Below are 51,189 nucleotides of genomic sequence, written 5' to 3' on the forward strand. Positions count from 1 at the left end.
CATCTGTATTTCGTTATCGCTTCGTTTCAGCAGCGACCTTTATAATATATCACGCTGCCCATTCTTTAGTCAAGGACTTTTTGATTGTCATCATCTGGAAGACCTTGTCCAGCTTGTCCTGCCGGAGAAGCGAATTATAATGTACCATAGATGATCTGGCCGAGTCAACCGTCAAATCATAGTTAATTTAAGTCCCACCAACAGGGCGACACCAGGCAAGCCAAGCACGACTACTGTGCTTAAAGTGACCGGATTCAACGGAATGTACACTTCGGTTATTAACCCGGAGAAATTGATCACATAAATGCCCAGCGCCGCCAGCACGATATGGAGCCCGAACCGCGACAGCCAAACCAATCCGAGTTTACGCGAGAACAAAATGTATAACAGCAGCGCCAGCGACACGACAAGGATGCCGATCAGCACAAGCTTCATCTTTTTCCCCTCCTATATGAAATGTTCATGAGCCTTCCCCATAATAGGACCCGTTCCGAAAAGCATCCCAATCCACCTGCGCCTGCTTAGCCGCCTTGAGTTGGATTTGGTACCTTCGCTCTGCCGCCTCCAAGGTATAGATCGCTACATCTACCTCATCGTGCCCTACCGCTTCCTGAAAAGCGATCCGTGCTCGTTCCCACTCCCTCAGCGCATTGATCACTTCCGCATACAATTCCCGTTTGTAATCCATCGCCTCGTTTCCGCGAGCCTGGTTTAAGCGGCCTTCGCCCCAGCGTTTCAATATCTTCAAGCTTGATCGCCTCCCCATCCGGTTTATTTCATGTGTATCGGGGAGAGGACAAACTTAGAACCGTGACGGTCAGAAAACAAAAAGAACTTCAGGCCCCAAGCGAAAGCCCGGACCTAAAGTTCTTCAGTACCAAACGATAAGTAAAAATCTAATTTAGTTCTCGGCGCCCTTCCAGCGCCTTGGATAACGTCACTTCATCCGCGTACTCCAGGTCGCCGCCAACCGGCAGCCCATGAGCGATTCGGGTGACGCGAATATCGAAGGGCTTCACGAGACGAGAAATATACATGGCCGTCGCCTCCCCTTCAATGTTCGGATTGGTCGCCAAAATCAGCTCTTTCACCCGCTCGTCGCTCAACCGGTTTAGCAGCTCCTTGAGCCGAATATCATCCGGTCCCAAGCCTTCCATCGGCGAAATTGCCCCCTGCAGCACATGATAGTATCCATCGAATTCCTTCGTCCGCTCCATCGCCACCAAATCTCTGGATTCCTGTACGACACAAATGACGGATGCGTCACGGGTCTTATCCTGACATATCCGGCAAGGATCCGTATCCGTGATGTTGCAGCAGACGGAGCAATAATGAAGGTTACGCTTCACGCTAACCAGCGCTTTAGCGAAATCGATGACGTCATCTTCCTTCATGCGTAGCACGTGAAAAGCTAGTCTCGCCGCCGTCTTCGGCCCAATACCGGGCAAATGGGTAAATGCATCGATCAGCTTCGCGATCGGTTCGGGATAATACAATGGGGCCTTCTCCTTCAGTTTGTAAAATTAGAATAGGCCTGGAATTTTCATTCCGCCCGTAAACTTGCCCATGTCCTGGTTTGCCAACTCTTCGGCTTTCGTCAAAGCGTCATTCACTGCAGTAAGCACCAAATCTTGCAGCATTTCCACGTCGTCCGGATCCACCGCTTCTGGTTTGATGGTAAGTGCCAGTACCTTCTTATGACCATTCACCTCTACGGTTACCACGCCGCCGCCCGCGGTGCCTTCTACCGTTTTGCTGGCGAGTTCCTCCTGTGCTTTGAGCATTTGCTCCTGCATTTTTTTCACTTGCTTCATCATTTGGTTCATATTGTTCACGCTCGTTCACTTCTCCTTTAATTGGTCTGCATGTACATCATGCGATATATAGAAAAAACATAACCACGATTTTACGGTCTATACCTGGCCGATGGTTAGTTATTCCTTGATAACGACCAGGTCATCCCCGAAGATACTTAACGCTTCGTCTACCCAAGGTTCTTTCCCAGACCCGCCATCCTCTGGCAGAGGCTCCAGTTCGAGCGGCTCGCCGCCGGGCCGTTCTCCAGCACCTTGCAACGCATCGGTCCAATCCTTCAGCATCATGGTCACCAAATGGTACGGTTTGCCCAATTGGCGTTCCATTACCGTTTCAATGACCTGCTTATTGGCTGGCTTCTCCGTAGTCTCACGGTGGATATCGTTTTTGAACGCGACTAACACATTCTCCTCCGAAACCGATACGGGCTCGCCATTTACAAACCAGGCATGGATTGTAATCTTGGCGTCCTTGACAGCCTGAAGTACTTGGTTCCATTTTTGCTGGATATCCAGAAATTCCGGGCTATTGCGCGCAGCGAGATAATGATCCATCCCGGCTGGGATTTTTGCCTTCGAGGCCACACGTGGAGCGGCACTCCGCGAAGGCCGACTTCCTCCGGCCGCTGAACCTCCTGAGGCATTGCCTCCTGCGGCAAGTCCGCCCTGCAGCGCCCGTTCCAGCTTCGCTTCCAATTCGCCAAGCTGACGCCGGAGCTGATGGACCTCGGATGCATCGGCAGACGCTCCTGTGCCGCGAGCCCCCGTCGGCTGCTCTTCGGCGCCCTCTCCTCCAAACGTACAGATCTTCAGCAAAGCGACCTCAAACAGCGTTTGTGGTTGGACCGCGTATTTCATTTCCGTCTGATAGTGATTTAACGTATCGATGATGCGGAATAACTGCGATTTTGTAAAAGCTTCAGCAATCTCCGCAAAATCCTGCGGATCCAACACGCGCTCCGTCAACTTGTCCGCCTGCGGTACCATTTTGACCATCAACAAATCGCGGAAATAGTATAGAAGGTTCTCCATACACTTATCCGCGCTTTTACCTTCCTGCATAAAGCCGTCGATCATCTGCAACATCCCGCCGATGTCACCGGCCAGCAAGGTTTTGGCCAGCTCTGCAAACTGCCGAGAGGCGATGCCGCCGGTCATGTCCAGCACCTGTTGGTACGAGACCTTACGACCCGAGAATGATGCGATCTGATCCAATACGCTTAACGCATCGCGCATCCCGCCGTCAGACAATCTGGCGATATAATCGATCGCTTCCTTCTCCGCTTCGATGCCCTCTTGTTCGCAGATCATCCGCAGTCGTTCACTTTGTTCTTCCAGTGATACCCGGCGGAAATCAAAGCGCTGACAACGCGAGATGACGGTTGCCGGCAAACGGTGCGGTTCGGTAGTCGCTAATATAAACATCACATGCGGAGGCGGTTCCTCCAATGTTTTTAGCAGCGCGTTGAAAGCTTCCGTGGTCAGCATGTGGACTTCATCGATAATATAAACCTTCTGCCGCACTTCCGTAGGGGCATATTTGACTTTCTCCCGCAGGTCGCGGATTTCCTCAACCCCCCGGTTGGAAGCGGCGTCAATCTCAAGTACATCCATGACGGCGCCAGCTGTAATCCTCCGGCACGCATCGCATTCATTACACGGTTCAGCTGCAGGACCCTTTTCACAGTTTACGGCTTTGGCCAAAATCTTCGCGGCACTGGTCTTCCCGGTTCCCCGCGGACCGCTGAACAGATAGGCATGCGACAGCCGCTGTTCGCGGATCGCATTCTGCAACGTGCGGATGATATGCTGCTGCCCCACCATGTCTTGAAACGACTGCGGCCGCCAAGCCCGGTACAGCGCAATATGCTCCATTATGCGGCACCTCTTTCTTTCCTCAAACGACGGTTGTCGTTTCCTTATTATACTATAGCCTTTTGGTCTATGTACAAAAAAACACCCCTGTCCGCAGACAAAGATGTATTTCTTATCGTATATTCACCGTGCACCTGTTATTGATCATTGCGATCCGAGCGGCACCTTTACGGCATGACTCGGGACAGGCTGCCCTCCGGCACAGGAGTAATACTGCTTATGGCTGCTTCCTTCCGGACCTGACCAGGTTCGCAGGTACTCCTTGCGGAGGACCCGTCCGTCAACATCTGCCGTAAAGACCGGCCTCACATCGACAAGACCTCTAACAGGACTTCAACCTCGCTACAGCGGATTGCGAGTTACAGGGCACCGCTACCTCCCCATCTAGCACGGTGAAACTAAGTATATCTTATGCCTGTACAAATTGCAACCGGAGGGAAGAAGTTGGCTGAGGTGCCTTGTCTATGCCTTGGCTGTCACTGATTTATGCCTTACCTCTCCATGCAACTCTAGCTTTATTTTGATATATTAATAGAATAAGAGAACATAAGAGAGGAGAAACACATGAAACCTATCGGGAAAATCTTGCTGGCCACTACCCTTTTGGCTGGAGGCCTGTTCGGAATGCAGCCTTCTCACTCTGAGGCGGCGTCATCCGTACGGATTCTGCTGGACGGATATCCGTTGGCCTTTTCTGGCGAACCTATGATCGTGAGTGGCACGACGCTGGTTCCGTTCCGCTCCATATCCGAAGCGCTCGGGATTACCGTCACTTGGAATCAGGCCTCTAAAACGATCACCGCTGTCAAAGGTACAGGAGCCGAAGCAATCCATGTGCAACTAACGCTGAACAGCAAAACGGCGAAGGTGAACAACGCTTCCATCCCATTGGCGGTTGCCCCTCGGTCCGTAAGCGGCAATACGCTGATTCCGCTCAGCTTCTTCAGTCAGCAGTTCGGAGCTCAGGTTGGATGGGACCAAACATCCAAGACCGTATCCATCGCCTCTCCGCAGGAGCGGATGTATACGCTGGGCTTCTACGCCATTTCCTCCTACTCGGACGTAGGAGCGGTTCCTGGTCTGGACGCCGTTGCTTTCGGCTGGAGTCGCATCGATGAGAATGGGCAGTTCACGCAAACCGGCGATGTCTTCCGACTACCGCAGTCCGCTGGCGATGTAACCCCGGACAGTCTCGTGAATGACGCAGCTGCCGCTCGAACCTTGCCTTATTTGATGGTCTACTCCAGCGACGTGAAAGGGGAGCTAACCCGGATCATTGAAGATCCTGCCCTGCGCCAGCAGGCGATCACCGACATGGTCAGTGCGGCGACAGAGAAAGCATTCCAAGGCATCATGCTTGATTTCGAAGGGCTCGGCTTAACGACGGACAAAGCGACTACGCGTCAAGCTTTTAACGCCTTCGTGAAGGAACTGTCTAAGCAAGCTCGGGCTGCCGGCCTCAAGTTGTCCTTGGCCCTCCACCCGTTGAATTCGTCTTATCAGGGCTATGACTATAAGACCCTGGGGGCGCTGGCGGACGAAATCGTGATCATGGCTTACGATTACCTCCCGGGAGACAACAGCGGTCGGCCGCAGCCGGTGGATAAAGTAGATGAAGCGATACGTTTGGCCCTAAAAGAGACCAGCGCCAGCAAACTGATCCTCGGGCTCAACCTGGACAGCGAGGACCAAACGACCGTCAAGACGCTGACCGGTCTGGCGAAACGTTATGATCTGAAAGGCATCGCTTTATGGCGGCTGGGTATCATCAAAAGTGAAGAGTGGACCAGCCTCAAGCAAAGCGTGGAGTTTAAGAAATAATGGCTTGTTGAATAAGCAGGTTGGATCGAGGGCTGACAGATGTCGGTTATCGTCTCCGACCTGTTTTTATTTGATATGCGCCCCATCTCGACTGTCTGAAATGTAAAAGCCTCTAGGCCCCCTAATTAAACTGGAGTCCTCCCCTACAAGGAATTACAATGGAAATAAGGGAGAGGATTAAGTTATGGGAAAAGCCAAAGATGAATTTCGTTTAAAGGTAGTAAGAGAAGCTCTGTCCGGCATCAAGGTGGGGGTGCTTGCGCGGTCGTATGACCTGCACCCGGAAACCATTCGGACCTGGGTTCGAACCTACCGAGATCAGATCACGGACGTAGAAACTTCACTACCAGACCAACACCTTCAAGAGCTCAAACGACTACAAGAGATTGAAGAGAAATACGAAAAAGCCATGAAGGTACTCGGCCAGAAAGAACTCGAAAATGAGATCCTACGGGAACTCGTAAAAAAGAAAAACCCCGCTTATCTGAAAGACTTGAAGTAGCAGAACCCTTCATTAAGCGGGGTGAACCAACAGCTGTAGTTCTGCGAATCTTGGATATTGCCGAATCGACCTACTACGATCGAAAAAAGCGAGCTGCTGTCCCAAAGACGGAGTCGTCATCTACAGGCAAACGAGGGCGCCCTACACCAGGGTACTCTTTAACTGAAACTGGGGTCCCCATTAGCGATGAGCAGATCAAAGAGTGGCTCCTTGAGCTGCTTGAAGGCGAAGAGCATGTCTACGGCTACAAACTGTTGGGCCAGTGTATTCGCGATGTTTACCAGGTCATGCTTAACAAGAAGAAAACGTACCGTCTTTGCAAAGAACTCGGCATTTTGCAAAAAGCTCGTAAGCACGTTCCATCGCACCCGCGTACTCTCCCCAAGAACCGATTCATAACCGGTTCGAATCAGTTGTGGCAAATGGACATTAAATATGGCTATGTCGTAGGACAGAAGCGGTTCTTCTTTGTTCTTAGCATCATTGATGTATTTGACCGCGTAGTTGTCGAGCAATACCGCGGGCGAACTTGCGAAGCCAAGCATGCCGTTCAAGCTCTTATGTCTGCCCTAGAGCGCCGCATTCAGCCTGGTGAAACGTTACCCGTGATCCGAACGGACAATGGACCTCAATTTGTAAGCAAGCTATTTGGAGATACCTGCGAGAGCTTAGGAATGACGCAAGAGCGAATTCCCCCGCGGGCTCCCAACATGAACGCCTACATTGAATCGTTTCACAGTATACTGGAACGCAACTTGTTCAGCAGACGTGAGTTTATGACGTTTGAAGAAGCATTTGTAGCCCTTGATCAATATATGGACTTTTATAACCATCGAAGAATGCATGGCAGCCTGAAGCGTATGTCTCCCATGAAGTTTTCGTTATGGGTCAAGACGCTGGAGGATACCTCAAAGTTCCATAAATCGATGTAAACACGCGAGAAAATGTGCAAAGCTACGTCTATAGAAACATTGAAGGGCAAGACTCCGGATTTAGGGGGCCTAGCCGCTTTTACACTTGGCGATTGGCATCGAGCGGTATTAGGAGTCCGTCGGGGTCGATGGGGCACTTCTCCTTCTACCAATCAAACGCATCCCAATCCCGCCGTACCACGTCATACATCAACACCCGGCCCGAATTCCCGCTGGAATGCGCATGCAGCCAGCCTTGCTGGCACAACTGCTGTAAATACCGCACCGCAGTCCGATGATTTACGCCAAGCTGCCTTTCTACGTCCTTCGGGCGAATAGATTTTCCTATTTGCACTGCCTGCAGCAACGTAGACTTCAACGCGAACTTAGCCAGATCACATTGTCCAGATGCCTCAAACCGACTCATTAACATCCGAAGCAGCATAATGCAAATTTCAGGCTGTCGCTCCACACCGTCATAAGACAAAGAAATCACCCGGTAACCCAGAGCTTGCAGAAAAATTTCTCTGTTCAACTCCCGGCTATACATCGTGCGATCCATGTCGCGAACATGCGGTCCGAACCCTTTGATCTCAATGACGAGCTTCACGACTTCCGTTAACCAAGCGAAGTCCGCAAAATATGGCCGCCCCCGCCAATCCGCGATTTCATACTCCGGATGCAGGTTATCCAGACTCCCACGCAAAGGCCACCATACATTTCGTAAAAACAGCTGCTCGCCATGCCCATGCCCTCGATCCAAACGGTCTTTTCGTTCGCCGGAACGACGGTTGCGATGCGTGTCCAACCACAACCGATGCACCTGATCAAACTCCATATGTACTGCGCCTCCCTAAAACCGAACTTATATAATCACGTCAGTAAAAAAGAAAAAAACGCCTCCGCCCATCATCAGATAGGCAAAGACGTTCTTCGTCATTTCGCTTGTGTAAGGGTATCTTAGATACCGTATTTCTTTTTGAATCTATCCACACGTCCACCAGCATCCAGGAATTTCTGCTTCCCTGTGAAGAATGGATGGCAGTTGGAGCAAATTTCAACGCGCAGGTCTTGTTTTACGGAACCTGTTTCGAATGTGTTGCCGCAAGCGCAAGTTACCGTAGTCACGTGATATTTCGGTTGAACTGCTTCTTTCATCACTTTCACCTCTTTCCGCCCTGAGCCTCAGTCGTGCCCAGAGTTGTAATGACACACAATCGCATTATAGCACGGGCCAACCTTTCACGCAATTGCCTGTTTTATCCTCGCACTTTGACCCGGGCCAATTCAGCCGGCGGTACATGCGTGTACGATCCGATCACAACGTCCGGAAGCTCCTCCTGAAAAATCTCGATCGCCTGCTTCATGCCGAGAATCTCGCCCTTCGCCTTCGGAATCAACTCCAGATAGCTTTCAGGGTCGATGTTCAGGTTGCGCAGCTGAATCAGCTTTATCTTGCTGCGACGAGCAAATTCAATCATCGCTTCCACTTCTTCCTCACGGTCTGTTACCCCGGGGAAGATCAGATAGTTGATTGAGGTATATACCCCTTGATCCGCAGCATACTTCAACGACTTCTCTACATTCGCCAATGTATAGCCACGTGGTTTGTAGTAGGCGTTGTAATGATCATCCAGCGCGCTGATCGTACTAACTCGCATCAAATCCAAGCCCGCATCGACGATCCCGCGAATATGATCGGATAGCCCCGCGTTGGTGTTGATATTAATATACCCCATATCGGTCCGGCGTCTGACTTCGCGAATCGACTCAATGATGAGCTTGGCCTGTGTGGACGGTTCCCCTTCACAGCCTTGGCCGAAGCTGATGATCGACTCCGGCGTGGTCAAATGCTCCATCATGATCTCCACCAGCTCTTCAACGCGCGGACGGAAGTTCATGCGCGTCTGCGGGGAGACGAATCCGCTATCGTCCGGCTGTTCAGAAATGCAACCGAAGCAACCCGCGTTACAGGAATAGGAGACAGGGACCGCCCCTTCCCAGCGATTCAGAAACGTATTGGAAGCCGTTAGACACTCATAACCCAACGCGCAGTTGGATAAATGCTCGTACAGCCGATTCTCCGGATAACGGGAAGTATAGGTTTTCACTTGATTCTTCAGTTCAAGAGGATCGCAATTCAGCGGATTCCACTTCTCGGGGTCGTCTGACAAGCGCGCCGTCACATAAAACTGACCGTCTTTCCAGACAACCGCGGAATATCCGAACAAAGGGAGTTTATAATCCTTGTCGGTCTTCACATACCCCGGCAGACAAAGACGGGTATAGCCTTGCGGAAGCAAAGCTCCAACCGCCTGGACATTCCCGGGGAGCGGCTTCATTTCGCCAGTCTCCGGATCCATGCCGATCGGCCGGGTGGATGGTAAACCCACCAACGTCGCCCCTTCCGGAAGTGGAATCAGCTCATCCTCCATGATCTCCACGATCATATCCGCGCTGCGGGCTAAACCGTATAGCGAAGAGTGATCATAAACCTGTCCTTGTTCATCTGCATACACTAAGTACATGTTGTTCTCCTCTTTGTATTCATCGCGGAAGCAATGCTTCCCGATACACTTTTAGACTGTGGAATTATGCGGGGTCCCGGCGTTCGAAGAAGTCGAACTAGTCCGCGCAGAGGCGGAGCTTGATGAACGAACCGGACGACGTGCTCCGCCGTTACCGCCACCCGAAGGCGTGTTGCCGGAAACGTCAAAAGATGCCAGGAATTCAGCGTTGGTCTTGCAGTCACGCAGTTTCTTCAGGAACCCTTCGACAAAGTCGTAAGAGTCGTTCATATTCTTGCGAATCGACCAGATCGTATCCAGTTCTTCCTTGCTGAGCAGCACTTCCTCGCGGCGCGTGCCGGAGCGACGAATGTCGATGGCCGGGAAAATCCGGCGTTCCGCCAGCTTTCGATCCAGGTGCAGCTCCATGTTGCCGGTGCCTTTAAATTCTTCATAAATAATATCGTCCATCCGAGAACCGGTATCCACCAAAGCCGTTGCCAAAATCGTCAAGCTGCCGCCCTCTTCCACATTCCGGGCTGAACCAAAGAAACGCTTGGGACGATGGAAGGCAGCCGGATCGATCCCCCCGCTCAGCGTCCGCCCCGACGGCGGAACGACCAAGTTATAGGCGCGGGCAAGACGCGTAATGCTATCCAGCAAAATAACGACGTCCTTCTTGTGCTCCACCAATCGCAAAGCGCGCTGCAACACAAGTTCCGCAACTTTGATATGGTTCTCCGGCAGCTCGTCGAACGTAGAAGCAATCACTTCACCTTTGACGGAGCGCTGCATATCCGTTACTTCTTCCGGACGTTCATCAATCAACAATACGAATAACTCAATTTCGGGATTGTTGGTGGAGATGCTGTTGGCGATTTCCTTAAGCAGCAAGGTCTTCCCTGCTTTCGGCGGCGCCACGATCAAGCCGCGCTGGCCAAGTCCGACCGGGGCAAGCAAATCCATAATACGAGTGGATAAGTGATTTGGGGAAGTTTCGAGCGCTAATTTGGTCTGCGGATATAATGGAGTCAACGCTGGGAAATGCAGACGTTCGGCCGCGATAGCCGGATTCTCGCCGTTAACGGCGTTCACTTGCAGGAGGCCAAAGTACCTTTCATTTTCTTTAGGCGTTCGGCATTTCCCGGAAACGAGATCCCCGGTACGCAGATCAAACTTGCGGATTTGCGAAGCGGAAATATAAATATCTTCCGTACTGGGCAAATAATTAATCGGTCTTAGGAATCCGTACCCTTCCGGCAAAATCTCGAGCACGCCTTCCATAAACATCAGACCGCTTTGTTCAGCCTGTGCCCTTAAAATAGCGAAAATCAATTCTTTCTTCTTTAATTGGCCGTAATAAGGGATCTGATACTGCTTCGCCAGCTTGTACAGCTCGGTAAGCTTCATCCCTTCCAGATCGGCGATTTGAAGATCCATATTAAAATAACCACCTATTCAATTTTATTGAAATCTATGAAGTCATGGCATAATGATAGACTTATTCGCCTAGTATGCCCTATCTTTGGCAACTTATGCGACGGAGAGGAAAGTTATTCTTCCGTTTCTCGCCAAACATCCGCGCCTAAAGCGCGCAAATTCGGAACCAGATGGTCATAACCCCGATCAATCAGCTCCACGCCGAAAACCTCGGTAATTCCCTCTGGAACAGTTAATCCGGCTACAACCAGCGCCGCCCCGGCACGCAAATCCGCCGCTTTGACCTTGGCTGCATTAAGCGGTCCGCCTTCAATGATGGCCGAACGGCCTTCCACGCGGATTTTCGCCCCCATCCGCACCAGCTCCGGCACATGCTTAAACCGGTTGCTGTACACAAAATCGCTAAGTACGCTGATCCCCTTCGCCTGGGTGAGCAGACTCGTCATCGGCGACTGTATATCCGTAGGAAACCCGGGATAGACTAACGCCTTGACATCGACATGATGGTAGTCTGGGCGTCCGATCACTCGAATGCTCTCATCAAGCTCTTCAACTTGGGCACCCATTTCCAGCAGTTTTGCCGTCAACGCCTCCAAGTGTTTAGGAATTACGCCATCGATTAAGACATCGCCCCGCGTCGCCGCGGCAGCTATCATATAAGTCCCCGCCTGGATCCGGTCGGGAATAATGGAATGGCGGCAGCCTTTCAGCTCGCTAACACCCTCTATCCGGATCGTCTCCGTGCCGGCCCCTTTAATCACGGCCCCCATGGAATTTAACAAAGTGGCCACATCTATAATTTCAGGCTCTTTCGCCGCATTTTCGATAATTGTAGCGCCTTTGGCTCTTGTCGCCGCCAGCATAATATTAATTGTCGCTCCAACACTGCTGACGTCCAGGTAAACCTTCGCGCCATGCAGCTCTTTCGCATGCAAATGAATGGCACCGTGCTCATTGGTTACGGTCGCCCCTAATGCTTCAAACCCTTTGATATGCTGATCAATCGGACGAGGCTCAAAGTTACATCCTCCCGGCAAGCCGATCGTAGCTTCTTTGAAACGCCCTAACATAGCCCCCATCATATAATAGGAAGCCCGTAACTTCTTTACCGGCCCATTGGGCATCGGAATCGAACGAATATGGGTGGGATCGATGCGCATTTGACTACCATCCCACATGACGCGAGCACCCAGCTCCTCCAAAATCTCCGAGTATACCGCCACGTCGCTCAAAATCGGCAAGTTATCCAGAACCACTTCGGATTCTGCCAAGATCGCAGCCGGAATTAGCGCGATTGCGCTGTTTTTTGCACCGCTGATCGAAACGCTTCCGCTCAGCGGACGTCCGCCACGGATCATTAATTTCTCCATAAGTCCAGGATCCCCCTACGTATTTGCGTCGGTACACAAGCCCATGATTTTTAGCGGCAGAAATGGAAAGACACCGTCTAAGCGGTGTACTCTCCAAGTCACCTTATTCAGCTGGACGGTCCAATCCCTTGTCCGCCCTATGGTTTGCGCCGCCCCCATCCTAGCGGAGTACGGCGCAAACGCTTGGCGTTGATCCTTAAGCCTTGTTGTTGGAACCAAACTCGCGGATTTTACCAACCACCGTAGACTTGATCGCGTCGCGACCAGGAACGATGTATTTACGTGGATCGTAAGCGTCTGGTTTAGCAGCCAATACATCACGAACCGCTTTGGTGAACGCAATTTGGTTCTCTGTGTTCACGTTGATTTTGGAAGTACCCAGCGAAATCGCTTTGGTGATATCATGCGTTGGAATGCCTGTCCCGCCATGAAGCACAAGCGGAAGCTTAACGGCATCGCGGATTTGTTCCATTTCTTTGAAGCCGAGGTTCGGCTCGCCGTGGTAAGGACCATGCACGGAGCCCAAAGCAGGTGCCAGGGTATCGATGCCGGTTTCTTTGACGATACGAACGCACTCGTCCAGGTTAGCGTATTGGATGCCGCCGATGACATCGTCTTCTTGACCGCCGACCGTGCCAACTTCAGCTTCAACCGAAACGCCTTTGGCATGAGCGTATTCAACAACTTGCTTCGTCATGGCGATGTTCTCGTCGATCGGATGATGGGATCCGTCGATCATAACGGAAGTAAAGCCAGCGTCGATCGCTTCTTTACATTTATCAAAGCTCGAACCGTGGTCGAGGTGAATTGCAACGGGTACTGTAATTTTCATGTCATGCAGCAAGCCTTCCACCATTTTAACAACGGTGTAGAAACCGCCCATATGGCGGGCAGCGCCTTCAGAAACGCCCAGAATTACCGGGGATTTCTCTTCTTCAGCTGCAGCCAGAATGGCTTGCGTCCATTCCAGGTTGTTGATGTTGTACTGGCCTACGGCATATTTGCCGGCAAGGGCTTTGTTCAACATGTCAGTCATCGATACTAATGGCATGGGTTTCAATCCTCCTAAGGATGTGGGATTTTATCTTATTTAGCCGACATTCACACACTTTCTTATTATACCACAACCTGTCAAAAATACTATTCATGCTTTCCTTTCGTTTGTGAACGCCTTGTGCTTATTTATTCCAGAAAAAGAGACCTTCTTTAGGAGACCGCGTGATTCCACGCCGCTCTTCTAAAGAAGGCCTTCTTTTCATCGCGGTCCGCCTAAAGGCGAGCTCCGCCCTTAAGCTGCATGTTGACCGCTGCGCGCATTTCATCAATGTCGAAGGGTTTCGTAAAATGCATCAGAGCTCCAAGATCTGTGGCTTCCTTGATCATATCGAGCTCGCCGTAGGCCGTCATCATGATGACCTTGATCTCCGGATTGGCCTCCTTGATATGTTTAAGGATTTCCAAACCATCCATGCCCGGGATTTTCATGTCGAGAAGCACCAAATCCGGCGAGTCGCTGCGGACGATTTCCAAAGCCATTTTGCCGTTGGCCGCCTGAAACGTTTTATACCCTTCGCTGCTGAACACTTCCATCAATAAAATGCGGATTCCGTTCTGATCGTCGACAATTAACACTTTCTTCTCTTCCACCGAAAAGCCCTCCTACAAGTCCACCCTGTAATCCTGGTCATACCTAAATACTTCGCTCCCGATTTGCAAAACCCTTCTCCACTGGAAAAAAGAGCCTTAAAAAATCAGTTGACCCATAATTGACAGAGTGTCCCCGGGCTGGCACTTGCGGTCAATCCGTGTTTAGGACAAATGCGCGATGGAGGCCTTCACGAACTCGCGGAACAGCGGCTGCGGACGGTTTGGCCGAGAAGTGAACTCTGGATGGAATTGCACCGCCAGGAACCAAGGATGGTCCGGAAGCTCCACGATTTCCACCAACCGCCCATCCGGCGAGGTTCCGGAAATACGCAAGCCGACGCGTTCCAGCGTCTCGCGATACGTATTGTTGAACTCATACCGATGACGATGGCGCTCGTACACCAGCTCGTCGTCATAACATTGCATGGCGAGCGATCCCGGTGCTAGCTTACAAGGATACAATCCCAGCCGCATCGTACCGCCGAGATCCTCGATATCCTTCTGCTCTGGCAACAGGTCGATCACCGGATATTCGGTGGACGGATTGATTTCCGAGCTGTTGGCGCCTTGAAGCCCAGCCAACGAACGAGCAGACTCGATCACGGCCACCTGCATCCCCAGGCAAATGCCAAAAAACGGAATCTTGTTTTCGCGGGCGTAACGGATCGTCGTAATTTTGCCCTCGATGCCGCGGTCGCCGAAGCCACCCGGAACGAGAATCCCGCCTACACCTTGCAGCAGCTCAGCCACGTTCTCGTCCGTTACTTCCTCCGCGTTCACCCAACGGACCTTCACGTCCGCATTGGCGTCAAAGCCGGCGTGGGACAACGATTCCACCACGCTAAGATAAGCGTCATGCAGCGCCACGTATTTACCGACGATAGCGATTTCCACCGTTTTCTCCAGCTTGTTGATCCGCTCTACGAGACCTTCCCATTCGCGCATATCCGGAGCCGGCGTCGTCAGTTTAAGGTGGTTAACGACAATCTCGTCGAGCCCTTCGTCGCGCAGGTTGAGCGGCACTTCGTACAGCGTGTCTGCGTCGCGGCATTCCACAACGGCGCTAGGATCAACGTCGCAGAACTGGGCGATTTTCCCCTTGATATCGTCCGAAAGCTCATGCTCCGTACGGCAGACAATGACGTTCGGCTGAATCCCGATGCTGCGCAGCTCCTTGACGCTGTGCTGGGTCGGCTTGGTTTTCACTTCGCCGGCGGCTTTGATATATGGAATCAGCGTCACGTGAATATACATCACGTTCTCGCGTCCGATGTCACTCTTGATTTGGCGAATCGCTTCCAGGAACGGCAAGCTTTCGATATCACCGACGGTCCCGCCGATTTCGGTGATGACGACGTCCGAGCCTGCTTCACGTCCGGCGCGGAAGACACGCTCTTTAATCTCGTTCGTAATATGGGGGATGACTTGAACCGTTCCGCCGAGATACTCGCCTCGACGTTCCTTGCCGATGACCGAGGAATAAATTTTCCCCGTGGTCACATTGCTGTTCTTCGAAAGATTAATATCGATAAAACGTTCATAATGGCCCAGATCCAAATCGGTCTCAGCGCCATCGTCCGTGACGAATACTTCCCCGTGCTGATACGGGCTCATCGTGCCCGGATCGACGTTGATGTATGGATCGAATTTCTGGATCGTTACCTTCAAACCTCTGTTCTTAAGCAGCCTTCCCAGCGAAGCCGCCGTAATGCCCTTCCCCAGTGAGGATACGACCCCGCCTGTCACGAAAATGTATTTTGCCACAGCCTAAAACCTCCTAAAGTAGTACGTGTTCATGAAAATGGGATCCCAGAAATCCAGGCAACTTAGATCATTAGCGTAACCTATTATCCGGTAAAACATAGCCAAAAAGGCTATAAAAAAACAAAAAAAGTGACACCCGAATAGGTCGGGGCACTTTCAAAAAAATGCATATGTTATAGGTTTGAATCATAAGCCCATGCAATAGTTTACCCGTTACCCCTGTTCGTGTCAAGTCAAGTCGAGAGGCATTCTCTGAACAAAATAAGACATAAAAAAGGACGGCTCTGGCCGTCCTCCAATTTGGTGCTCATAACTACGAGTTCTCCGTCCAGAGGAAAATTAATCCTCGTCGCTGTCCTCGAAATCCTCCTCGGCGTCGAGTTCTTCCTCTTCTTCGGCGAGTTCATCCTCGTCCTCGAGTTCCTCGTCAGGCAGCAATTCCTCGTCTTCGACTTCTTCCACGTCGTCATCGTCGTCATCCGGGAACAGCTCGTCTTCGGTGTCCTCGTCGATCGCATCGTAATCCTCTTCGTCATCAGATACGTACGTATCTTCTTCTTCCACAAAATCATCGTCCAGATCATCGTCGTCGTCATTGATGATGCGTGGACGTTTGGAATTGCCGACCGGATCTTCCGAACGCTCGATTGGATACCAGCGCTTCAAGCCCCATAGGTTGGTGCCGACGCAGGCAAACCGTCCATCGATATTTATTTCCGTATAAAGCTGCGCAATCGCTCCGTTAATTTGCTCTTCCGTCATTCCGCGAAGCTGAGCAACCTCATTCATAAGGTCGCGGTAATAGTACGGCGTATTTGCCGCTTTCAAGATCATAAAGGCCAAATCGACCATCGGGATTTCTTGGACCTTCTCCGGGTCGATTTTCAAATTCAAAGGGGTACTCACGTTACGGACACTTCCTCTCACGCAAATAGTTCACTATAAAGTAAAGATGAAACCTTCTCCTTAAGGCCGGTTTCCTTCACTAACATATCCATATCACACAATAGTAAAACCTATTTGGACCCAAATTGCAAGTTTTAAAAACACACCAAAGCCCCGCCTGCCAAAAGGGAAGGAGCGGAGAACCCCCGGTTCTCCGCTCCTTGACTGTATCCTTCCCCAAAGAAGGCCCCGGCCTTCTCCTGGGTTGGCGAAAGCCGCAAGGCCTTCTCTTCATCCTATGTCCAGATTTGCACTTTGACACGCCGTATTGACGTCAAATACCGCAAGCCGGGCCCATTTCCGCAAAACAGGGCCGCTTCCCCATTCAATGAAAAAGGGAACCTCATACTATACTTCAACACGCTTCGTAGGAGGGGCTACTTATACATGGACTACTCTGGATTCCTCAGGTATTTGAACGATCATGTCGACGCCTCCGGAAAAAGCGGTCGTATCATCATCCGCTTTGCGCACCCGGCTGATTTCGCCGAATGCGTACGGCAATTGTTCAAGTACAAGCGCCAGCATCCCGCGCTGCGGCACGTCCGATCATCATCGCTACTGCAAGCGCTCATCTGCCCCCTTGGTTTGAGGGGGGAGGCAGCCCGCTCCCGCTTTGGCCTTAGGATCGAAGAAGACAGCCTCGTCAGCGTCCATAGCCCAGCCGCGGCTAATAAAGGGCAAACTACCGCAATTCCTTGGGGGGTACGGCGAATTGGTGCCCCGGAAACCTGGTCCATGTCCACTGGCTACCGGGTACGCGTTGGCGTCATCGATACAGGGGCCGATTTCAGTCACCCGGATTTACGCCATTCCCTGGCCCGAGGGATCAATCTGCTGAATCGAATCAGTCTACCGTACGACGATAACGGGCACGGCACCCATATCGCCGGAACCATCGCCGCTTCCGGCGGATCGCAGGGGATGATGGGGGTTGCCCCCCGGTCCTTAATTTTTCCGGTGAAGGCGTTTGACCATAACGGCTCCGCCTTTGTTTCCGATATCATTATGGGCATCGACTGGTGCGTACGCAACCGGATGCACATCGTTAATATGAGCTTCGGCATGAAGAGCAACAGCGCCTCGCTACAGAACATCATTCGGAAAGCTCATAACGCAGGGATCGTTGTCGTCGCCTCCTCGGGGAACGACAAAAAGGGCCGCGGCGCCGATTACCCGGCGCGCTACCCTCAAACGATTTCCGTAGGTGCGACCAGCAAGGACGGCAAAATCGCCTCCTTCAGCAACCACGGTCCCAACATCGATATTTACGCCCCCGGCGAGAAAATCAGCTCTTCCTGGCTGGGCGGCGGCTACCGCGAAATGAGCGGCACCTCCATGGCGACTTCCCACGTCAGCGGCGCGGTTGCCCTGCTACTTGCCATGAAGCCGGACATGAAGCCGGCTGAAATCAAACGGCGCCTGCGACGCACCGCCAAGCCATTAACCAGCACAGCGGCCAGAACCAAAGTCGGCGGCGCCGGCGAGCTCAGCGCGGCGCGCCTGTTGCGTTCCAAACCGGGGCGCAGCAGCAGCTAGGTGCGTAGAACGCCGTATCGGTGTTGTCGTCTTCGACGCTGCTTGCATGATTATCCCTTTGATTAAGGGAGCCAGGTAAAGCGTCCAGGCAATGCTTCTAGATCCCGGAAGTTACATCTTGTCCGGAGCAGACACGCCGATCAGTCGGAGCACATTCGCGAGCGCGGTGCGCACCCCGCCGAGGAGTACGAGACGCGCTGCCGTTTGTTCCGCGTCTTCCGTAATGACGCGCTCCGCCCGGTAATAGCTGTGGAACAGCGCCGCCAGTTCATACACGTAACGAACCAGACGGTGCGGCGCGTAGTTCTCTGCGGCCACGCCGATCTCTTCTGGCAGTTCGCCAAGCTTCCGCAGCAGATCGTATTCGTGCTCGGCGGTCAGCTTGCCGAGATCCACGCTCTCCGCGGCCGGCACCTGGATCCCCTGCTCTTCCGCCTGGCGGAAGATGCTGCAGATCCGTGCATGCGCATATTGCACGTAATACACGGGGTTTTCGTTCGAAGTCGAAATGGCCAGGTCCATATCAAAGTCCAGATGCGAATCCATGCTGCGCATCGTAAAGAAATAGCGGATCGGGTCGACGCCGACCTCGTCCATCAAGTCCACCATCGTAACCGCTTTGCCGGTCCGCTTGGACATTTTCACCTTCTCGCCGTCCTGGAACAGGCTGACCATCTGTGCGATCAAAACGGTCAGCTTCTCCGGATCCTTGCCAATCGCCTGCATCGCCGCCTTCACCCGAGGAATATACCCATGGTGATCGGCGCCCCAGATGTTAATGATCCGGTCAAAGCCGCGGTCATACTTGTTGCGATGATAAGCAATGTCCGGCGTCAAATACGTATACGATCCGTCATTTTTCACCAATACGCGGTCTTTGTCGTCTCCGTATTCCGTAGTCTTCAACCAAGTCGCTCCGTCCAGCTCATAGGTCTGCCCTTTATCGCGCAGCTCGGTCAGCGAAGCCTCCACTTGACCGTCTTGGTACAGGGAGGTTTCACTGAACCAGACGTCGAAGCCAACCCGGAAGCGCTCCAAGTCGCGTTGGATCTTGGCAAGCTCTTTATCCAGTCCGAATTTGCGCAGGAACACCGTCCGCTCTTCCTCCGGCATGCTAAGCAGCTTATCGCCTTGCTCGGCGACGAGCTCCTTGGCGAACCCTTTGATGTCCTCGCCATGGTATCCGTCTTCCGGCATCTCCACATCCTGTCCAAGCTCCTGACGGTAGCGGGCTTCGATCGATTTGATCATATTGACGATCTGGTTTCCGGCGTCATTGATATAATATTCGCGCGTTACGTCGTAACCGGCAAAATCCAGCACATTGCAGAGCGCATCGCCCACAGCCGCACCCCGGGCATGCCCTAGGTGAAGGCTGCCCGTCGGATTGGCGCTGACGAACTCGACCTGCACCTTTTCCCCATTTCCCAGTCCAGTACGGCCATAGTTCTCACCTTCGCGGTACACTTGCAGCAAAATTGGATAGAGATAACTCTTGCTTAACGTAAAATTGATGAAGCCCGGGCCGGCGATCTCCGCCTTCTCAATCCCGGCCTGCCCGTGATCCAACTTGCCGAGGATTTCCTCGGCGATTTGGCGCGGGTTCTTCTTCGCGATCCGCGACAGCTGCATGGCCGCATTCGTGGCGAAATCGCCGTGGGCCTTGTCCTTTGGCACTTCCAGCACGATAGCCGGAATTTCCTCCCGCTGCGCCAGACCTGCGGATACGATCGCATCCAAAATCGCTTCCTTCAGCGCCTGGTTCATTTGTTCCAACGGATTGTGTGGCATTTAAACGTCCTCCTGTATATGTAAACTGAGTTCAAAACGTCCCGATAATTCTTCGAACACGTATAAATCGTATTCCCATACCACGTGACCAACCTTGCCATCCCATCTCGACTCCAGCTTCACGGTATCGGTGGAGAGGTTAAACTGGGTGAAGGGGGAGCGGTAAAATCCCGGCAGGCGGCATCCGCTGCGGAAGGTTTGCTCGGCCTCCACGCCGCCGTGCCGCATGATTTTCAGTTCGTCGCCGGATAATTTGATCATCGTGCGCGTCTTGGCGCCATCCGGCCCTGGATCAGGCTCTTCATACCGAATATACACGGACTCGCCCCGGGAAGCGGCATTTCCCCGCAGGTGCTGTGCGGTTTCTTCCGTTCCCTGTCGGCTCGTCAGCACGAGGCTCACCGGCTTTGTTTCCGGCATAGGGCAAATCTCCTTCCGACTTCGATCCTTACTGTACTACTATAGCCAGTTCGTCCCGGCAATTCAATACATACGCGGCACAGCGCGCCTCGCTATCAAAAAGAAGCCGCTGCTTCAGCGGCTTCCTTGTCCTGATCCGGCTTCGCCTATCCGTGAGCCTATAAGGGCTGGCTTAACGCGAGGTATTTGACCTTACCATCTGCAAAATACACATGAAACCGAAAATAATCGCCAACTTTGTAGCTCCAACGGCTGACCAGCTTCAGTGCCTCCGGCCCCAGCTTCGCTGTCACGCCGTCCGTGCCGATCCCCGTCTTCACACCGTCCGCGGCCTGATGCTCCGACCTTGTAAAGACAATCATCCGATTTAAAGCGAGTACTCCGTCCTTAAACAAACGCGCCTGTTTCACCTGCCCGGTGCCATCGTCGTAAAAGGGTTTCGTCCAGACCATATCCTCAGGTTTGGCCTTATCCAGTTGCTGCTCCCAGCCGTTGAAATCGAGTCCGTCCACCAGGGCATCCTCCGCCGCAAGCGGGTCCGGATCTACGGTACCCGCTTGCTCCTGTTCAACCCTCGCACGCTCCAGCAGGGTATCCAGCGAGGCCAACTCCTCCCGCTCGTGGAACAGCCCCTGCATCAACAGCAGAACTTGGTCGTCGGCGTAGTAGTACTTCCCTTGGTACTCAAAGGCATTGCCGGTTAAATCATAGGTCAGCTCATAGTTAGTATCCGCCAGCTTGAATTGCAGAACGATCGGCTTCCGGGAGGCTGCCGGAATCGGATTCGCAAGTGCGCTCTTCATATCTGTATAACGAAGAGATTGCAGGAGGACAAACTGCCGTTCCGCCGGAACGTTGGCGTGCAGCCCGTTCCCGCCCGCCGTAATCGCCAGAACCTCCTCTTCCTTAAAGGGAAGATGATCCAGCAAATACGGAGATTTGGCAGCCGCCTCGATATTCGTTTCCTCGGCAGCTTCCCCCTGTTCCGCCGCCGGCGCTTGAACCGGTGCGTTCGTCGAAACTTCGGATGGAGCGTCAGGGCGGCCGTAAAAAATCCAACCCGCCACCATAACCACAATAATCATCGTAAGGCCCGCTAGCATACTCCGGGCCGGGTTATTCGTTTTGATAACAATCCCGCCTTATCCCATGAGAAAGTAGTGACATAAATCATACTACCATACTTTAATTCGGTCATTTATAGTTCGTACGGCATATTTTATTTCACCAACACAAGCAGGAAGTCCCGAATTAGTCCCCTCCTTTACTTCACGAGATCTTCCACGAATTTAGGCAGCACGAAGGCCGCCTTATGGATTCGCGGCGTATAGTATTTCGTGTCCAACTCGGGAATCTTCGTCTCATCCACTTGGAGCGGATCATGGACCTTGCTCCCCATCGTGAACGTCCACAGCCCGCTGGGATAAGTCGGAATATTGGCGCCGTAAACGCGGACGATCGGGAAGATTTCCTTGACGTCCTGATTTACTTTTTGGATCAGATCCGCTTTAAACCAAGGGTTGTCGGTTTGCGCCACGAAGATGCCGTCGTCCTTCAGCGCTTCGTAAATTCCTTGATAGAACCCCCGCTCGAATAATGGCGCCGCCGGGCCCACCGGCTCGGTTGAATCGACCATGATAACGTCGTATTGATCTTTGCTTTCAATAATATGCATGTAGCCGTCAGCCACCTGCACGTCCACCCGCGGATTGTCCAGCTCTCCGGCGATTTCCGGCAGATACTTCTTGGAATACTCGATGACCTTGCCGTCGATTTCCACCAATACCGCTTGCTCCACTTCTGGATGCTTGATCACTTCGCGAATGACGCCACCATCCCCGCCGCCAACCACGAGCACGCGCTTCGGACTTGGATGGGTGAATAGCGCCGGATGCGCCACCATTTCGTGGTACACAAACTCATCCCTGATCGTCGTCATAACCATGCCGTCCAGGACGAGCATGCGGCCGAATTCCTCTGTGTCCAGCATCGCCAAATCCTGAAATTCAGTTTGTTCGGTGACCAGGGTTTCGCGTATTTTTGCGGTAATCCCAAATACGGGCGTTTGTTTCTCCGTAAACCATAATTCCATTCTCTCAACCTTCTTTCATAAAGATCGTTGTATTTTCCGCCAAAACTTCATTCCCTATATTGTACCAAACGAAAAAATAATAACACATCTCCCGGGAAATCGGTGCCTCTGCCGCTCCTGGCGTGAATGATCTCTCCCAAACTTTCCCATACTAAAACAAAGATAACCGCAGCACGGATTTGTTTTAGGATTGGAAAGGAGAGTCCCTCGTGCAGAAACTCGTTCGCAGTGACCGACATCAACATAAGCGTAAACCTCGCCGTTCGTGGCTTCTGCTGTTTAAGCTTACCCTCGGCGCCGGATTACTTGGCCTATGCGCCGCCGGCATCCTGTTGCTTTACTTGTGGCAGGCTGAGCTACCGCTCGCCGATTCAGACCGGAACTCGCAGCTGATCAACAGCAAAGGAGAGACGATCGCCGTGTTCTCCGATGGCGGGAAGAACCGGGAAAGCGTTGAGTTGTCGAACATCTCACCCTGGCTCGTTAAGGCGACGCTGGCGACGGAGGACCGGCAGTTTTACAATCATTTCGGTTTCGATATGAAGGGGATGGCCCGGGCCGCTCTCGTGAACCTCAAGGAAATGGGTACCGTTCAGGGAGCTAGTACCTTAACCCAGCAGCTGGCACGAAATTTATACCTCTCGCATGAACGGACCTGGTCGCGGAAGATCAAGGAAGCGATGTACACCGCTCAGCTGGAAATGAAATATTCCAAAGACGACATTCTACGTATGTACTTGAACGAAATCTACTACGGGCACGGCGCGTATGGGATTGAAGCCGCGTCTCAGATGTATTTCGGCAAGCCGGCCAAGGATCTAAGTCTTGCGGAAAGCGCGCTCCTGGCCGGAGTTCCGAAAGGCCCCACCTATTATTCGCCGTTCAATCATATGAAGAACGCCAAGGACCGTCAGCGGACCGTGTTGTCCGCAATGGTCACCACCGGCGAGATCACGCAGCAGGAAGCCGATCAAGCTTACGAAACCCTGCTGAAGTTCCAATCGCCGAAGCAGCAAAGCCCAACCGATAAAGCCCCGTATTTCCGCGATTATATTCGGAATGTGGTGGTCGGCGAACTCGGCTTCGACGAGACGTTGCTCGAACACGGCGGGCTCAACATCTATACGACGCTGGATCCCGATGCGCAGCAGGCAGCGGAGACGGCGGTCGCCTCGGAGCTTGGGAGCGCCCCGGAGCTGGAAGCGGCCCTGATCTCTATCGATCCGCGCAACGGCTACGTCAAAGCGATGGTCGGCGGCGCGAATTATAGGGAGAGTCAATACAACCATGTCTTTGCCGGGGCTCGCCAGCCCGGATCCAGCTTTAAGCCGATCATGTATCTAACGGCGCTCTCTTCGAGAAAAATGACCAGCGCCAGCAAGTTCAGCAGCCAGCCGACCTTGTTCCACTATGACGACAACCGTAAAACTTATAGCCCCAAGAACTTTGGCGACAAGTATTTGGGCGATATCGATATGCGCCAGGCGATCGCGGCCTCGGATAATATCTATGCCGTCAATACGATTTTAACGATTGGGGCGGAGCAGGTCATCGAGATGGGACGAAAAATGGGCATAACCAGCTCGCTACAACCCGTGCCTTCGCTGGCACTTGGCACATCGCCGGTCAGTCCGTTCGAGATGGCTACGGCGTTCGCCGTCATCAGCAATCAAGGCCGCAGCGTCAAGCCGGTGGCGGTGCTGAAAATCACCGATGCCAGCGGACGCGTGTTATATGAAGCCAAGCCAGCCAAAAACGAGCAGGTCGTCGAGCCCTCCGCTGCCTACGTGCTGACGCATCTGATGGAAAGCGTGTTTGAAACCGGGGGCACGGGCAACCGCGTCTCGAACGAAATTAAACGGCCTGTCGCCGGTAAGACCGGAACGACCAGCACGGACGCCTGGCTCGTCGGCTTTACGCCGGAGCTGTCGACGGCGGTTTGGGTCGGCTACGACAAAGGCAAAACGCTGGGCACAACCGAATCGCGGAAAGCTGCGCCGATCTTCGCCAAGTACACGGAGAAGGCGCTGGAAAAGGTACCACCGAAGATTTTTCCGATCCCCGATGGGGTGGTCAGTGTGTATATTGATCCGGAAACGGGGCTGCTGGCCACGAAGGATTGCCCGGATAAGAAGCTGGAAGTGTTCGTTCAAGGGACCGAGCCAACGGAATTCTGCACCGCACATGGGGAGGGTGAATCCGAACCGCTTCCGCCTCCAGCCGAGGAGGAGAAGAAGGAAAGCCATTCCTGGTGGAACGACTTGAAGCGTTGGTGGATGGACTAAAGGGCTGGGGTTGGACAACTTATGCAAAAGTTCTTACGATAAAGGAAGCGAACCGGAGTAGAAATATGGTGAAGGAGACTTCCTTATCTATGGACCCTATCTTGGAACAGATCAAACCGGGGGCGCCGCTGCCCCCGGTTTTTTATCGAATGACGGCCCTGGAGGCCGCCCCCCTTCTACTTGGGCAGACGCTCGTTCGCCGCACGGAAGAAGGCGATATCCGCTGCCGTATCGTGGAAACCGAAAGCTACGGCGGCGTGGAGGATAAGGGGAGTCACGCTCATGGCGGACGCCGGACGGCGCGAACGGAGATCATGTTTGGCTCTGGCGGGACAGCCTATATTTATCTGATTTACGGCATGTATAACTGCCTGAATGTCGTGACCGGCACGGAGGGGGATCCGCAGGCCGTGCTGATTCGGGCCGTAGAGCCCTTATCCCCGGCGGACGAAGCGGGAATGCGGCGCAATCGCGGCACCGCCGCCCGCAAGCCGGTTGACCTGTCCGGCGGGCCCGGCAAGCTGTGCCGGGCGCTGGACATCACCAAGACATTGAACGGCTTGCCGCTCGATCAGCCCGGAGGACCGCTATGGTTGGAAGGCGGACCGGTGCCGGGGGAATCGGGAGCGGAAGAGGTCATCGTGCAGGCTCCGCGTATCGGTATTGCCTATGCCGAAGAGTATGCGGCGAAGCCGTGGCGGTTTTACTTCCGCGGTAACCCTTATGTATCGGTCATTGACAAGCAGGCCGAGGTTTGGCAGCTTCAAGAAACGGAAGCAACCACCGACCGTAGCCTTTAACAGGTTTGAGGTTCGCAAATCGTTGTATTTCGTGCAACCTTTCCACCCCACTACCTAAAAAAGAGCCCCCTCCGGCATCAAATCGGAGGGGCTCTTCTATTAGGAGCTTCATCTATTCCGTTACGCTTCCAATGCCGCCTTTAACTCTTCCGGCGAGCGGTCCCACCATTCGGCGTTGGTCTCGATCAGCAGCCGCTTCAGCCCAGCCTTCTGCTCGTCGCCTAACCCGTCCAAGACCACTCTGCGCTTCAGCGCGTAATCCATTTTATTCACATGGTCGGCGAGAATTTTCCAGCCGCGGCGCGCTTCCGTGTCGATCCACATCTCACAGGCCGTCATCCCACCGTAAAATTGCCCTTCCGGGCCGCGGTCCACCGCCACCCAAATGATCCAGACCTGCCGACCATTCGGAACGTCCTCGCGGTTCGTTGAGAACTTAATGCCTTTCTCCACCTTACTTTTGGCGTGCATCGCCCCAACATCGATGTACACCTCATCCCCATCGATAATAACCGGGGACATGCTGTTCAAATCGATTGAGCCCGCTCCAAACCCTTTATGTTTGCTCTTCTCCTCATTGCTGATAATATTGAGGGCAAAAATCTTTTTACCCGATTTCGGTGTCTGATCCATAATTCCCTCCATTTTCCCGCGAACCTGCCGCCTCATCATCCAAGGCCCGGTTGAGTCCAAGATTCGATGTCGATTAGGCCTCTAGAAACCGCATCGTGAAACAAAGCGACTTTAGGATAATCCCTACCCTTAATTCAAAGTTCAAAAAGTTGGCTTTTCAGCACCGAGAAAGTTGGATGAAACTAGGGACCGAGTAGCGCAGCGTAGGCAAAACCTACGTGAGCAACGGAGGGCCCGGTTGAGTCCAAGATTCGATGTCGATTAGGCCTCTAGAAACCGCATCGTGATCAAAAGACGACTTTTTGAACTACCTCTCAATTTTAGCTAATAATCTTCCAATTGCAAACATATACATGCTGTAGATGCTTGTCAACGGGAGGTATCCATTGTATGACCCGACGTACTATTGTCTACAGCATTTCCATCCTTGCCTTGTGCCTCACCCTCGGAGCCGCCTGGCTGACCCTGCGAGGAGGCGGGGATTCGCTGACTTCCTTCGTCCTGGCTAAGGCGGGGCCCAAAGCGGTCCAAAAAACCGGACAAACCCCTGCGTCGCCACAGGTCGAAAGCATTCAACAACCGACCGCCGAAGTGCTCAGCAATCGGGTCGCCGAATATCACATCGACGTCACGCTAAACGAGAAGGACGGTACGTTGACCGGCTCGGAGACGTTGACCTGGACCCATCCCGGCAAAAAAACGATTAACGAAGTGTATTTGCATCTGTACCCTAATGCGTTTTCTTCCGAAGATACGACCTTTATGAAGGAATCGGGCGGGAAGCTCCGGGGCGACATTATGCCCAAGGACGGTTGGGGATCCATGGAGATCACCGAGCTGCGGACGACCGACGGCATCTCCCTGCTTCATCGGATTCAATACGTCCAGCCCGACGATGGCAACTCGAAGGACAAAACCTTGGCCAAGGTGCGCTTACCTGTGTCGGTCCAAGGCGGCGAAAGCCTGACGCTGCGGATGAAGTTTACCGTAAAGCTGCCTAAAATATTCGCCAGAATGGGTGTGGCTGACGATTTTGTCATGGCGGGACAATGGTTTCCAAAGATCAGCGTGTACGAGCCGGTGGGTACCCGGGGGCGGACGTCGGAAGGTTGGAACCTCCACCAGTATCACGGAAATTCGGAATTTTACTCCGATTTCGGGATTTTTAGCGTAAGAATCAACGTCCCTGAAACGTACAACGTGGCGGCAACCGGCTTTCAGACCAAAAAAGCGGTGTTAAAGGACGGGCGGAAGACCGTACAGTTCTACGCCGACGACGTTCACGATTTCGCCTGGTCGGCTTCACCGAATTTCATCTATGCGGAAGAGCCGTTCTCATCCGCGGAGGTTCCGGGCGTGCGGATTAAGCTATATCTTGATCCCACCCACAAGGACCTGAAAGAACGTTACTTCTATGCCGCCAAGGTGGCGCTGGCCAACTACAGCAAATGGTATGGCCGCTACCCTTACTCCACGCTGACGGTCGTCGTACCGCCGGCCAACGGCAACGGTGCAGGCGGCATGGAATATCCGACCCTGGTGACGGCGTTCGGAGCTGCCAGTGATTCTCCCAGCTACGACGAGCTGGAGCGGACGGTCATCCATGAAATCGCCCACCAGTTTTTCTACGGGATGATCGCCAACAATGAGTTCGAGGAAGCCTGGCTAGACGAGGCCTTTGCATCCTATGCGGAGGATAAGCTGATGGAACAGGAATTCGGGATCGCCCCGAATCTTCCGATCCAATCCGCCTTGATTACCTCCCCGGCTTCGCTGACTCAAAACGCCTGGAAGTACGGCTCCGGTGACGGTTACGCCAAAAACGCGTATTATCGCGGCAAGCTGATCCTGCTTGATATCGAGCGGCAGGTCGGCAGTAAGACCATGAAGCGGATTCTGAGCACCTATAGTCATAAATACCGGTTCAAGCACCCGACAACGGCTGACTTCCAGCGGGTCGTTGAGCAAGTGACCAGCCGGAGCTGGAAGTCTTATTTTCAACAATACGTCTATGACGGAAAAATGGCTGATTTTGCGGTAGACCGAATTCAAGTTACTCCGGTCGTCCAGGAGGAGAACCGCTTGTACGAATCGAGCGTGATCTTCTCCCGCAAAGGGGCGACGCATCCGAAGGTCCCACTGCTGTTCACTTTCACAGACGGACACACCACTCGCAAGCAATGGAACGGAGAAGACGCCCGCATCGAGATCAAGCTGCAATATAAAGCGCCGTTGGCCTGGGTCCAAATCGATCCGGATTACACTTTAACGGTGGAGAATATGCACATCAACAACTACTTAAAAGCGGAAGTTCCGAATTCCACGCTATCCCGCTCCAACATGAGCGTCACCAAGCTACTTGAGGCGATTCTCGGAACGTTTCTGTGGTAAGGCCGGCTCGATGAGTAAAGTTTTGTTAATTCACCTCTAAAGGAGGGAAAGAAATGAGTTTCGTTCGTTTGGGGTGGACCGCCCTAAAAAGCCAATTTCCCTCAGTCATCATCTTGTTCCTGTATCAACTGTTATGGGGATTGTTCCTCTACCGATTGGTCGATACGGCGGTGACGGCACTGTTGCAAAGATACCCTGACCCGCCGCCCACCGCGCTGTCGCGAATTCTGTTCCTGTTGGAGGGGCAGATCAATTTATGGAGCAATCCGGATGTCCGGCTGTATTGCTGGCTGTTGGCGGGGATGGCGGTGCTGCGCATGATTTTAACCCCTTTGATTCAGGCCGGAATATTCTACGGTTTTATCCCGTCCGAAAGTCGGAGCCCGGGCTTCCCACTCTTCCGGGGAATGAAAGAATTCGGCAGGCCGGTAATCCTGTTTTATGCGCTGGAGCTTATGTTAACGTTGCTACCGGCCTTCTGGATTGTGCCGAAGCTAATATCCCTTTGGCCAGGACTGGCGGGGGTTGAAACACCCACCACAACCTGGCTGGTCGGGCTCGGCTTAATTCTAGGCTGGTTTATCTATGGCTGGCTCATCCGACAATGCCTGCTGTTTGCCCAATTCGGCTATTTGTTCAAAGCTGGCGTCTGGAACTCCCTGCTGATGTGCTTTCGGAGCCTCCTGCAAGCCGTCTCGATCTCTGCCATTCTCGGGTCTTTCGGACTAATTCTCTTCTTCCTGTTCGGGACAGCTTCTTGGTTTTGGACCGGTATGCTTGCCCTCATTCTGCAGCAGACGTATCCTCTTTTTCGCAGCACATTCAAAGTCTGGAAGATGGCCTCTCAATTTCATCTTTGGCAGTCAAAAACACAAAAAAGTTAAAATTTTTTTACTCCCCCAACCCCCAGAAAAATCAAGGCCTTCGCCAATTGGCGGAGGCCTTGAGTCCTATTTCCCCTCTTAATCTTGTGAATTAACCATTGCCAAAAGATACCTGGTTTTGTTACAATAACAGCAACGCAATTTCAGTAACAGTTTTGTAATTATTTTTGTCATCTTTGGCAGGAGAATGACGCCAGATGTCGAATATGTAAATTCAGGTGTGAAATCAAAGCCGAATTCCCTTCGCCAGGGAAACGGGGGAACCACTTTGGGTGAATTGATCTCGCTTTAGAGGGATCATAGGGAACCTTCAACCGAATCCTTAAGCTAACCTCGTAGGCATTGGAAGGAGCATAACTTCTTGAAAAAGCGTTTGACTGTAGCAGCAGTAAGTTTTGCATTGCTTTTCACCATTGGAACTGGTAGCGTTTTCGCCGATTCCAAACTGGACACCGTAATCGACGGCGCGCTTGGAAGCGACTACGTTTCCGGCGGAACCACCACAGCCGGTTTCGACTGTTCCGGATTTACCATGTACGTCTTCTCTAAAATCGGCATCAAGCTGCCTCACCAATCCGGATCCCAATACAAAATGGGAACCGCCGTTGAGAAAAGCGAATTGATCGCCGGCGATCTGGTCTTCTTCAATACTTCCGGTAAAGGCATTTCTCATGTCGGCATCTACGTCGGCGACGGCAAATTTGCTCATGCTTCCTCCTCCAAGGGCGTAGTCATCAGCAAATTAAGCGATAAGTATTACGTCGAGCGTTACGTTGGAGCCAAACGGATCATGAGCAACGACAAGTATGAAGATGTGACCGGTGAAGTTGCTGAGCACGATGATGTTCAATAAGTAAAACCACGAAGCCCGTGGGGATGTTGATAACAACGTCTCTGCGGGTTTTTTCTTTCCCCTCGCTCCGCTCCTTAGGAACCATTACCCACGAAATCCTTCGTCAAAACAGGCCAAAAGAAGCCTTTTTCCCTACAAACTTGTCAACTCTGGACGCCTTTGGTAAAATGAAAAACGTAAATAGTAACAACTTTGTAATGATTCTTGTAACTGTTCTTGTGCAGCATCTTGGGTGCAACCTACAATGAAATGCCGAATTCCCAGGCACCCGGGAAACGGGGGACCCACCAAAGGGTGAATTGATCTGCTTCGTGATGGAAAGAAGCCTTTTTGAACTGCCTTTCCAATCAAGGTTAAATAGTCAGGTTTGGAGCACCGAGAAGGTTGGATGAAGCTAGGGGCTGAGCAGCGCAGCGTAGCTGAAAGCTACGTGAGCAGCGGAAGGCCCGGCTGAATTCAAGATTCGATGCCGAATCCTCATCTTGAGCTGCTTCGTGATCTGAAGATAACTATTTAACCTACCTATATAGTGAGATCATAGGGAACCTTCAACCGAATCCATAAGCTAACCTCGTAGGCCTTGGAAGGAGTATGACATCTTGAGAAAGACTTTGACAGCAGCGGTAACGAGTTTGGCCCTTCTGTTCACCTTGGGGGCAGGGAGCGCCTTTGCCGACGCGGAAGCCACGGAAACAACGCCGCTAGCCAGTATCGTAGATTCCGTATACGGGACGCCTTATAAATTTGGGGGCACCACGACAACGGGATTCGATTGCTCCGGTTTTACCCGGTATGTGTTCAGCCAAATGGGCATCAAGCTCGCGCGCGTGTCGGCCGCCCAATATAAGCAAGGGACGCCGGTATCGAAGAAAGAACTCCAAGCAGGTGACCTCGTTTTCTTCAAAACCACGGGGACCGGCAAGGTATCGCATGTCGGTGTTTACGTTGGCGAAGGGGAATTCGCCCACGCGTCCTCATCCAAAGGCATCCGCATCGACAAGTTAAGCAACAGCTACTACCAGAACCGCTACGTTGGCGCGAAGCGTGTTCTCAGTAAATACGGTTATTCTGTTTACGCTACGGAATCCTGATCACCCGGGATTCGTCAAGTTCATTGTCTCTCGCCGCAAGCCGCGTTTCCGACTCGGAACAGCTTGCGGTCTTTTTATGTTCGTGGCCTTATCTATATAACGAGACGTCCGGCAAAAAGGTTACCGGAAAGTTGGAAATCCGCTGAAAATCCATGAATTCCCTCCTATCGGCAAAGGCCTTTACAAGCTGCGTAAATCCGGCTATTGTGAGGGTAATAGAAGAAACTACGACGGATTTACCTCTACCAAAGGAGGGGCAATATGGATCAAGCGAAGTCTACGTTTCGAATCGTGCCAATGGAAGAACCGCATGGCGCGGAAATTTGCACTTGGCGTTACGATTCCCCTTACGATATTTACAGCTGGCTGCCCTGGGATCAAATGAAAGCGCTCGATGTAGAGTTTGGGAATCCGGCAATCCGTGCCGAGCAGTATGTCTCCGTGTTGAATGAAGCCGGCGAGCTGGCGGGCTTTGCCCAATACTTCCCGATGGAGGGGGTGACCCGGCTCGGCATCGGCATGAAGCCTGATCTTTGCGGTCATGGACTAGGCAAACTCTTCGTAAGAACCATCGTAGAGGAAGCCCGGCACCGCAAACCGGACAATCAAATCGACCTTGAGGTGCTCACCTGGAACACCCGAGCGATTCGGGCCTATCAAAAGGCCGGATTCGTCATTACCGACCTTTACGAGAAGATGACGCCCGGCGGGGTGTCCAAACCGTTTTACTGCATGGTGCACAAGGGGCTGCCTGAATAAGGGCAAGCCCCTTTATACACCTCACTTCGAGCAACGCAATGAGATAAGGCACATATTTCCGGCGAATGTAATTATTTTTGTTCCTAATTTTGACACAAAGACTATGATCGGACCGCGTGTTCCGTTATAATGGATAGGTAGCATACATAGGAGGGGCGATTGGAATGCAAAAGTGGATCATGAGCGGTTTGTTCGTCATCGCAGGCGCTTTAGCCCTGGTATTGATGTTTACCTTGCCAAGCCGGGAACAGGCCGAGCAAGAAGCCAAACCGCAATTGCCTGAAATCACAATGAATGCGGAACAAGCTGAAGCCACCGTCAAAGCGAATTGCATTTCCTGTCATGGCGATACGCTGCAAGGCGGAGCAGGCCCGAATCTGCAGAAGATCGGCTCGCAATTGTCCGCGGACCAACTCTACTCGATTATCACCAAAGGAAAGGGCGGCATGATGCCTTCGTTCAAGGATCGATTGAAAGAAGAGGAAATCGCCAACGTCGCCATGTGGCTTGCGGAGAAAAAATAAAGGCATTCAAAAAGCACGCCCGCCGGGAAACTTATGTTCCCGGCGGGCGTTTTTTCCCCATACCTATCCGTTCTTATGCCTAGTCAATCAATCTCACGAGCGCATCTTCTCGAAGGCCTCGTTGTATTGCTGCGCCTCTTTGATGTCAACGGCCGTAATGCCACCGTCCTCCCACGAGGTCAGACGGAGCGTTACCGTTTTATAGTCAATCGTGATAAAGGGATGGTGGTTAAACGCCTCCGAGATCGCCGCGACCTCATCGACAAACGCGATTCCCTTCATAAAGTTGGTGAACGTGTATTTGCGGAAAATCCATCGTCCTTCTTCAAGCTCCCAGCCATCCAATTTTTCCAAATGTGCTTCTACTTCTTGCGGTGTAAACGGCATTATTCTTCCTCCCCGTTCTCTTCAAGAACTCCTGTATATGTAAGCATCCCCGTCACGCACCAGGATCTGAAGTTGATTTGTCCTAGCCCCGTCTCCATTTATTGTATTCTCCAACCCATACCTTCATGCGTACCGGCCACTGATGGACCTAGCAGCGATGGAACTAAAGGTTCAAATCAAGGAAACTGAAGTCAGTTCTGCATCTCCGATAAGAAAATTAATGCGGTGGCCCTCAGGATCATAGATCACGATCGCACTCCCTACCTCAATCATGGGCTCCGTACCGAGCCCAAAGAACAAATCTTCGGCCAGTGCTTCGAGCACCTCGTTCCGATCTGCGTCGGATAATACTTCCCACTCCGAGGGCTCCATTTCGAAGAAAAGATAACTATCTTGAATCCGGCCAACCGCGTTCGTCAAATCAGCCAAAATAAATTCATAATCTCTGCCGTGTTTTACGCCCACTGCGATATCCTCCCTTTCGGCCTCTCCATTCCGGCCGTATTCTTATTATACCGGAAAAAACCACTTAAAAAAAAAGGGAAATCTGTCGATAAAATAGTTAATCGTTTCAGTCTGTGCAGGAACGCCTCTTTCCGCAAGGATGCGGGGAGGCCAGGAAAGGGTTCAATTTCTCTCAAGGACGAGGTGTACAATGGAAATTTCAACAATTATTGGTTTGATTCTCGGATTTGTCGCCCTTATTTTAGGGATGTTTCTGAAAGGCGCGCCGATCGAAAGTCTGGTTTCTAACCCAGCAGCCTTTGTCATTATATTTGTCGGGACGGCGGCCACGCTCTTCATGGCCTTCCCAATGTCGGAAATGAAGAAATTCCCGACATTGCTCAAATTGACGGTCGCCAAGCCGAAAATGATTAGCAAAGCGGAATTGATCACCCTGTTCATGGAATGGGCGACGATTACCCGCCGTGAGGGCCTGCTGGCTCTGGAAGCGAAGGTCGAAGAGATCAATGATGACTTTTTGCGTGGCGGCATGCGGATGATTATCGACGGTAACGACCAAGAGTTCGTGCAAGACGTGCTGACAGAGGATATCGCTGCTACGGAAGAGCGTCATAAAGCCGGTGCATTGATGTTTTCTCAAGCAGGGATGTACGCGCCAACGCTAGGGGTACTCGGCGCCGTGGTCGGCCTGATTGCCGCCCTGTCCGATATGAGTGACATCGAGAAGCTGTCGCATGCGATTTCGGGCGCTTTTATTGCCACCGTATTTGGTATCTTCACCGGTTACGTATTATGGCATCCGATTTCCAATAAATTAAAACGTCTGTCCAAGAAGGAAATGGAAGTTCGATTGATGATGGTGGAAGGCCTGCTGTCGATTCAATCCGGCGTATCCACGATCGCGATTCAACAGAAGCTTGCCGTGTTCTTAACCCCTGCCGAACGAGCGGAAATTCTAGAAAAGGGGGCGGGTGAGGGTGAGCAAAAAGAATAAGCATCAGGATCACGAAGAACATAACGACGAGAGCTGGCTGCTTCCTTACTCCGACTTGATGACGCTCCTACTCGCCTTGTTCATTGTCTTGTTCGGAATGAGTACCGTCGATGCCCAGAAATTCCAGGAGATGAGCGAAGCGTTTCAAAGCGTGCTGACCGGCGGATCAGGAGTTCTGGATCAAAACGCCATGTCCAGCAACACCAAGACATCCAACAGCGACAGTGAATTACCGAAGCCCTCCTCGGACGGCTTGATGACCAAGAAGAACGAACTGAAGCGCCAGGAACAGCAAAACCTAGAGGCTTTGAAAAAACAGCTTGATACCTATATCAAAGAAAACGGTTTGACCGACGACCTGGAGACCAAGCTGAATCAATCCCAACTGATGATCACGATCAGCGACAAAGCGCTTTTCGCTTCCGGGGAAGCCGTGGTCAAGCCGGAAGCCCGTCAGTTGGCCAAAGCGATCTCAACCATGCTGCAGAAATTCCCCGACTATGAGATCATCGTATCCGGACATACGGACAACGTTCCGATCTCAACCTATGAATTTCCGTCCAACTGGGATCTGAGCTCGGTTCGGGCTTTGAATTTCATGAAGATTTTACTGATTAACACGAATTTGGATCCGAAAAAATTTAGTGCGATCGGTTACGGCGAATACCACCCCGTTGCCGGCAACGATACCGCGGTCGGGCGGGCACAGAACCGCCGGGTCGAGGTCTCGATCATCCGTAAATATGCGGACAGCAGCGAGCAGCTGGGCGTAACGGCTGCTCACGAGTAAGACGCAAAAGGACAGGCTCCTCCTCCGAGGCAAGCCTGTCCTTCTTTGTTATCGTACGTTAAGTAAGCTCGTAGTTCAGAGATAAGCCCAATTCTCGCTTCTCTTGCTCGGTTAAATCGCGCCATGTACCGATCTTCTGCTGGCCCAGGTGAATGTTCATGATCCGAATGCGCTGAAGCTTCCGGACATCATAACCTAGGGCGCTGCACATGCGGCGGATCTGACGGTTTTTGCCCTCGGTCAGAATCATTCGGAATACGCGGTCCGAGATCCGCGTCACTTTGCACGGAAGCGTCATTTCGCCGAGAATTTTAACCCCTTCACTCATCGCCTTCACAAAGCTGGGTGTAATCGGCCGATCCACCGTGACGATGTATTCCTTCTCATGCTTGCCCTCCGCACGTAATATCTTGTTGACGATATCACCGTCGCTGGTTAGCAAGATCAGTCCTTCCGAGTCTTTATCCAATCGTCCGATCGGAAAAATCCGCTCCGAATGCCCGACAAAATCGACGATATTGCCTTTCACATGGGCTTCCGTCGTACTGGTGATACCCACCGGCTTGTTTAAAGCGATATACACGTGTTTGGAGCGCTTGGTCTCGATAGGACGCCCATTTACCCTAACGTCGTCCCCTGGCTCTGCCTGGCTGCCCAGAACCGCTTTGACGCCGTTTATGGTCACCTGGCCCGACTCGACCAGCTTGTCCGCTTCTCTCCGAGAACAAAATCCCGTTTCACTAATAAATTTATTAATCCTCATGATGATGCTTTCGGTCCCTCCGCTTGGTCTAGCAGCCCACCTCATTTAGCGATATCTGCTGCCCCTTCGTTATGATCTTCCTCCTCCTGCACGCGCGGGAGGGTGATAGTTACAGCCGTTCCTCGTCCGAGCTCGCTGTCGATCTTCAGCGTCCCACGATGTCCCTCAATGATTCGCTGGCTGATCATCAATCCAAGTCCGGTCCCTTTCTCCTTGTTCGTATAGAACGGCTCCCCAAGCTTCTGGAGCCGATCTTTGGCGATCCCCTCGCCTTCATCGATCACCCGCAGCACGGCCTGCCCTTGGTCGTCCTCCTCTACCTGCAGAAGGATCCTTCCGCCTTTAGGCATGGCCTCCATCGCATTCTTCAACAGGTTGATGAATACCTGCTTCAATTGGTTCTCTTCACAGTGTACCAGAATTGGGCTGGGGGAGAAATGAACCTCGAATACGATATTATGTAAATGAGCTTCGCTATCCAATAAGGACACGACGTCGCCCATCGTAAAACGAACGTCCCTGGTCTGGAATTGCACCGCCTGCGGCTTGGCTAAAATGAGAAACTCACCGACGATGAGATTAATCCGGTCCAGCTCCGCGAGCATCACATCAGTATGCATGATATTAACTACTCGGGCTCGTTGCTGCATTTGAAGAAATCCGCGCAACGTCGTCAGCGGGTTGCGAATTTCATGCGCCACCCCGGCAGCAAGCTGTCCGACGGTCGTCAATTTCTCTGAGCGCCGGAGCAGGTCTTCCATTTTATTGTGTTCCGTCATGTCCCGGGAAATGCTGATCAGTGCGGTGATTTTTCCCGCTTGGTCAAAGATAGGGGACACGCTAATGCTTACTTCCACAGGGCTGCCGTCCTTCCGCAATCGGACGGTTTCGGCGATTACCGATTCGGCGGTAGCGATTACGTCGGTTTCCGGACGCCAGATCAACCTTCCGTCCATCTCGGAATTCGGGAGAAATTCCAGAACGTTCCCGACAATTTCATCACTCCGCCAGCCGTATAACCTTTCGAAAGCGGCATTCACCTGCAGGACCTGACCCTTGATATCTGTAATATGGATGGCATCTGCGGTCTGGCTGATAATTGACTCCAGATACTCCTTCATCGACCGATTCTCTTCGTTCTTCCGCTTCATCTCGGCGGTATGACGGCCCAGATTGTCAGCCATGATGTTAATTTTATGAGCCAGCAGTCCGAGTTCATCAAAACTGCCGACTTTCAGCCGGGTCTCAAGCTTACCCGAAGCTAATACATTCACTTGGTCCAAAATATGACGGATCGGACGGATCAAACCTCCGGCCATCCCGTAGCTCCCCAGGATCATCAATACGAGCAAGGAAAAGGATACGATCAGTTGGCTGATCATCTGTTTGGCAATCGCTTCGGCGATCGGGGTATAACTGGAGACGATCCGAATAACGTAGGGTTTCTCTCCTCCGTTCGTAATTGGGACATAACTCTCCAGGACGCGCTTGCCGTTGATGCGTGTATCCACCAACAAACTGCGATTTTGGGAGATCGCCTCCGCAACGGAACGCTTCAATACCTGATCATTCTTATATCGGTACGTTCCAAACAACAATTGCCTCTCATCCAAGCGATTCGGGTCAATCCCCGTTATCTCCATCAGACTAGGATTCGTACCTAACGATTTTTGGGAAACCCGTTCCGGGCTTGTCATGGTCAGAATCGCATCCGTCATATCGCTGCTCATTTTGCCGCCTAACGTGAGCTTGACATAGTTATATACCGACCGACTTTGTTCGACAGAAATGGCTATTTGATTGGCCGTCAGCATCATGTTCGCTTCGCTGTCCAGGCGCAAATTATCCCGTACCGTAAAATAACTTAGCACGATATTCAGAGACAGGATAATTAGCGCAAAACAAGATATAATCAAAGCAAGCTTTGTTTTTATAGTCAAGCGTTTATCCCACCCCTAGAGCTATTTTTATGGATATATATGGGATTGTAAAAAATTCTAAATCCATCATACCTTTTACGACAAGTTTTGCAAAGACGTTGAAATTCCCAGTTCGTTTCCCTACAATATGTAGAAATGCCTACTCGTCTGGTCCATAAGACTCAAAGAAAAGGGTCCGTCATACGATAGTTATCCACAGGATATTAACATACTCACAGCTCATTGGGATAATATGTGTATAATAATGGGGATAATCCAGCGGTTATGCACAATGTTACCCACAACATGTTAACAACGAATGCTTGTTCGTTGGACAAGACTTGTGGATACGCTGATAAGGAGTTGATTTGTTCACATGCCATCCTCATTTCCTTTAGTCCCTGAACCGCCACCCTCAACTTATCCTCACGAGCATTGGATGGCAGAGGCTATACGTGAAGCACGCAAAGCGGAAGCCATAGGCGAAGTGCCGATTGGTGCGGTCATCGTCCGAGGTGACGACATCGTTGGACGTGGCTACAATCTCCGTGAGAGCTCCCACGATGGTACCGCCCATGCCGAGATGATTGCGATCCGCGAGGCCAGCGAGCATCTCGGGGCCTGGCGACTGCTTCACTGCCGCCTCTACGTCACGCTGGAGCCTTGCCCGATGTGTGCAGGCGCGATCGTCCAATGCCGCGTTCCTCATGTGATATACGGTGCTCCGGATCCGAAGGCAGGTTGCGCCGGAACTTTGATGAACCTGCTGCAGGAAGCGCGATTTAACCACCGCACCGATATCACAGCCGGCGTCCTGCAGGAAGATTGCGCCTCGTTGTTAACCGAGTTTTTCCGTCGGCTTCGGAAGAAATAAAATCTACTGTAACGACAAGAACCTCCAGCCCCATGAGATCATGGAACTGAAGGTTCTTATCGTTTATGCACAATGTTTGAATCGTACGCTTAAGCTTAATAGCCAAACTGGCCCATTTCTTCTTGTAGCTGCTCCAAAGTCAGCGTGTCTGTCGGAATGCCGATTTCAAAGGCCGGTTTCTCATTAATTTGAGTAAAGCGGCTGGTCATTTGGACAGCAACTTTGATGTTCTCCTTCGTTTCCGGATCGTTTACGGCGACATCTGCCTGAACGTTGTAATACGCCGGGTAGTTGTTCTCGTCGATCGCGGTATCCACCGTGAAATTGTTGATTTGTAGATGATTCTTCATCTCGTCCAACGCTTTGCCCAGTTCGTCCTGGTTGCCTTCTTGCAGTTCTTTCTTCGCCTGCTCAAGTTCCTCTGGCGTCAGCTGCAACATCGAACGGTATTCTTCTTTGGACAATATATCCAGCATCTTCGGCAACGCTTGATTCACCAGAATCGTCACCGCTTCTTTTACATTGTCATTCGTAATGGCGAATTGGACCACCTGCTTCGCTTTGAAACCTTCCGGCAACGAAGCCTCTTTTGGATCGATGTTGGTGAAGTAAGCTCCGGATTCATACTCAGCAAATAAAGCTCCCATTAATTCCGTGCTGAGCTTTTGGCTCTTCTCCGGATTGAACAGGTCCGGATTAAACTCCTCGCCGCTCTGCTCCGCCAGCTCTTTCATGTCGAGAACCAGGAATTTCCCAGTCACCGACTCCGGCATTGGCAGGAACGGAATGCTTGGTACCTTAACGTACAATTTCTCCGGCGTCACGACGAGCGGAATCGTAATTGTCGTCGTCATATCCCCTGTCAATTTGACTTCCAGTGTTGCTTCGGCTTGCATCGGGTCCTTCTGGAAAATTTGCTTGATGTTGATCTCAGCGTTCTTCAGCATGGATAATACGGCGCCCACTTCCGGGGACTCTGCCTCTTCCATTTCAACGGAAAAATCCAAGATCTTAATTTGATTCTCCAACACGTACGAGTTCATCTCAAGCGCCTTCACAGCTGCGCTGCTCAAGGCTTCCTTCGGTTCCTTCTTGCTGCTGCAGCCGGCCAAGACCAGCATGACAGACAGCATGACCAGCAAGCAGGACGTCAATAACTTTTTAAACATACCTTCTCCTCTCTCCTACCCATTCATCCTCAGTAAAAGCAAAATTTTTCTAAAATAACATATCATAAACCATTTGCAAGGATTTCGGAATACGTTCCGCTGAACTAATGAATTGCTTTCTTCTTGAAACGTCCGCCCTTAACATCATGGATATTTCCGACTGCCAAAAATGCATTTTCATCGTAATGATTCACGATTTCCTTCAGCTTGGCTTCTTCCAAGCGGGTAATGACGCAGAAAATCACTTTCTTCGGGTCGCCGGAAAAACCGCCTTCTCCCGACAAATACGTAACGCCGCGTCCCAAACGGCTTAAGATCGCATCGCCGATTTCATCGATCTGGTCGCTGATAATCCAAACCGATTTCGACTCGTTTAAACCGTCTACGACGATATCGATGGTCTTATAGGCAATATAATAGGCTAATAACGAGAACAACGCGCGCTCCCAGCCAAACACGAAGCCTGCACCGAGCAGGATGAAGAAGTTGAAGAACATGATGATCTCGCCAACCGAGAACGGAGTTCTTCGTGAAATGAGAATGGCCACGATTTCAGTCCCGTCCAGCGATCCGCCAAAGCGAATAACTAAACCGGTGCCTAAACCAAGTAAAATGCCGCCAAACACAAAGGCAAGTAAGGTATCACTGACAAAAGCAGCAACCGGGTGCAGCAGCGCCGTGCCAACCGACATCACGGTAATGCCCAGCAGGGTGGATACGGCAAACGTCTTGCCGATTTGTTTGTAGCCGACAATGAGAAAAGGGAGGTTGAAAAGGAAGAGGAAAACCCCGAGCGGGAAGCCCGACAAGTAGGAAGTCATTACGGAAATACCGGTTATGCCACCGTCCGTAATTTTGTTAGGTACCAGAAATAGTTCCAGCGCAACGGAGACGATAATCGCTCCGACTACAATAAACATAGACCTGAATAAGTTGCTCTTCAGCGTACGCTGTTTATGTTGGCGTACTTGGGTTGCTGTAGGTGGAATCAGTTGATTTGGATTAACCGCGTTCAAATGGCATCACGATCCTTTCAGTATGTTTTATAGTTCTTCCCTCTCACCATTCTTTCAAAAAAATTCATGTTCCCGTATAAGAACACACCCTAACCTTTATTATGACATTTTCTCCGCTTGTTGTCTTGCTCTAAATCTGATAAACACCGTGCATCTGAACGGCAAAAAACCCCAGCCGAGGCTAGGGCAAGGTTCGTGGTAACCCTTCCGATAAGAGCTTATCCTTCCGGGTTAAAGTTACCGTCTTGTTTTCTGATTTTCGCCTTTTTTGAACCAGACAGCGGTTCAGGTCCGCCTTTGCCCTCGTTCCGTTGGCGTTCGCGATTCTGTCCGTTGCCGGAGCCCGAGGTTTGGTAGGTTTGCGGTTTTGTCATAACGAATAATGCCTCCCTTGATTTGATCAACAGAGTTAATTTGCGAAGAAAGGGCCTCCGTTATGCATGAAAAAAGAGAGCATCTCTGCTCTCTGGATGATCGATGTATGGCGGAGAGGGTGGGATTCGCTCCGTCGAACGTAGCCGTACAAGTACGGCAACGCTGTGCGACTATCACGCCGGGGCCTACGAACATGCCTTAGGGCATGTCCGCTTCACGGCCCGTTCGAATCCCACCTTTCGCCATACACAAAAAAAACCGACTCCTTTTCAGGAATCGGTTGATTATTCTCGTATGGCGGAGAGGGTGGGATTCGCTCCGTCGGACGTAGCCGCACAAGTGCAGCAATGCTGTGCGACTATCACGCCGGGGCCTACGGACATGCCTTAGGGCATGTCCGCTTCACGGCCCGTTCGAATCCCACCTTTCGCCATACACAAAAAAACCGACTCCCTTTCAGGAATCGGTTGATTATTCTCGTATGGCGGAGAGGGTGGGATTCGAACCCACGTGGGCTTGCACCCTAACGGTTTTCAAGACCGCCCCGTTATGACCGCTTCGGTACCTCTCCAAAGGTGAATCCGATTTAGCGTAACAAATCAGATTCTACCATATCGCTTGCCGCTACGCAAGCTAATTACGCTTGGTAATCTTCTGCAAATTCCCCATATAAGGGCGCAGCGCCTCTGGAATCTCCACGCTGCCATCTTCCTGCTGGTAATTCTCCAGGATCGCAGCCACGGTGCGTCCAACCGCTAGTCCCGAGCCATTTAACGTATGCACGAACTCCGGCTTCGCCTTCGGCTCCGGACGGAACCGAATGTTCGCCCGGCGGGCCTGGAAGTCCTCCACGTTGGAGCAAGAGGAGATTTCTCGGTACAACCCGCTCTCCGGAAGCCATACTTCCAGGTCGTACGTTTTGGCAGCCGTAAAGCCCATGTCGCCCGTACACAACGCAAGCACACGGTAAGGCAGGTTTAACAGCTGCAGCACGCGCTCGGCGTTGTTCGTCATTTTCTCCAGCTCGTCATAAGAGTTGTCCGGATGAACAATTTTGATCATTTCCACCTTGTTGAACTGGTGTTGACGAATCAAACCACGGGTATCGCGGCCAGCTGCACCAGCCTCAGAACGGAAGCAGGAGCTGTAAGCCACATAATTGCGCGGTAAGTCTTCCGCATTCAGAATTTCATCCCGATGATAGTTCGTCACCGGCACCTCAGCCGTAGGAATCAAATAATAGTCGCTGGCGCCCGATAGTTTGAACAGATCCTCCTCGAACTTCGGTAGCTGGCCCGTTCCGTATAAGCTGTCGCGATTAACGATGTAAGGCGGCAGCATTTCCTCGTACCCATGTTCGTTGCTGTGCAGGTCCATCATAAAGTTAATGAGCGCACGTTCGAGGCGAGCCCCCAACCCTTTATAAAAAGTAAACCGCGAACCGGTCACCTTCGCTGCGGCTTCAAAATCAAGAATTCCGAGGTCCGCTGCAATATCCCAATGCGCTTTCGGAGTAAACTCAAAGTTCCGCGGCTCGCTCCAACGGCGAACTTCGACATTATCTTCTTCCGAAGCGCCTACCGGTACGCTTGCATGAGGGATGTTCGGAATGGAGAGCATCAGCTCGTCGATTTTCACCTCAAGCGTCCGAACCTCTTCGTCCAGCTCCTTGATGCGATCTCCGACTTCGCGCATCTCTACGATTAACTCGTCGGCGTTCTCCTTGTTTTTCTTGCGCTGTGCAACTTCTGCGGAGACGGTGTTCCGGCGATTTTTGAGCGCTTCGCTTTCTTGAAGCAACACCCGGCGTTTCTCGTCCAGCGGCGCAAAACCGGAGATGAGCTCCAGCGATTTCCCCCGATTCTTCAGCGCTTCCTCAACGCGTGTATATTCATTTCGCATGATTTTCACATCTAACATGAGTAGTCCCTCCTAGAATGATCCCGCACAGACCTGCCGACCTTCATCTGGGGAGACCCGCGGACGGAAAGGCTGCTATCGGAAGTTCAAAACGCCGGTAAAACAGATAAAACCTCAACCCGCAAAGGAGTCAAGGCCTGTTTACGGCTGCTTGGCTTGCTTGATCATCTCAACAAAATACGTATGTAGCGAGAAGTCGTCAGTCAGCTCCGGATGGAACGACGAAACGAGCAGATGCCCCTGGCGTGCCGTCACAATTTCATCGTGATAAGTCGACAACACCTCTACCCCTTCTCCAACTGCCGTGATCAGCGGGGCCCGAATGAATACCGCCCTCAGTGGAACCTCAAGTCCCTTCACGTCAAGATCGGTTTCGAAGCTTTCACGCTGACGTCCAAACGCATTGCGCGATACCTTGATATCCATCAGTCCGAGATGAGCTTCCTCGCCGCCCTCGATCTCCTTCGCCATCACGATCAGTCCGGCACAGGTCCCGAATACCGGTTTACCTTGTCCGGAAAAGCTTCGAATCTCATCCATAAAGCCGTATTTACGCATCAGTTTGCCGATGGTCGTGCTTTCGCCGCCAGGAATGATCAGTCCATCCAGCTCAGCAAGCTGTTCGGTGTGCTTCACGGTTACAGCTTCAACGCCGGTCTTCTCCAAGCTGCGGATATGCTCCGCAACCGCGCCTTGCAGCGCTAACACTCCTACTTTCATGACAAACCTTCTTTCTCTAGAGGTAGTTCAATAAGTCATTTTTTGATCACGAAGCTTCCGTTGCTCACGTAGGTCACTATGATGTACCCCGGCCATCGGAAAGAGACAGCCGGGGTGAAGGACTTGCTTTAGATCCTACGGTTCTTGGCGATAGACGATTACCAGCCGCGATCCGACATCCGCTCTGCCGCGGACAATTTGGAAATCTCGATGCCTTTCATCGGTGTACCCAAATTTTTGGATACTTCCGCAATCAATTTATAATCCGTATAATGCGTCGTCGCTTCGACGATCGCACGAGCAAATTTCTCGGGACTGTCCGATTTAAAAATACCGGAGCCGACAAATACCCCGTCCGCGCCCAAATGCATCATCAAAGCCGCATCGGCCGGTGTTGCTACACCGCCCGCCGCGAAGTTAACGACCGGCAGCTTGCCGTTCTCATGTACTTCGAAAAGCAGGTCGTAAGCCACACCAAGGTTCTTCGCCTCGGCATAAAGCTCATCCTTCGACATGTTCTGCACCTTGCGGATTTGGCTGTTGATCAGACGCATGTGACGTACCGCTTCCACGATGTTGCCCGTTCCCGGCTCCCCTTTCGTCCGGATCATCGATGCGCCTTCGCTAATACGACGAAGCGCTTCGCCCAGATCCTTCGCCCCGCATACGAACGGTACGGTGAAATCCCGTTTATCGATATGGAATACTTCATCCGCCGGGGTCAGCACTTCACTCTCGTCCAGATAGTCTACCCCAAGCGATTCCAGAACTTTCGCTTCCACGTAATGACCGATCCGCGCTTTTGCCATGACCGGGATGGAGACAACCTTCATGACTTCCTCAACGATCGTCGGATCCGCCATGCGGGCTACGCCGCCGGCCGCCCGGATATCGGAAGGAACACGTTCCAATGCCATAACGGCGGTAGCTCCAGCCGCTTCGGCGATTTTGGCTTGTTCCGCATTCATGACGTCCATAATGACGCCGCCTTTTTGCATCTCAGCCATACCTCTTTTTACACGCGATGTTCCTGTTTCCATGTCCAATCCTCCCGATAATAATCTAACTAAATATTTTACAAGATACAGTTGAAATACACAACCCGTTTACTCGGATATGAAAGGACGCTTAGAAAAGATTTTTGATGCCGTTGAACAGATCGCTGAAGAAATCGCCGATGGCTCGCATCATCAGCTTAAACCAACCGGCTTTTTCCGCATCTTCCGCTGTGATCAGGTTCACTGTCTTCTCAAGCGTTTGGTCCATGCCTGGAGCCTTAAACGAGTAGGTTACGGTTCCGACCTTCGTCCCCTGCTTCAACGGAGCTGTCAAGGTGCTCTCATCGGCCAACGTCACTTTGGGTTGTACCGCGCTCGTGTCCGCGCCTTTCGGTACGACAAAGCTAACCGCTTGATCCGTTACGACCGGAATCTCCGTGTTTTTCGCCTTTTTCACCGTCACGGTTTCTGTCCCTGCAACCGTTGTTTTCGGTGGTACGATTTGCTTCGTTTCAAAGTTATTGAAGCCGAAGTCCAGGACTTTGCGGCTTTCAACGAAACGAGAGCCTTCGGTTTTAGCACCCATCACGACGCTGATCAAGCGCATTCCGTTACGGACGGCCGTCCCGGTAAAGCAGTTGCCCGCATTCGTGGTGTGTCCCGTTTTGAGCCCGTCAAGACCATCATAGGCGTATTGCTTAAAGTTAGTCACGTTTTTATTGGCTTCCAGCATCCAGTTCCAGTTGATCATTGGAGCGGTATCTCGCTCACGGAACTTGTACGATTGGATCGTTGTGAACCGAGTAAAGTCCGGATGGTCCGTCACAATGTATCTTGCCAGAATGGCTGCATCCATTGCTGACATCACGGTCTCTTCGGTATCCGAAGGACGGAATTGTTCCGGCATATCCGCAATGTCCAAGCCGGTGGAGTTCGCAAAGTGCGCGGTTTTCATCCCCATACGCTTGGCTTCGTCATTCATCATTTTCACGAAAGCTTGCTCGGAACCTGCAACATGCTCAGCCAAAGCCACCGTCGCATCGTTCGCGGAGCCGACGGCCATCGCGATATATAACTCTTCAATAGTATGTTGATCCCCTTCGGCCAGAAAAATCCGCGAGCCGATCGTTTGGGCGGCATTTTTTCCTACCGTCACCACGTCGTCCCAACTGAACTTCCCTTGCTTCACGAGGTCAGCCACGATATATTCGGTCATCATTTTGGTCATGCTGGCCGGAGGCAAAGGAACATCCCCGTTGATGTTCATCAATACTTGCCCGGATACAGGCTCCAGCAAAACCGCGGACTTCACTTCCAAGCCCAGGGATTCCACGGAAGGAATTGAGGTGGCTGTTTGCACTGTCGTCGTTTCGGTTGTCGTAGATTCAGTAGAAGTAGATTCCGTTTGCTCTCCCTCCGCCAGTGCCATCACCGGTGCAAGAGAGAAACATAGTAGATTTAGCAGCAATACAGAAGCTACGCTTTTGCGCAGGAAACGCCGTTTGGTTGTCGACTTGCGTTGTGGTTGTTTGTGTTTCAATGCCTTAAAGCTCCCCTCATATTCTTTCATTTGCTTTATCTATTCTATCACAGGGGTACCCGCAAAAAAAGACAAGCAGGACGGAAAACGCCCTGCTTGATGTGGAAAATAATGGTTAAACCCTTCTGACTTTTTGAATTACCTCTATTACAGCGAGTAGTTTGGCGCCTCTTTGGTGATCTGAACATCGTGCGGATGGCTTTCGCGCAAGCCTGCACCTGTGATGCGGATAAACTGCGTATCGTTCCGAAGCTCATCCAGCGACTTCGTGCCGCAATACCCCATCCCGGAACGCAGGCCGCCAATCAACTGATGAATCGTATCGGAGATCGGTCCTTTGTAGGCAACACGGCCTTCGATCCCTTCCGGTACCAGCTTCTTGTCGTCGTCTTGGAAGTAGCGGTCCTTACTACCTTGCTTCATCGCGCCCAACGAACCCATTCCTCTATACACCTTGTAGCGGCGACCTTGGTAGATTTCCGAATCCCCAGGGCTTTCTTCTGTACCGGCAAACAAGCTGCCCAACATCACCGCATGCGCACCGGCCGCGATCGATTTCGTAATCTCGCCGGAGTACTTGATACCTCCGTCTGCGATGATCGGAATCCCGTATTCACGAGCTACCGTCGCGCAATCGTACACCGCCGTAACCTGCGGCACGCCGATGCCAGCGATCACGCGAGTCGTACAGATCGAGCCAGGTCCGATACCGACCTTCACCACGGAAGCTCCCGCTTCAATCAAGGCTCTCGTCGCCTCGCCTGTCGCTACATTACCGGCGATAATCGTCAGCTCTGGAAACCGTTTGCGAAGCTCGGCTACCGCTTCAATAATATTGATATGGTGACCATGCGCCGAATCGACCGTAATTACGTCAACTCCAGCTTTAACCAGCGCGTCGGTCCGCTCAAACGTATCCTTCGAGATCCCGACGGCAGCACCAACGAGCAAGCGTCCCTGCGCATCCTTGGCCGCGTTCGGGAATTGGATCGCTTTTTCGATATCCTTGATCGTAATCAGGCCCTTTAACGTATTGTGGTCGTCGACCAGAGGGAGTTTCTCGATTTTATGTTTTTGCAAAATGACTTCGGCTTCCTGTAAAGAAGTTCCTACCGGTGCGGTAATTAAGTTGTCACGCGTCATGACTTCGCTGATCTTGATGCTGTAATCATGCACAAAGCGCAAATCCCGGTTTGTCAAAATCCCGACCAACTTGTGCTCCTCATTCACAATCGGCACGCCGGAGATACGGAATTTTCCCATAACCTCCTCTGCATCGGACACGAGATGATCCGGAGTCAATGAGAAAGGATTCGTGATGACGCCGCTCTCGGAGCGTTTCACTCGGTCGACCTCTTCGGCTTGCTGTTCGATCGGCATATTCTTATGAATGATACCGATGCCGCCTTCCCGTGCAATCGCGATTGCCAGCGCGGATTCCGTGACCGTATCCATTCCCGCACTGATGAGCGGAATATTCAGCTTGACCTTGTCGCTGAGCCGAGTGGACACATCCACCTCTTTCGGCAATACCTCCGATTTACGGGGAACCAAAAGCACATCGTCAAACGTTAAGCCTTCCTTGTCAAATTTACTTTCCCACACCGTGATGAATCCTCCTTCGATTTGGTTGTTTTGTTGGGCCCTTTCCTGAAATCCGGGTATAAAAAAAACGACTACCTCTGTAATCCCTTAGAAGAACATAACCCTTATATATCAAGACAGAATAGGCACTTACGAAAATATATTGTTCCCATCTTAGCAAAGCCCCCCTAGGCTGTCAAGGACAACCGCAGCCAAAAAATCACTCGGCCGCCCACCGAATACGAGTGTCTATTTCACGCGCACATTAGGTTCATTTCATGGATTCTGATGCTAATCCTGCCCCATTCCTCCAGCTTTGATTCGGCAAAAAGAAAAAGGACGGAGAGGCCACATTCGCCTTCTCCCTCCTATTCTTCCGATCCAGTGCTTCGTTACCGCTTGTCGTGGGTAATGACCTGGTCGATGATTCCGTACTCGCGAGCTTCGTCTGCGCTCATGAAATAATCTCGATCCATATCCTTTTCAATTCGCTCCAGCGGTTGCCCGGTACATTCCGCCGCAATGGCGTTGAGTCGTTCCCGGATCCCTAAGATCCGTTTGGCACTGATCGCAATATCACTGGCCTGCCCTTGCGCGCCTCCATGCGGTTGATGAATCATAATCTCACTGTTGGGCAGGGCAAACCGCTTCCCTTTGGCTCCAGACAATAACAGTATCGCGGCAAAGGAAGCCGCCAACCCGGAGCAGATCGTTTGCACGTCCGGCTTCACATATTGCATTGTATCGTATATGGCAAAGCCTGCTGATGTTGAACCACCTGGACTGTTGATATAGAAGTAAATATCCTTCTCCGGATCTTCAGCTGCCAAGAACAACATCTGCGCTGTAATGCTATTGGCGACCTGATCGTCAATCGCTGAACCGAGGAACACGATCCGATCCTTCAGCAAACGCGAATAAATATCATACGACCGTTCACCTCGTCCGGTTTGTTCGATAACATAAGGGATTACTGAACTCATGGCTTACCCTCCTTTGAATCAGGCGGCAAGACCGAGGGACATGAAACTTTGCCGGTTTTGTACCGGATCGGTAGCAGGGGAGCCTGATTTGCTCCGCAGGGAGTTGCGGCGATACGATTGGAGTGTTAACACCGGGACTATATCCTGAGGCCGGACGTCGTTATACAGCATCGCAAGCGCAGCGGCGTCTTCTCGGCGGACCGCATCCATGTACGCATAAACAAGTACGTCATTGGATGTGTCTGGGGATGCAGCCTCCCCAATGGAAGTCCCTTTACCTGAGGTGTCTCTGCCTTCTCGTCTGGAACCCTCCACGGCATTTCGCAGTCTGACCCTCGCTCTGTGCAGGGCGGCTTTGACAGCCCCTTCCGTCGATTGAATCAACTGCGCAGCTTCACCGGCCGTATACTGTAAAATATCGATCAGCAGTAGCGCGGTTCGTTGAAGGGGCGAAAGCTCGGAGACCAGGGTCTCCATCGCGCCCCACACTTCAGCGGGATCGTTCTGTCCCGGCGCTTGCAGAAGTTCGTCCATGGGAAGCGACTCTGCCCGAAGCCGCTTTCTCCGGCTGCGGTCAATCCACGCATGCTGAGCCGTGCGATACAGGTACGTTCGTGTGATTTGAACGTCGTCTCCTTTACCTTGCGTCGCCGACCAAATCTTGAGCCACGTATCTTGCGCCAAATCGTCGCCTTCCCAAACCGAGCCGGCTAACGATCGGCAGTAATTGCGTAATGCTGCACCATGCATCTGTATCCATATCGGGAAATTCACCTGTTCCATATTAGACCTAGTTCGCTTAGGGTTTCGCTTAACCAGCTCTTTAGCTAACGTTGGCATCTCGGGCACACCTCCCATCTGTAGACGGACATTATCATATACCGGCCTTCCATCCCTGCTCCACGCCTTCACGTCACGATCGGTTCATTTCCAACCTGGAGTAAGCTAAATTTCTTACTCACCGGTATAAACGTAAATTTCGGCGAAATCGATACGCGGGATAAAATTTTGATGTTATGGATCGTTTATTCATGTTATTCTCAATCCTTCGATGAGGTTTAAGCCTTGGCCGCATTCGCTGATCCCCAAAGTGAGCCTGGGTTTACCCGGTTTGGGTAAAGATGAAGCATGCTGTTGTATAAATCTGAAGCGGTGTCTGTCTCTTTCTCCATTCGATTAAAGTCTAACAGATATTGCTGAGTCTCACCTAAGATTTTGGGGTTATTCTCATTCTCGGGGACTTTGTGCCCCGCCACAACAAATTTTGGATTTAGTTGCATTAGACGATCTATGGCTTGAATCCATTCGATTCGAGAACTTTCCGTGGTTTCAGCTAGATAGGGATGGATTCCGTTATAAACAACATCCCCGGTCACTAGTAATTCTAGATCCGGAATCCACAATGATGTTGTATTCGCGGTATCCGTATACCCAGCTTCAATGATCTCCAACTTATGTCCTTCGAGTTCAAAAGAATTCATATTGATAACATCAGGAAAGACCTGAGGTTGAGGTATTTGATCAGGGAATAATTTATCCCAAAAGCTTTCAATTAGGTTTCCTTGTTTCAAACTCTCTTTTACTGTTCCTTCTGTTGCCAATGCTTTAGCATGGGGAAAAGCTTCTTTTATTTGTTTGATTCCAAAGAAATGATCACCATGACCGTGCGTAATATAGATGTATTTTAGGTCACGGTTAAATGTCTTTATCCAATCGATCAATTTTTGGTTATGTTCAATAGTAGTAAAAGTATCGACTAAAATTGCCTCTTTTTCTCCATAAATAAGAACAGCCGTATTGGAAACCCATTGAAGTTCCTCTTTTCCTTCTGGCAAGGTCCTTGTGAGGCTGGCACGTTTTACGCAAAGTTCAGCGAATTGTAAGTGTGACATTTTAACCCTCCTTAAAATAATTACTTTGACCCTTTTTCATCTGTGATCTATTTATACCGCATTGAGAATGATCAGTAAAGAAATATTTTTTACTAATCGTTCTCTTATCGGCAGCACGCTTTTTGTAGTTTTTACTTGAGAA

General features: G+C 51.7%; 49 protein-coding genes, 1 tRNA gene, 1 other RNA gene and 1 riboswitch. Of the genes, 15 read left to right on the forward strand and 36 right to left on the reverse strand.

Features of this window, described 5'->3' with window-relative positions; translation table 11 throughout:
* Positions 1–171: 171 nt before the first annotated feature.
* The 6 genes from IM700_RS20435 to ffs all read right to left on the reverse strand — a co-directional run bounded on the left by IM700_RS20435 (position 172) and on the right by ffs (position 4,082).
* The gene (locus IM700_RS20435) at positions 172–435 is read right to left on the reverse strand and encodes a pro-sigmaK processing inhibitor BofA family protein (protein ID WP_193418762.1); all 264 of its coding nucleotides are present in this window, start codon (positions 433–435) and stop codon (positions 172–174) included.
* Between the two features lie 25 nt (positions 436–460).
* Positions 461–688 carry a DUF2508 domain-containing protein gene (locus IM700_RS20440; protein WP_418888800.1) on the reverse strand — a complete coding sequence of 76 codons (228 nt, stop codon included), beginning with the start codon at positions 686–688 and terminating at the stop codon, positions 461–463.
* Positions 689–896: 208 nt separating this feature from the next.
* A complete protein-coding gene (recR, locus tag IM700_RS20445) occupies positions 897–1,496 on the reverse strand; it encodes a recombination mediator RecR (RefSeq protein ID WP_155608690.1) in 600 nt (199 codons plus the stop codon).
* 27 nt (positions 1,497–1,523) lie between these two features.
* Entirely contained in the window at positions 1,524–1,835 is a 312-nt protein-coding gene (locus IM700_RS20450; protein WP_193418760.1) for a YbaB/EbfC family nucleoid-associated protein, read from the reverse strand.
* A gap of 99 nt (positions 1,836–1,934) precedes the next feature.
* Positions 1,935–3,689: a DNA polymerase III subunit gamma/tau gene (dnaX, locus tag IM700_RS20455; protein ID WP_155608689.1), complete on the reverse strand. Its 1,755-nt coding sequence runs from the start codon at positions 3,687–3,689 to the stop codon at positions 1,935–1,937.
* Positions 3,690–3,815: 126 nt separating this feature from the next.
* Positions 3,816–4,082, reverse strand: an RNA gene (ffs, locus tag IM700_RS20460) — signal recognition particle sRNA large type.
* A 171-nt stretch (positions 4,083–4,253) separates the two neighbouring features.
* Between ffs and IM700_RS20465 the strand changes: the two genes are divergently transcribed.
* The 3 genes from IM700_RS20465 to IM700_RS20475 all read left to right on the forward strand — a co-directional run bounded on the left by IM700_RS20465 (position 4,254) and on the right by IM700_RS20475 (position 6,944).
* Entirely contained in the window at positions 4,254–5,510 is a 1,257-nt protein-coding gene (locus IM700_RS20465) for a stalk domain-containing protein (RefSeq protein WP_193418758.1), read from the forward strand.
* Between the two features lie 184 nt (positions 5,511–5,694).
* The gene (locus IM700_RS20470; RefSeq protein ID WP_193418756.1) at positions 5,695–6,012 is read left to right on the forward strand and encodes a transposase; all 318 of its coding nucleotides are present in this window, start codon (positions 5,695–5,697) and stop codon (positions 6,010–6,012) included.
* Between the two features lie 11 nt (positions 6,013–6,023).
* Complete coding sequence (locus IM700_RS20475) at positions 6,024–6,944, forward strand: IS3 family transposase (protein ID WP_336244919.1); 921 nt, start codon at positions 6,024–6,026, stop codon at positions 6,942–6,944.
* Between the two features lie 145 nt (positions 6,945–7,089).
* Here IM700_RS20475 and IM700_RS20480 read toward each other — a convergent pair whose 3' ends face one another.
* The 9 genes from IM700_RS20480 to rpoE all read right to left on the reverse strand — a co-directional run bounded on the left by IM700_RS20480 (position 7,090) and on the right by rpoE (position 16,557).
* On the reverse strand, positions 7,090–7,761 hold the full coding sequence (locus IM700_RS20480) for a PDDEXK family nuclease (RefSeq protein ID WP_193418751.1): 672 nt from the start codon (positions 7,759–7,761) through the stop codon (positions 7,090–7,092).
* A 122-nt stretch (positions 7,762–7,883) separates the two neighbouring features.
* On the reverse strand, positions 7,884–8,081 hold the full coding sequence (gene rpmE / locus IM700_RS20485; RefSeq protein WP_155608687.1) for a 50S ribosomal protein L31: 198 nt from the start codon (positions 8,079–8,081) through the stop codon (positions 7,884–7,886).
* 101 nt (positions 8,082–8,182) lie between these two features.
* Complete coding sequence (locus IM700_RS20490) at positions 8,183–9,451, reverse strand: radical SAM family protein (protein WP_155608686.1); 1,269 nt, start codon at positions 9,449–9,451, stop codon at positions 8,183–8,185.
* A 51-nt stretch (positions 9,452–9,502) separates the two neighbouring features.
* Complete coding sequence (rho, locus tag IM700_RS20495) at positions 9,503–10,870, reverse strand: transcription termination factor Rho (RefSeq protein ID WP_193418749.1); 1,368 nt, start codon at positions 10,868–10,870, stop codon at positions 9,503–9,505.
* Positions 10,871–10,983: 113 nt separating this feature from the next.
* Complete coding sequence (locus tag IM700_RS20500) at positions 10,984–12,240, reverse strand: UDP-N-acetylglucosamine 1-carboxyvinyltransferase (RefSeq protein WP_155608684.1); 1,257 nt, start codon at positions 12,238–12,240, stop codon at positions 10,984–10,986.
* Positions 12,241–12,436: 196 nt separating this feature from the next.
* Positions 12,437–13,291: a class II fructose-1,6-bisphosphate aldolase gene (fba, locus tag IM700_RS20505; protein ID WP_155608683.1), complete on the reverse strand. Its 855-nt coding sequence runs from the start codon at positions 13,289–13,291 to the stop codon at positions 12,437–12,439.
* 218 nt (positions 13,292–13,509) lie between these two features.
* The gene (locus tag IM700_RS20510; RefSeq protein ID WP_059040443.1) at positions 13,510–13,887 is read right to left on the reverse strand and encodes a response regulator; all 378 of its coding nucleotides are present in this window, start codon (positions 13,885–13,887) and stop codon (positions 13,510–13,512) included.
* A 162-nt stretch (positions 13,888–14,049) separates the two neighbouring features.
* Entirely contained in the window at positions 14,050–15,651 is a 1,602-nt protein-coding gene (locus IM700_RS20515; protein WP_193418747.1) for a CTP synthase, read from the reverse strand.
* A gap of 339 nt (positions 15,652–15,990) precedes the next feature.
* The gene (gene rpoE / locus IM700_RS20520) at positions 15,991–16,557 is read right to left on the reverse strand and encodes a DNA-directed RNA polymerase subunit delta (RefSeq protein WP_193418745.1); all 567 of its coding nucleotides are present in this window, start codon (positions 16,555–16,557) and stop codon (positions 15,991–15,993) included.
* Positions 16,558–16,983: 426 nt separating this feature from the next.
* On the opposite strand from rpoE, the gene IM700_RS20525 reads away from it, so the two are divergent.
* Complete coding sequence (locus IM700_RS20525) at positions 16,984–18,135, forward strand: S8 family peptidase (protein ID WP_193418743.1); 1,152 nt, start codon at positions 16,984–16,986, stop codon at positions 18,133–18,135.
* A 111-nt stretch (positions 18,136–18,246) separates the two neighbouring features.
* Here IM700_RS20525 and argS read toward each other — a convergent pair whose 3' ends face one another.
* The 4 genes from argS to speE form a co-directional block, all read right to left on the reverse strand.
* A complete protein-coding gene (gene argS / locus IM700_RS20530; RefSeq protein ID WP_155608681.1) occupies positions 18,247–19,926 on the reverse strand; it encodes an arginine--tRNA ligase in 1,680 nt (559 codons plus the stop codon).
* A complete protein-coding gene (locus IM700_RS20535; RefSeq protein ID WP_193418741.1) occupies positions 19,927–20,346 on the reverse strand; it encodes a YwiB family protein in 420 nt (139 codons plus the stop codon). It abuts the gene before it with no gap.
* 158 nt (positions 20,347–20,504) lie between these two features.
* On the reverse strand, positions 20,505–21,431 hold the full coding sequence (locus tag IM700_RS20540) for a hypothetical protein (RefSeq protein WP_155608679.1): 927 nt from the start codon (positions 21,429–21,431) through the stop codon (positions 20,505–20,507).
* A gap of 179 nt (positions 21,432–21,610) precedes the next feature.
* Entirely contained in the window at positions 21,611–22,438 is an 828-nt protein-coding gene (gene speE, locus IM700_RS20545; RefSeq protein WP_155608678.1) for a polyamine aminopropyltransferase, read from the reverse strand.
* Between the two features lie 209 nt (positions 22,439–22,647).
* Between speE and IM700_RS20550 the strand changes: the two genes are divergently transcribed.
* Together IM700_RS20550 and IM700_RS20555 are read left to right on the forward strand one after the other, a co-directional pair.
* Positions 22,648–24,723, forward strand: a complete 2,076-nt coding sequence (locus tag IM700_RS20550; RefSeq protein WP_193418738.1) for a PBP1A family penicillin-binding protein — start codon at positions 22,648–22,650, stop codon at positions 24,721–24,723.
* Between the two features lie 89 nt (positions 24,724–24,812).
* Positions 24,813–25,523: a DNA-3-methyladenine glycosylase gene (locus IM700_RS20555; protein ID WP_193418736.1), complete on the forward strand. Its 711-nt coding sequence runs from the start codon at positions 24,813–24,815 to the stop codon at positions 25,521–25,523.
* Between the two features lie 120 nt (positions 25,524–25,643).
* Here IM700_RS20555 and IM700_RS20560 read toward each other — a convergent pair whose 3' ends face one another.
* Positions 25,644–26,156 (reverse strand): YwhD family protein, encoded by a 513-nt coding sequence (locus IM700_RS20560; RefSeq protein WP_155608676.1) that lies wholly within the window; start codon positions 26,154–26,156, stop codon positions 25,644–25,646.
* Positions 26,157–26,546: 390 nt separating this feature from the next.
* Between IM700_RS20560 and IM700_RS20565 the strand changes: the two genes are divergently transcribed.
* From IM700_RS20565 to IM700_RS20590, 6 genes are all read left to right on the forward strand, one after another.
* Entirely contained in the window at positions 26,547–28,547 is a 2,001-nt protein-coding gene (locus IM700_RS20565) for a M1 family metallopeptidase (protein WP_193418734.1), read from the forward strand.
* Positions 28,548–28,600: 53 nt separating this feature from the next.
* Entirely contained in the window at positions 28,601–29,431 is an 831-nt protein-coding gene (locus IM700_RS20570; protein WP_155608674.1) for a hypothetical protein, read from the forward strand.
* Positions 29,432–29,651: 220 nt separating this feature from the next.
* Positions 29,652–29,788, forward strand: a riboswitch (cyclic di-AMP (ydaO/yuaA leader).
* A 4-nt stretch (positions 29,789–29,792) separates the two neighbouring features.
* Positions 29,793–30,284 carry a C40 family peptidase gene (locus IM700_RS20575; protein ID WP_155608673.1) on the forward strand — a complete coding sequence of 164 codons (492 nt, stop codon included), beginning with the start codon at positions 29,793–29,795 and terminating at the stop codon, positions 30,282–30,284.
* 599 nt (positions 30,285–30,883) lie between these two features.
* On the forward strand, positions 30,884–31,375 hold the full coding sequence (locus IM700_RS20580; RefSeq protein WP_193418733.1) for a C40 family peptidase: 492 nt from the start codon (positions 30,884–30,886) through the stop codon (positions 31,373–31,375).
* Between the two features lie 261 nt (positions 31,376–31,636).
* Complete coding sequence (locus tag IM700_RS20585) at positions 31,637–32,134, forward strand: GNAT family N-acetyltransferase (RefSeq protein ID WP_193418731.1); 498 nt, start codon at positions 31,637–31,639, stop codon at positions 32,132–32,134.
* 164 nt (positions 32,135–32,298) lie between these two features.
* Complete coding sequence (locus IM700_RS20590) at positions 32,299–32,658, forward strand: c-type cytochrome (protein ID WP_155608670.1); 360 nt, start codon at positions 32,299–32,301, stop codon at positions 32,656–32,658.
* A gap of 93 nt (positions 32,659–32,751) precedes the next feature.
* Here IM700_RS20590 and IM700_RS20595 read toward each other — a convergent pair whose 3' ends face one another.
* Positions 32,752–33,045 (reverse strand): 4a-hydroxytetrahydrobiopterin dehydratase, encoded by a 294-nt coding sequence (locus IM700_RS20595; RefSeq protein ID WP_155608669.1) that lies wholly within the window; start codon positions 33,043–33,045, stop codon positions 32,752–32,754.
* A 171-nt stretch (positions 33,046–33,216) separates the two neighbouring features.
* The gene (locus IM700_RS20600; RefSeq protein WP_193418729.1) at positions 33,217–33,510 is read right to left on the reverse strand and encodes a hypothetical protein; all 294 of its coding nucleotides are present in this window, start codon (positions 33,508–33,510) and stop codon (positions 33,217–33,219) included.
* Between the two features lie 190 nt (positions 33,511–33,700).
* On the opposite strand from IM700_RS20600, the gene motA reads away from it, so the two are divergent.
* Both motA and motB read left to right on the forward strand, forming a co-directional pair.
* Positions 33,701–34,504 (forward strand): flagellar motor stator protein MotA, encoded by an 804-nt coding sequence (gene motA, locus IM700_RS20605; RefSeq protein ID WP_155608668.1) that lies wholly within the window; start codon positions 33,701–33,703, stop codon positions 34,502–34,504.
* Positions 34,488–35,294 (forward strand): flagellar motor protein MotB, encoded by an 807-nt coding sequence (gene motB, locus IM700_RS20610; RefSeq protein ID WP_193418727.1) that lies wholly within the window; start codon positions 34,488–34,490, stop codon positions 35,292–35,294. The genes motA and motB overlap by 17 nt, the downstream gene beginning before the upstream one ends.
* Positions 35,295–35,352: 58 nt before the next feature.
* On the opposite strand, the gene rluF is transcribed toward motB, so the two are convergent.
* Positions 35,353–36,057: a 23S rRNA pseudouridine(2604) synthase RluF gene (rluF, locus tag IM700_RS20615; RefSeq protein ID WP_193418725.1), complete on the reverse strand. Its 705-nt coding sequence runs from the start codon at positions 36,055–36,057 to the stop codon at positions 35,353–35,355.
* A 41-nt stretch (positions 36,058–36,098) separates the two neighbouring features.
* Positions 36,099–37,997 carry an ATP-binding protein gene (locus IM700_RS20620; RefSeq protein ID WP_193418723.1) on the reverse strand — a complete coding sequence of 633 codons (1,899 nt, stop codon included), beginning with the start codon at positions 37,995–37,997 and terminating at the stop codon, positions 36,099–36,101.
* Between the two features lie 355 nt (positions 37,998–38,352).
* Between IM700_RS20620 and tadA the strand changes: the two genes are divergently transcribed.
* Entirely contained in the window at positions 38,353–38,850 is a 498-nt protein-coding gene (gene tadA, locus IM700_RS20625; RefSeq protein WP_193418721.1) for a tRNA adenosine(34) deaminase TadA, read from the forward strand.
* Positions 38,851–38,945: 95 nt separating this feature from the next.
* On the opposite strand, the gene IM700_RS20630 is transcribed toward tadA, so the two are convergent.
* From IM700_RS20630 to IM700_RS20685, 12 genes are all read right to left on the reverse strand, one after another.
* Positions 38,946–40,019, reverse strand: coding sequence for a hypothetical protein (locus IM700_RS20630; protein WP_193418719.1), 1,074 nt, complete (start codon positions 40,017–40,019; stop codon positions 38,946–38,948).
* A gap of 104 nt (positions 40,020–40,123) precedes the next feature.
* Positions 40,124–40,939, reverse strand: a complete 816-nt coding sequence (locus tag IM700_RS20635; RefSeq protein ID WP_239484092.1) for a YitT family protein — start codon at positions 40,937–40,939, stop codon at positions 40,124–40,126.
* Between the two features lie 314 nt (positions 40,940–41,253).
* Complete coding sequence (locus IM700_RS20640) at positions 41,254–41,409, reverse strand: small acid-soluble spore protein P (RefSeq protein WP_155608663.1); 156 nt, start codon at positions 41,407–41,409, stop codon at positions 41,254–41,256.
* A gap of 483 nt (positions 41,410–41,892) precedes the next feature.
* A tRNA-Ser gene (locus tag IM700_RS20645) sits at positions 41,893–41,981 on the reverse strand.
* A gap of 62 nt (positions 41,982–42,043) precedes the next feature.
* A complete protein-coding gene (gene serS / locus IM700_RS20650; RefSeq protein ID WP_193418717.1) occupies positions 42,044–43,330 on the reverse strand; it encodes a serine--tRNA ligase in 1,287 nt (428 codons plus the stop codon).
* A gap of 141 nt (positions 43,331–43,471) precedes the next feature.
* Positions 43,472–44,050, reverse strand: a complete 579-nt coding sequence (pdxT, locus tag IM700_RS20655; RefSeq protein ID WP_155608661.1) for a pyridoxal 5'-phosphate synthase glutaminase subunit PdxT — start codon at positions 44,048–44,050, stop codon at positions 43,472–43,474.
* 158 nt (positions 44,051–44,208) lie between these two features.
* Positions 44,209–45,090, reverse strand: a complete 882-nt coding sequence (pdxS, locus tag IM700_RS20660; RefSeq protein ID WP_155608660.1) for a pyridoxal 5'-phosphate synthase lyase subunit PdxS — start codon at positions 45,088–45,090, stop codon at positions 44,209–44,211.
* Between the two features lie 88 nt (positions 45,091–45,178).
* Positions 45,179–46,618, reverse strand: coding sequence for a D-alanyl-D-alanine carboxypeptidase family protein (locus IM700_RS20665; RefSeq protein ID WP_193418714.1), 1,440 nt, complete (start codon positions 46,616–46,618; stop codon positions 45,179–45,181).
* A gap of 117 nt (positions 46,619–46,735) precedes the next feature.
* Positions 46,736–48,193 carry an IMP dehydrogenase gene (gene guaB, locus IM700_RS20670; protein ID WP_193418712.1) on the reverse strand — a complete coding sequence of 486 codons (1,458 nt, stop codon included), beginning with the start codon at positions 48,191–48,193 and terminating at the stop codon, positions 46,736–46,738.
* A gap of 371 nt (positions 48,194–48,564) precedes the next feature.
* Positions 48,565–49,155: an ATP-dependent Clp endopeptidase proteolytic subunit ClpP gene (gene clpP, locus IM700_RS20675; RefSeq protein ID WP_155608658.1), complete on the reverse strand. Its 591-nt coding sequence runs from the start codon at positions 49,153–49,155 to the stop codon at positions 48,565–48,567.
* Between the two features lie 18 nt (positions 49,156–49,173).
* Positions 49,174–49,995 (reverse strand): RNA polymerase sigma factor, encoded by an 822-nt coding sequence (locus IM700_RS20680; RefSeq protein WP_167521297.1) that lies wholly within the window; start codon positions 49,993–49,995, stop codon positions 49,174–49,176.
* 218 nt (positions 49,996–50,213) lie between these two features.
* Complete coding sequence (locus IM700_RS20685) at positions 50,214–51,047, reverse strand: MBL fold metallo-hydrolase (protein ID WP_193418710.1); 834 nt, start codon at positions 51,045–51,047, stop codon at positions 50,214–50,216.
* Positions 51,048–51,189 lie beyond the last annotated feature (142 nt).

Source organism: Paenibacillus rhizolycopersici (assembly GCF_014947195.2).
Taxonomy (GTDB): Bacteria; Bacillota; Bacilli; order Paenibacillales; family Paenibacillaceae; genus Fontibacillus; species Fontibacillus rhizolycopersici.

Excerpts from the sequence above, each read along its gene's own strand:
- rluF (WP_193418725.1), bottom strand. The coding sequence starts at position 36,057 with ATGAGGATTAATAAATTTATTAGTGAAACGGGATTTTGTTCTCGGAGA.
- IM700_RS20595 (WP_155608669.1), bottom strand. The coding sequence starts at position 33,045 with ATGCCGTTTACACCGCAAGAAGTAGAAGCACATTTGGAAAAATTGGAT.
- IM700_RS20685 (WP_193418710.1), bottom strand. The coding sequence starts at position 51,047 with ATGTCACACTTACAATTCGCTGAACTTTGCGTAAAACGTGCCAGCCTC.
- tadA (WP_193418721.1), top strand. The coding sequence starts at position 38,353 with ATGCCATCCTCATTTCCTTTAGTCCCTGAACCGCCACCCTCAACTTAT.
- IM700_RS20465 (WP_193418758.1), top strand. The coding sequence starts at position 4,254 with ATGAAACCTATCGGGAAAATCTTGCTGGCCACTACCCTTTTGGCTGGA.
- serS (WP_193418717.1), bottom strand. The coding sequence starts at position 43,330 with ATGTTAGATGTGAAAATCATGCGAAATGAATATACACGCGTTGAGGAA.
- IM700_RS20540 (WP_155608679.1), bottom strand. The coding sequence starts at position 21,431 with ATGATTATTGTGGTTATGGTGGCGGGTTGGATTTTTTACGGCCGCCCT.
- IM700_RS20480 (WP_193418751.1), bottom strand. The coding sequence starts at position 7,761 with ATGGAGTTTGATCAGGTGCATCGGTTGTGGTTGGACACGCATCGCAAC.
- IM700_RS20440 (WP_418888800.1), bottom strand. The coding sequence starts at position 688 with ATGGATTACAAACGGGAATTGTATGCGGAAGTGATCAATGCGCTGAGG.
- rpmE (WP_155608687.1), bottom strand. The coding sequence starts at position 8,081 with ATGAAAGAAGCAGTTCAACCGAAATATCACGTGACTACGGTAACTTGC.
- clpP (WP_155608658.1), bottom strand. The coding sequence starts at position 49,155 with ATGAGTTCAGTAATCCCTTATGTTATCGAACAAACCGGACGAGGTGAA.
- IM700_RS20490 (WP_155608686.1), bottom strand. The coding sequence starts at position 9,451 with ATGTACTTAGTGTATGCAGATGAACAAGGACAGGTTTATGATCACTCT.
- IM700_RS20635 (WP_239484092.1), bottom strand. The coding sequence starts at position 40,939 with ATGTTTATTGTAGTCGGAGCGATTATCGTCTCCGTTGCGCTGGAACTA.
- IM700_RS20560 (WP_155608676.1), bottom strand. The coding sequence starts at position 26,156 with ATGGATCAGACACCGAAATCGGGTAAAAAGATTTTTGCCCTCAATATT.
- IM700_RS20570 (WP_155608674.1), top strand. The coding sequence starts at position 28,601 with ATGAGTTTCGTTCGTTTGGGGTGGACCGCCCTAAAAAGCCAATTTCCC.
- rho (WP_193418749.1), bottom strand. The coding sequence starts at position 10,870 with ATGGATCTTCAAATCGCCGATCTGGAAGGGATGAAGCTTACCGAGCTG.
- IM700_RS20590 (WP_155608670.1), top strand. The coding sequence starts at position 32,299 with ATGCAAAAGTGGATCATGAGCGGTTTGTTCGTCATCGCAGGCGCTTTA.
- IM700_RS20565 (WP_193418734.1), top strand. The coding sequence starts at position 26,547 with ATGACCCGACGTACTATTGTCTACAGCATTTCCATCCTTGCCTTGTGC.
- motA (WP_155608668.1), top strand. The coding sequence starts at position 33,701 with ATGGAAATTTCAACAATTATTGGTTTGATTCTCGGATTTGTCGCCCTT.
- dnaX (WP_155608689.1), bottom strand. The coding sequence starts at position 3,689 with ATGGAGCATATTGCGCTGTACCGGGCTTGGCGGCCGCAGTCGTTTCAA.
- IM700_RS20555 (WP_193418736.1), top strand. The coding sequence starts at position 24,813 with ATGGACCCTATCTTGGAACAGATCAAACCGGGGGCGCCGCTGCCCCCG.
- IM700_RS20665 (WP_193418714.1), bottom strand. The coding sequence starts at position 46,618 with ATGAAAGAATATGAGGGGAGCTTTAAGGCATTGAAACACAAACAACCA.
- IM700_RS20680 (WP_167521297.1), bottom strand. The coding sequence starts at position 49,995 with ATGCCAACGTTAGCTAAAGAGCTGGTTAAGCGAAACCCTAAGCGAACT.
- IM700_RS20630 (WP_193418719.1), bottom strand. The coding sequence starts at position 40,019 with ATGTTTAAAAAGTTATTGACGTCCTGCTTGCTGGTCATGCTGTCTGTC.
- pdxT (WP_155608661.1), bottom strand. The coding sequence starts at position 44,050 with ATGAAAGTAGGAGTGTTAGCGCTGCAAGGCGCGGTTGCGGAGCATATC.
- pdxS (WP_155608660.1), bottom strand. The coding sequence starts at position 45,090 with ATGGAAACAGGAACATCGCGTGTAAAAAGAGGTATGGCTGAGATGCAA.
- fba (WP_155608683.1), bottom strand. The coding sequence starts at position 13,291 with ATGCCATTAGTATCGATGACTGACATGTTGAACAAAGCCCTTGCCGGC.
- IM700_RS20525 (WP_193418743.1), top strand. The coding sequence starts at position 16,984 with ATGGACTACTCTGGATTCCTCAGGTATTTGAACGATCATGTCGACGCC.
- speE (WP_155608678.1), bottom strand. The coding sequence starts at position 22,438 with ATGGAATTATGGTTTACGGAGAAACAAACGCCCGTATTTGGGATTACC.
- IM700_RS20535 (WP_193418741.1), bottom strand. The coding sequence starts at position 20,346 with ATGCCGGAAACAAAGCCGGTGAGCCTCGTGCTGACGAGCCGACAGGGA.
- IM700_RS20585 (WP_193418731.1), top strand. The coding sequence starts at position 31,637 with ATGGATCAAGCGAAGTCTACGTTTCGAATCGTGCCAATGGAAGAACCG.
- IM700_RS20470 (WP_193418756.1), top strand. The coding sequence starts at position 5,695 with ATGGGAAAAGCCAAAGATGAATTTCGTTTAAAGGTAGTAAGAGAAGCT.
- IM700_RS20640 (WP_155608663.1), bottom strand. The coding sequence starts at position 41,409 with ATGACAAAACCGCAAACCTACCAAACCTCGGGCTCCGGCAACGGACAG.
- IM700_RS20435 (WP_193418762.1), bottom strand. The coding sequence starts at position 435 with ATGAAGCTTGTGCTGATCGGCATCCTTGTCGTGTCGCTGGCGCTGCTG.
- argS (WP_155608681.1), bottom strand. The coding sequence starts at position 19,926 with ATGCCACACAATCCGTTGGAACAAATGAACCAGGCGCTGAAGGAAGCG.
- IM700_RS20500 (WP_155608684.1), bottom strand. The coding sequence starts at position 12,240 with ATGGAGAAATTAATGATCCGTGGCGGACGTCCGCTGAGCGGAAGCGTT.